Source organism: Pseudoxanthomonas sp. CCNWLY206-1 (genome assembly GCF_039710385.1).
In the GTDB taxonomy this organism is placed as follows: Bacteria; Pseudomonadota; Gammaproteobacteria; order Xanthomonadales; family Xanthomonadaceae; genus Pseudoxanthomonas_A.
In genome coordinates this window covers 28,961-85,331 of record NZ_JBDKXI010000005.1, presented here as the reverse complement: position 1 = coordinate 85,331, position 56,371 = coordinate 28,961, and the positions used below count along the sequence as shown (strand labels likewise).

44 protein-coding genes are annotated in these 56,371 nt (G+C 62.9%); 15 read left to right on the top strand and 29 right to left on the bottom strand.

What is annotated here, in order from left to right; all coding sequences use genetic code 11:
* Nucleotides 1–17: 17 nt before the first annotated feature.
* From AADW18_RS12585 to AADW18_RS12565, 5 genes are all read right to left on the bottom strand, one after another.
* Nucleotides 18–563, bottom strand: a complete 546-nt coding sequence (locus AADW18_RS12585; RefSeq protein ID WP_337343744.1) for a pseudouridine synthase — start codon at nt 561–563, stop codon at nt 18–20.
* A gap of 101 nt (nt 564–664) precedes the next feature.
* Nucleotides 665–1,540: a methyltransferase gene (locus AADW18_RS12580; protein ID WP_337343743.1), complete on the bottom strand. Its 876-nt coding sequence runs from the start codon at nt 1,538–1,540 to the stop codon at nt 665–667.
* A gap of 349 nt (nt 1,541–1,889) precedes the next feature.
* Nucleotides 1,890–2,351 carry a DUF305 domain-containing protein gene (locus AADW18_RS12575; protein ID WP_337343742.1) on the bottom strand — a complete coding sequence of 154 codons (462 nt, stop codon included), beginning with the start codon at nt 2,349–2,351 and terminating at the stop codon, nt 1,890–1,892.
* 243 nt (nt 2,352–2,594) lie between these two features.
* The gene (gene aceK, locus AADW18_RS12570; protein WP_337343741.1) at nt 2,595–4,304 is read right to left on the bottom strand and encodes a bifunctional isocitrate dehydrogenase kinase/phosphatase; all 1,710 of its coding nucleotides are present in this window, start codon (nt 4,302–4,304) and stop codon (nt 2,595–2,597) included.
* Between the two features lie 61 nt (nt 4,305–4,365).
* Entirely contained in the window at nt 4,366–5,238 is an 873-nt protein-coding gene (locus AADW18_RS12565; RefSeq protein ID WP_337343740.1) for a LysR substrate-binding domain-containing protein, read from the bottom strand.
* 140 nt (nt 5,239–5,378) lie between these two features.
* On the opposite strand from AADW18_RS12565, the gene AADW18_RS12560 reads away from it, so the two are divergent.
* Nucleotides 5,379–5,615 carry a hypothetical protein gene (locus AADW18_RS12560; protein ID WP_337343739.1) on the top strand — a complete coding sequence of 79 codons (237 nt, stop codon included), beginning with the start codon at nt 5,379–5,381 and terminating at the stop codon, nt 5,613–5,615.
* 41 nt (nt 5,616–5,656) lie between these two features.
* Here AADW18_RS12560 and AADW18_RS12555 read toward each other — a convergent pair whose 3' ends face one another.
* Both AADW18_RS12555 and AADW18_RS12550 read right to left on the bottom strand, forming a co-directional pair.
* On the bottom strand, nt 5,657–6,400 hold the full coding sequence (locus AADW18_RS12555; protein ID WP_337343738.1) for a FadR/GntR family transcriptional regulator: 744 nt from the start codon (nt 6,398–6,400) through the stop codon (nt 5,657–5,659).
* A gap of 134 nt (nt 6,401–6,534) precedes the next feature.
* Nucleotides 6,535–9,477: a TonB-dependent receptor gene (locus tag AADW18_RS12550; RefSeq protein ID WP_337343737.1), complete on the bottom strand. Its 2,943-nt coding sequence runs from the start codon at nt 9,475–9,477 to the stop codon at nt 6,535–6,537.
* Nucleotides 9,478–9,770: 293 nt separating this feature from the next.
* On the opposite strand from AADW18_RS12550, the gene AADW18_RS12545 reads away from it, so the two are divergent.
* From AADW18_RS12545 to AADW18_RS12515, 7 genes are all read left to right on the top strand, one after another.
* Nucleotides 9,771–11,987 (top strand): polysaccharide lyase 6 family protein, encoded by a 2,217-nt coding sequence (locus tag AADW18_RS12545; protein WP_337343736.1) that lies wholly within the window; start codon nt 9,771–9,773, stop codon nt 11,985–11,987.
* A complete protein-coding gene (locus AADW18_RS12540; protein WP_337343735.1) occupies nt 11,984–14,236 on the top strand; it encodes an oligoalginate lyase in 2,253 nt (750 codons plus the stop codon). Before AADW18_RS12545 ends, AADW18_RS12540 begins: the two co-directional genes overlap by 4 nt.
* Nucleotides 14,233–15,528 (top strand): MFS transporter, encoded by a 1,296-nt coding sequence (locus AADW18_RS12535; protein WP_337343734.1) that lies wholly within the window; start codon nt 14,233–14,235, stop codon nt 15,526–15,528. Before AADW18_RS12540 ends, AADW18_RS12535 begins: the two co-directional genes overlap by 4 nt.
* A 62-nt stretch (nt 15,529–15,590) precedes the next feature.
* On the top strand, nt 15,591–16,343 hold the full coding sequence (locus AADW18_RS12530) for a glucose 1-dehydrogenase (protein WP_337343733.1): 753 nt from the start codon (nt 15,591–15,593) through the stop codon (nt 16,341–16,343).
* A 10-nt stretch (nt 16,344–16,353) separates the two neighbouring features.
* On the top strand, nt 16,354–17,562 hold the full coding sequence (locus AADW18_RS12525; RefSeq protein WP_337343732.1) for a GDSL-type esterase/lipase family protein: 1,209 nt from the start codon (nt 16,354–16,356) through the stop codon (nt 17,560–17,562).
* Nucleotides 17,563–17,790: 228 nt separating this feature from the next.
* Entirely contained in the window at nt 17,791–18,270 is a 480-nt protein-coding gene (locus tag AADW18_RS12520; protein WP_337343731.1) for a hypothetical protein, read from the top strand.
* A 47-nt stretch (nt 18,271–18,317) separates the two neighbouring features.
* Complete coding sequence (locus tag AADW18_RS12515) at nt 18,318–19,073, top strand: MHYT domain-containing protein (protein WP_337343730.1); 756 nt, start codon at nt 18,318–18,320, stop codon at nt 19,071–19,073.
* A gap of 165 nt (nt 19,074–19,238) precedes the next feature.
* On the opposite strand, the gene AADW18_RS12510 is transcribed toward AADW18_RS12515, so the two are convergent.
* Both AADW18_RS12510 and AADW18_RS12505 read right to left on the bottom strand, forming a co-directional pair.
* Nucleotides 19,239–19,601, bottom strand: coding sequence for a gamma-glutamylcyclotransferase family protein (locus AADW18_RS12510; protein WP_337343729.1), 363 nt, complete (start codon nt 19,599–19,601; stop codon nt 19,239–19,241).
* A 38-nt stretch (nt 19,602–19,639) separates the two neighbouring features.
* The gene (locus AADW18_RS12505; RefSeq protein ID WP_337343728.1) at nt 19,640–20,008 is read right to left on the bottom strand and encodes a helix-turn-helix domain-containing protein; all 369 of its coding nucleotides are present in this window, start codon (nt 20,006–20,008) and stop codon (nt 19,640–19,642) included.
* Between the two features lie 107 nt (nt 20,009–20,115).
* Between AADW18_RS12505 and AADW18_RS12500 the strand changes: the two genes are divergently transcribed.
* Entirely contained in the window at nt 20,116–20,994 is an 879-nt protein-coding gene (locus AADW18_RS12500; RefSeq protein WP_337343727.1) for an NAD(P)-binding domain-containing protein, read from the top strand.
* Between the two features lie 83 nt (nt 20,995–21,077).
* Here the strand turns inward: AADW18_RS12500 and icd are convergent, their stop codons facing one another.
* The 4 genes from icd to queF all read right to left on the bottom strand — a co-directional run bounded on the left by icd (nt 21,078) and on the right by queF (nt 24,389).
* Entirely contained in the window at nt 21,078–22,406 is a 1,329-nt protein-coding gene (gene icd / locus AADW18_RS12495) for an isocitrate dehydrogenase (NADP(+)) (RefSeq protein WP_337343726.1), read from the bottom strand.
* A 218-nt stretch (nt 22,407–22,624) separates the two neighbouring features.
* A complete protein-coding gene (locus tag AADW18_RS12490) occupies nt 22,625–23,107 on the bottom strand; it encodes a hypothetical protein (RefSeq protein WP_337343725.1) in 483 nt (160 codons plus the stop codon).
* 37 nt (nt 23,108–23,144) lie between these two features.
* The gene (locus tag AADW18_RS12485; RefSeq protein WP_337343724.1) at nt 23,145–23,450 is read right to left on the bottom strand and encodes a LysM peptidoglycan-binding domain-containing protein; all 306 of its coding nucleotides are present in this window, start codon (nt 23,448–23,450) and stop codon (nt 23,145–23,147) included.
* A 123-nt stretch (nt 23,451–23,573) separates the two neighbouring features.
* Complete coding sequence (gene queF, locus AADW18_RS12480; protein ID WP_337343723.1) at nt 23,574–24,389, bottom strand: NADPH-dependent 7-cyano-7-deazaguanine reductase QueF; 816 nt, start codon at nt 24,387–24,389, stop codon at nt 23,574–23,576.
* Between the two features lie 359 nt (nt 24,390–24,748).
* Here queF and AADW18_RS12475 point away from each other — a divergent pair, with 359 nt between their 5' ends.
* The 3 genes from AADW18_RS12475 to AADW18_RS12465 all read left to right on the top strand — a co-directional run bounded on the left by AADW18_RS12475 (nt 24,749) and on the right by AADW18_RS12465 (nt 28,236).
* Nucleotides 24,749–26,026, top strand: a complete 1,278-nt coding sequence (locus AADW18_RS12475) for a lytic murein transglycosylase (RefSeq protein WP_337343722.1) — start codon at nt 24,749–24,751, stop codon at nt 26,024–26,026.
* Nucleotides 26,023–26,889, top strand: coding sequence for a D-hexose-6-phosphate mutarotase (locus AADW18_RS12470; protein WP_337343721.1), 867 nt, complete (start codon nt 26,023–26,025; stop codon nt 26,887–26,889). Before AADW18_RS12475 ends, AADW18_RS12470 begins: the two co-directional genes overlap by 4 nt.
* Before the next feature lie 102 nt (nt 26,890–26,991).
* Nucleotides 26,992–28,236: a TCR/Tet family MFS transporter gene (locus AADW18_RS12465; RefSeq protein WP_337343720.1), complete on the top strand. Its 1,245-nt coding sequence runs from the start codon at nt 26,992–26,994 to the stop codon at nt 28,234–28,236.
* 151 nt (nt 28,237–28,387) lie between these two features.
* Here AADW18_RS12465 and AADW18_RS12460 read toward each other — a convergent pair whose 3' ends face one another.
* From AADW18_RS12460 to AADW18_RS12430, 7 genes are all read right to left on the bottom strand, one after another.
* Nucleotides 28,388–28,834, bottom strand: coding sequence for a PepSY domain-containing protein (locus AADW18_RS12460; RefSeq protein WP_337343719.1), 447 nt, complete (start codon nt 28,832–28,834; stop codon nt 28,388–28,390).
* Between the two features lie 107 nt (nt 28,835–28,941).
* Nucleotides 28,942–30,123, bottom strand: coding sequence for a benzoate/H(+) symporter BenE family transporter (locus AADW18_RS12455; RefSeq protein WP_337343718.1), 1,182 nt, complete (start codon nt 30,121–30,123; stop codon nt 28,942–28,944).
* A 168-nt stretch (nt 30,124–30,291) separates the two neighbouring features.
* Nucleotides 30,292–31,182 (bottom strand): methylglyoxal synthase, encoded by an 891-nt coding sequence (locus tag AADW18_RS12450; RefSeq protein ID WP_337343717.1) that lies wholly within the window; start codon nt 31,180–31,182, stop codon nt 30,292–30,294.
* 145 nt (nt 31,183–31,327) lie between these two features.
* Nucleotides 31,328–32,311: a glycoside hydrolase family 5 protein gene (locus AADW18_RS12445; protein WP_337343716.1), complete on the bottom strand. Its 984-nt coding sequence runs from the start codon at nt 32,309–32,311 to the stop codon at nt 31,328–31,330.
* A gap of 136 nt (nt 32,312–32,447) precedes the next feature.
* The gene (locus AADW18_RS12440; RefSeq protein WP_337343715.1) at nt 32,448–33,893 is read right to left on the bottom strand and encodes an FAD-dependent oxidoreductase; all 1,446 of its coding nucleotides are present in this window, start codon (nt 33,891–33,893) and stop codon (nt 32,448–32,450) included.
* Between the two features lie 121 nt (nt 33,894–34,014).
* Complete coding sequence (gene gltB / locus AADW18_RS12435) at nt 34,015–38,490, bottom strand: glutamate synthase large subunit (protein ID WP_337343714.1); 4,476 nt, start codon at nt 38,488–38,490, stop codon at nt 34,015–34,017.
* Nucleotides 38,491–38,909: 419 nt separating this feature from the next.
* A complete protein-coding gene (locus AADW18_RS12430) occupies nt 38,910–39,275 on the bottom strand; it encodes an I78 family peptidase inhibitor (protein ID WP_337343713.1) in 366 nt (121 codons plus the stop codon).
* An 89-nt stretch (nt 39,276–39,364) separates the two neighbouring features.
* Between AADW18_RS12430 and AADW18_RS12425 the strand changes: the two genes are divergently transcribed.
* Nucleotides 39,365–40,483 (top strand): DNA topoisomerase IB, encoded by a 1,119-nt coding sequence (locus tag AADW18_RS12425; protein WP_337343712.1) that lies wholly within the window; start codon nt 39,365–39,367, stop codon nt 40,481–40,483.
* A 119-nt stretch (nt 40,484–40,602) separates the two neighbouring features.
* On the opposite strand, the gene AADW18_RS12420 is transcribed toward AADW18_RS12425, so the two are convergent.
* The 9 genes from AADW18_RS12420 to AADW18_RS12380 all read right to left on the bottom strand — a co-directional run bounded on the left by AADW18_RS12420 (nt 40,603) and on the right by AADW18_RS12380 (nt 54,364).
* Nucleotides 40,603–42,468 (bottom strand): carboxypeptidase regulatory-like domain-containing protein, encoded by a 1,866-nt coding sequence (locus AADW18_RS12420; RefSeq protein ID WP_337343711.1) that lies wholly within the window; start codon nt 42,466–42,468, stop codon nt 40,603–40,605.
* On the bottom strand, nt 42,465–44,678 hold the full coding sequence (locus AADW18_RS12415; RefSeq protein WP_337343710.1) for a hypothetical protein: 2,214 nt from the start codon (nt 44,676–44,678) through the stop codon (nt 42,465–42,467). Before AADW18_RS12415 ends, AADW18_RS12420 begins: the two co-directional genes overlap by 4 nt.
* Entirely contained in the window at nt 44,675–45,841 is a 1,167-nt protein-coding gene (locus AADW18_RS12410) for a BatA domain-containing protein (protein ID WP_337343709.1), read from the bottom strand. Before AADW18_RS12410 ends, AADW18_RS12415 begins: the two co-directional genes overlap by 4 nt.
* Nucleotides 45,838–46,737 carry a DUF58 domain-containing protein gene (locus AADW18_RS12405; protein ID WP_337343708.1) on the bottom strand — a complete coding sequence of 300 codons (900 nt, stop codon included), beginning with the start codon at nt 46,735–46,737 and terminating at the stop codon, nt 45,838–45,840. The genes AADW18_RS12410 and AADW18_RS12405 overlap by 4 nt, the downstream gene beginning before the upstream one ends.
* 13 nt (nt 46,738–46,750) lie before the next feature.
* Nucleotides 46,751–47,767 carry a MoxR family ATPase gene (locus AADW18_RS12400; RefSeq protein ID WP_337343707.1) on the bottom strand — a complete coding sequence of 339 codons (1,017 nt, stop codon included), beginning with the start codon at nt 47,765–47,767 and terminating at the stop codon, nt 46,751–46,753.
* Between the two features lie 482 nt (nt 47,768–48,249).
* Nucleotides 48,250–48,969 carry a DUF4159 domain-containing protein gene (locus tag AADW18_RS12395; protein WP_337343706.1) on the bottom strand — a complete coding sequence of 240 codons (720 nt, stop codon included), beginning with the start codon at nt 48,967–48,969 and terminating at the stop codon, nt 48,250–48,252.
* A gap of 281 nt (nt 48,970–49,250) precedes the next feature.
* On the bottom strand, nt 49,251–50,585 hold the full coding sequence (locus tag AADW18_RS12390) for a TldD/PmbA family protein (RefSeq protein WP_337343705.1): 1,335 nt from the start codon (nt 50,583–50,585) through the stop codon (nt 49,251–49,253).
* A gap of 109 nt (nt 50,586–50,694) precedes the next feature.
* On the bottom strand, nt 50,695–52,329 hold the full coding sequence (locus AADW18_RS12385; protein ID WP_337343704.1) for a TldD/PmbA family protein: 1,635 nt from the start codon (nt 52,327–52,329) through the stop codon (nt 50,695–50,697).
* 406 nt (nt 52,330–52,735) lie between these two features.
* The gene (locus tag AADW18_RS12380; protein WP_337343703.1) at nt 52,736–54,364 is read right to left on the bottom strand and encodes a TldD/PmbA family protein; all 1,629 of its coding nucleotides are present in this window, start codon (nt 54,362–54,364) and stop codon (nt 52,736–52,738) included.
* 198 nt (nt 54,365–54,562) lie between these two features.
* Here AADW18_RS12380 and AADW18_RS12375 point away from each other — a divergent pair, with 198 nt between their 5' ends.
* Both AADW18_RS12375 and AADW18_RS12370 read left to right on the top strand, forming a co-directional pair.
* On the top strand, nt 54,563–55,414 hold the full coding sequence (locus AADW18_RS12375) for an NYN domain-containing protein (protein WP_337343702.1): 852 nt from the start codon (nt 54,563–54,565) through the stop codon (nt 55,412–55,414).
* Between the two features lie 131 nt (nt 55,415–55,545).
* Entirely contained in the window at nt 55,546–56,157 is a 612-nt protein-coding gene (locus AADW18_RS12370; protein WP_337343701.1) for a DUF938 domain-containing protein, read from the top strand.
* The last annotated feature ends 214 nt before the right edge of the window (nt 56,158–56,371 follow it).

Below are 56,371 nucleotides of genomic sequence, written 5' to 3'. Positions count from 1 at the left end.
GCGGCGGGACGCCGCGCCTACAACCCCTGCACCTCTCGCCATTGACCGGGCAATAAGCCTTCCAATCCGATATCGCCAATCGCCGCCCGCACCAGCCGCAGGGTCGGCAGGCCGACCGCCGCGGTCATGCGGCGGACCTGCCGGTTACGGCCTTCGGTAATTGCCAGTTCCAGCCACGCGTCCGGCACGGTCTTGCGATAACGCACGGGTGGATCGCGCGGCCATAGCCCAGGTGCAGCGTCCAACAGGCCAATCTTCGCTGTGCGGGTAGGACCGTCATTCAAGACCACGCCCGTCCGCAGTGCCGATAGCTGCGCCTGGTCAGGCACGCCTTCCACTTGCGCCCAATAAGTTTTCGGCTGCTTGTGCCGTGGATCGGTCAACCGGTGCGCCAAGCCGCCATCATCGGTGAGCAGCAGCAGCCCTTCACTGTCGTAGTCCAGTCGCCCTGCTGCATACACCTGCGGCGGCAGCCCGAACTCCGCCAACGTTCGTCGCGGCGGTTGGCTGCGGTCGGTGAACTGGCAGAGCACGTTGAAGGGTTTGTTGAAGGCGATGAGCAAGGAAGGAAGTCAGTCGCAAGAAAAAATAATTTCCAAGGAACAATGATTCGTCATCCCAGCGCAAGCTGGGATGACGAGCAAAAGCAGATCGGCCCCTAGTACTACGCCTGTTTCACGAACCGCAGCGTCATCCGGTCGCTTTCGCCGATAGCCTTGTACTTGGCTGCGTCGGCGGCATCGATACCTTCGTGGTCGTTCGACGGCGGCAACGTCCAGACGCCGTTGGGATGATTCTTGGTGTCGCGTGGGTTGGCGTTGACCTCGCTCTTGGCATCCAGCTTGAACCCCGCCGCTTCGGCCATCGCAATCACCTGCGCTTGGCCGACGTAACCGGACTTGTCGTCCTCGGGTACGTCCTTGGCCGCACGATGCTCCACCACGCCCAACACGCCGCCCGGCTTCAGTACGGCAAAGAAGCCTTTGAACATGCCTTCTGCTTGTTTGGCCGAGCGCCAGTTGTGTACGTTACGGAAGGTCAGCACGACATCCGCGGAGCCCGGCGCACCGAATACCGGCGCGGTGGGCGAATACGCCACGACTTCGGCCTTTCCGTACTGTGCGGGAGCGGCCGCGAACTTCTCTTCCAGGCGGGTCTTGCCACGCTGCTGATAATCGCGGCCACGGCCTTCAGCCACGGCCATCGGATCGACCACCGCAGCCACGTAACGGCCCTGGTCACGCAGATAAGGCGCCAGGATCTCGGAATACCAACCACCGCCCGGGGTGATTTCCACCACGGTATGCGTCGGCTTCACTCCGAAGAACGACAGCGTTTCGGCCGGATGACGGTACTTATCCCGAGCCACGTTTTCCGGCGTGCGCCAGCTGCCTTTCAGCACGGTGTCGAAAGTGGCGGCGTCGACTGCCGATACCGCGCCAGCGGCGGCTTTAGTCTTAGTGGCGGGTGATTCGGCCAACAACGGTTGCGATGCGACCAGAGCGGTTACAACAGCCAGGCACAGGGAAATACGAGTCATAGGCTTGTCTCCGAGAAAGTGCGCGGAGCCTAGCATGCGCCGGGTTAGCGGAGAGCGGGGAAGCGGTGAGCGGTGGGCTGGGAGCGGTGAGTGGAGAGTCGGGCTCAGGGGACCCGAGAGTCAAAAGACAAGCGACTGAAGAAAGCAGAGGCTTTTGCTATACCTCCCCTATCCTTCAAAGGAGATGCCCCGCCATTCGGCGGTTGAAAAGCATTTGAGGGGGATTTGCTTTGGCTTGTAGAGACAAAGCAAAAGCAAATCCCCCGTAGCCCCCTTTGTAAAAGGAGGCAAAGCAAAGCTTTCCCGCTCACCATTCACCATTCACCATTCACCATTCACCATTCACCACTTACCGTTTCCGCTCCAGCATCGCCTTCATCTGGTCGATCTCCGACTGCTGACCGGTGATGATCGATTCGCACAATGTCTTGATCTCCGGATCGGTAAGTTTGGCTTGTTGGCACATCAAGATCGCGCCGGAGTGATGGGGAATCATTGACCTCAGGAACTGCCGGTCACCGACAGCGGCTTGTTGCCTGATCGCCAGCCAGAAGCCGATCAGGGCCACAGCGCCCACGATGATGAGAATCGTGTTCCATTTCTTCTGCGGATACATACTGCCCATTGCCAGCAGTTCGATGATCAGCATGGCCGCTGCCATCAGGCCTGCCATATAGACCTGGTTGATGCTGTTGAACACGTGGGGAAGCCGATCGACCATGGCGTACATCAGCACGTACATGGCAAGGAACGACAACGCCATCATCACCAGCAAACGACGGTAGTGATGGCCTTGCATGGAATGATCCATAGCGAACTCCTCTTGGAAAAAAAAGGTTCTCGATGGAAGGGAGAATGCGGCACGCGCGTGGCGTCCGCCTGCCATCGGCAATCCGATGGTCGAACCGGAAGTGTCGAGAAGCTGTGATATCTCGGTTCGGCTACAACCCTGGTCGTGAGCAAGGTCCATGGTTGGCGCCGCTTGGAGCAACGAAGCGGCCGACGCCACACGTTGAGCAGTGCCTGTGGCATCCCCTTGGGGACTCCGCTGCCCCTATGCCAACTTCAAAGTATCCGGATAAGGAGGAGTATCCGGATAGTCGCCTGCTTTCAGCCGCGCTTGCAGCTGCCGCCACCACTCGGCCTGAAACAACTCGCCATGCACGGCTTTCAGTGCTTTGGCCAATGGATCGGGCAAGCCAAGGAACTGCGGGAAACGCTCGGGGAAGACATCCTTGGGTCCCACATAGAACCACGGTCCATCCGCCATTTCCTCTTCGTAAGTCGTGGGCGTCGGATAGTCGCGAAAGTTGCAGTCGGTGATCAGGCACAACTCGTCGTAGTCGTAGAACACCGCGCGGCCGTGGCGGGACATACCGAAGTTCTTCAACAGCATGTCGCCGGGGAAGATGTTGTTGCGCGCCATGTCCTTGATGGCCTGGCCATAATCGATGGCGGCGGCGCGCGCGGCTTCCGGCTTCTGTTCGCGCAGATAGAGATTCAGCGGCCGCAAGCGGCGTTGCACATAGCACAGATGAACAATCAGGTCGTCGCCGTCTTCAGTGATGCTGCCGGCGCAGCCGTTGATCAGCTCTTCCAATATGGCGGGTGAAAAACGCGCGCGCGGAAAACGCAGGAAGCGATAGGGCTGCGCATCCAGCAGGCGACCCACGCGGTCGAGGTGAAACACCAGCGAATACTTGTCTTCCACGTCCTTGCGGCTCATCTCCTTGGGATACGCGAACTTGTCGCGGATCACCTTGAATACCAGCGGATAGCTGGGCAACGTAAACACCACCATCACCATGCCGCGCGTGCCTTCCGCCGGGACCAACTGCTCGTTGGGGTGACTGGCGAAATGACGGAAGAACGTGCGAAAGCGCTCGGTCTTCCCCTGTTTGGCGCGGCCCAGCACCGTGTAGATTTCGTCGATGGGCTTGTTGGGTACCAGCGTGCGCAGAAAAACCACGGCATCGCCGACGGTAGACAGATCGGCGTGGAAATAGCTGCGCGAATAGCTAAACAATTGCGTTACATCCGCACGGCTGGTCAGCACCGCTTCGGCGCGTAGCTGACCATTGTCGTTGACCAGCGCAATGACGCACGGCGAGAAGCGATGTTCACCGAAGACCCGGCCGACCAGATAGGCACGCCGTTCTCGGTAGAACACCGTGTCCAGCAGCTCGATGGAATGAGCCGGATGCTCGCCCCAATGCGCCAGATCGTCCTGCAGTCGCACGGCGATGGCCGCGGCGCATCGGGTGATGTGGGCGTAGGGCACATCGAAACGGTAGTCGCTCAGCACGCGAACGAAAGTCTCGGTGGGCCGCAGCTCCGAAATCGCATAGCTGTGCCGCGCCACCGGATGCGTGATCGCGTCGGTGGGCTCGATGTCCAGTGCGATGAACTCGATAGACGGATCCACGCCGCGCGTCTTGAAGAAACGTCGGCTGAGCGTGTTGTAGAACGTCTTGTACAACTCACGATCGATCAGTTCGCCGATCAGTCGATCGTAATGATCGCGCACCTGCGACCACAACGCTCTATCGTGTGCCTGCCCCAGTAATACCGATTGCAGACGAAGCGCGCATTCGGCAACGCACTGGTCGTACAGTTCGATGCGATCCACCGCATCGACGCGCGCACCGGCCCAGTCCCGGGTTTCGAAACGCTGCTTGGCGCGGCGGGTGATGTCGGCAAAGCGAGCGTGATAATCCGCGAAGGCGTCGTGTATCAGTCGGGCGATGGTATCGGCGCGAATCATGCCGGCATCTTAGCGGCGCGCATCGTCATGTTGCCAAGCCATCATCCGCCGCAAGCAATCATCACGGCTGCACGGCGGCCTGGTCCAGCAGCCATTGGCGCATCTTCTGGCAACCCGGGTGCGCCACGCTGCGCTCCGGGTAAACCAGGTAGTGGGCGAAGTTGGCCTTCAGGCGCTTCTTCGTCAACGGTACCAACCGGCCGGCCTTGATCAGCGGCTCGGCCAGCGTCCAACGCGCCAATGCCACGCCTACGCCCTGCGCGGCGGCTTGGTGCAGCGTTTCGGTATCGTCGAACTGCGCCACGTAGCGCACAGGCGGCTCACCGCCATAGTGTTCGAACCAGTCTTTCCAGCGATTGGCCGGGTCACCCAGCAACGGTAGCTTGGGCAAGGTCGCAAGCGATGGCCTGCCGTACTTCTCCAACAGCTGCGGACTGGCGACCGGGGTGATCCACTCGTGAAAGAGAAACTCCGAGTGCACACCGGGCCAGCGCCCGCCGCCCAGCCGCAATGCCATGTCCACCGGCTCACGTTCGAAGTCGACCACGTGCGTACTGGACTGCAGATTGAGTCCAAGCTCAGGGTGCGCGGCCAGGAAATCGGGCAGCCGCGGCACCAGCCACGCGGTGGCCATCGAAGGGATGAGGCTCAGCGTGACCATGTGGTCGGTGTGCAGGCTGAGCCGTTGCAACGCGTTTTCGATCGCATCCAAAGGCGCGGCGACGGCATCGAACAGCCGTTGCCCGGCGGGAGTCAGTTCCACTCCGCGTGGCCCGCGTGCGAGCACGCGCTGGCCCAGCCGCTCTTCCAGCAGGCGCATGCGGTGGCTCAATGCGCTGACGGTCAGGTGCATCGCTTCGGCGGCGCGGGTCAGGTTGCGCAGTCGCGCTGCGGTGACGAAAGCGTCGATCTGGTCCAGCGGGAGTCGGCTCATCGTGTGCCCTGAGGTGGGTCCGGCCAGTCTTAAACAAACCTCAAGCCTGGCTTGTGGATGTTTCGCTTTTTCGGGCGGCAGCATGCGCCTAACTTGGTAACCGTTCAAGCCGGATAGGCCGGCGAGACAGGAGAAGACCCATGCGTACCAATACGAATACATCGTGGTGGCGCCAGCTGGGCGCAATCAGCCAGGGCATGTTGTTCCTGGACGGCCATATCGCCACGGCCGACGCGGCCAAGGCTGCGCAAAAGAACATCGACACAGGTACCCGCAAGACCGAAGCCGAAAGCTCAGCGCGTTCCATTGCCGCCGCGAGACAGGCCGACTACACCCGGCAGATGCGCCAGATGACGGCGTTGTCGTTGTTCCGTTAAACCCGTAGAGCGGGCCGGGCCTCACCCTATACGGGTTGCCTTTAAATCCGCGTGGTAGCGAGGAAGCGTTCGCGGTCCTGCTGGGTGCGGCGGCGTACTTCTGCCAGTGCTTCGCTTTCGGTGGCTTCCAGCATGGATTCGAACAGGCGCTGGAAGTGGCTGCGCATCGCGTTGCGTGCCGCTGCCGGGTCGCGACGCTGCAGTGCGGTCAGGATGGCGGCATGTTCTTCGGTGCGCGAGTTGCTGTCGTTGTGGCATACCCGTGCATAGACCTGGCGCACGCGCGGCAGATCGTTGCGCATGCGCCAAATCAGGTGAATGCAGTACTCGACCACCGGATTGCCGGCGATGCGGGCGATGGCCAAGTGGAATTTCTGGTCGGCTTCGTTGGCGGCCTGGTCCGTCGCATTCGGGTCCGACATCGCCGCGATCAACGCTTCCAGTTCAGCCAGTTCATCGTCGGTGACATGACTGGCGGCAAGCGCGGCCGCTTCGGCTTCGATCACCGCGCGTGCTGCGGTCAGATCGAACGCAGTGACGTCGGGCAATGCGCCCAGGGTGTCCGAGCCGCGGGCTTTCACATACACGCCCGAGCCGGTCTTGATGCTGATCCGGCCCTGCGCTTCCAGCGCGATCTCGGCCTCGCGGATGGTGACCCGGCTGACTCCGAAGCGTTCGGCCAAATCCCGTTCACCGGGCAAGCGCGAACCCACCGGGAACTCGCCCGACTCGATCAGCTTCAGGATCTCGGCGGCTATGGATTGATAGAGACGGCTCTCGGACATCGTGGAATCAGAACCTGTGGGTGACTGGCGCCGCGTTCGGATCGAAAGCCTGGATTGATAGCTCGAATCGGAAACTCTGATCTAAGCCGGGCGCCTGGAAAAAAACGGCGCGGCCCCAGGCCGCGCCGCCGCGTTCAGAATCGATATCGTACACCCAAATAATAGCGCCGCCCGTAGGCGTGGTATTCGTGGAAATTGCCCATGACCGGCATGTCGGAAATACGTGGCTCATCGGTCAGGTTGGACGCTTCCAGCGAGAACGACAGGTTTTTGTTCACGCGCCAGGTTGTGCGGAAATCCACCGTCGAACCGCCATGGATATAGCGGTTCTGCGAGGGTGCACCGACGAAGCGCTGGTAGTACTCCGAGCGGTACTTGTAGATCGCCTGCAGGTCCACCGGCCCAAGCGTCCAATACAGCGAGCCTGAGGCGACGTGTTTGGACAGGCCGAAGATACTGGCGGGTTCGACCAGACCGGGAGTGATCTCGCCGGTTTCCGGATCGACCTGGTCGCCGAGTCGCAGGTCATGGTTCTCGAAGTTGGAATCGGCGTAGTTGTAGCTAACCTTGACGCCAAGACCATCGAATGGCGCGGGCAGATACGAGAAGCGGTGCGACCCGGTGAACTCGACGCCGAACAGATCGCTCTTCTCGTCCGTCGTGGCGTACTGCTCGACCGGCACCACCACGGTTTCGCCGTCGATCACGAAAGTCTCGTCGATCACGGTCGGAATGTCGCCGCCGGTGAATTGCTTGTAGTAGATGGCGGCGCTAAGCAGCGAATCCCGGTTCGGATACCACTCGAACGAAATATCGCCGTTCCAGGACAACAGTGGTTTGGTGCTTGGGTTGCCGGTCGCCGCGATGCTGTCGATGGCGTCTTCGATGCTGGTGAATTCGCCGTCTTCCACTACGATAGTGCGACCCGCGCCCAGCGCGCTGAGATCAGGCCGCGCCATGGCGCGATACACGCCCAGGCGCAGGACTTTGTCATCCGCCAGTTCAAGCGCGACGTTGAAGCTGGGCAGCAGCACGTCGTTGGACGCCTTGACTACCTGTGTCTCGAACTCGCCGGTGGATTCGACCGTGATCGTGCCGTCGCCATTACGCACCACATCCAGGTCGCTGCGCAGGCCCACCGAACGCACGTCGGTCTTGACCCAGCGCACGCCGAAGTTACCGGTGGCCGGCAAGCCGAACCATTCCGATGCGAAGTCGCCCATCAGATAGACAGCCTGCGTCTTCTCGCCGATATCGTTGTTGGCGGGATTGCGCAGGTCGGCGTTGCGGCCGGTGTCGTCCACGCCGGAGAGCGCGCGGAACAGGCAGCGGGAATCGAAGGTAGCCCAACTATTGATCGTGTTGCCGCTGGCTTCATCGAGGAAATCGTCCTGCGGGAAGGCGGTGCGGCAGGCGAGATTGGCGTCGCGAACCAAGCCACGGGCGGCATTGATCTCCACGCGGTCGTCGTAGTCGCGGTAGTCCGACTGCGCATAGCGAACGCCGCCCTTGATGGCGGTGAAGAAACCGCTTTCCGGGAAATAACTGCTGTCGAAGCGGAACGCGCGCAGCGTGTGCTCGCGCAGCTGTTCGTCGCGGCGCAGCCGTGGCGCATCGCTGAAATTCTCCCAGCGGGTGATGTCGAAGGCTGGATCGATGACCAGTGCCGGCACGTCGCCACGATGGTCATAGCGGTAATCGACATAGCGCGCGCCTCGGATACCCGGGACATCATTGCCGTAGATGTCATCGTCGTCGGCACGCAAACGCACTACCCAGTCGTTCTCGGTGCGCAGCGTGTGCGAATACGCGAAGTCCGTCGCGAACAGCCAGGCGGCACTCGGACGCCACTGGAAGTTGAGTCCGGCGCCTTCGTATTCCTCCGCACGCACCTTGTAGTTGGAGTTGGTCTCGATGCCGCTCTGTCCGTTGAACGAGCGCACGACACCATCCGCGTCGGCCACCATATTGCTGATGCTGCGGCGCCCGTCGGGAAGGACCAGCTCGTTGCGGTCCTCGCTGAAGGTACGGTCGGACCACTGATAGTCGAAGTTCACCTCCATGGTGTCGTTCGGCTGCCATTGCAGGGCGGCGAAGGCGGCATCGCGCTTGTCGTGTTCCACCAGTTGGCGATACGTGCGGCCGTTGGGGATCAGGTAGAACGGCGTATTGCCCGCCCTGGGATCGCCGGGAAGGATGCCGCCATTCACGCCGCCGACCGTGGCATCGCAGTTTGCGTTCGGTCTGCTGAGCGTCGCATCGCACGCGGTCCAGGTGGAACTGGTGGCGGCGACTTCCTCGGGGTTGCTGCCTTCCAAACTCTGCACGCCCATCGAAATTCCGAGCCTGCCACCGTTGGCGAACTCGAACTGGTCGAGGTAGCTGGCGGTACCACGCCAGCCCGTGCCGTCGCCGTCCTTAAGCTTGCCGTCGTATTCCGGATAGGTGGCGCGGCCTTCCAACTGGATCCGGCGTTCGCCGAACGACAACGGCTTGACCGTCTCCATGTTGATCGTGCCGGCGATGCCGCCTTCGATGAAATCGGCCTGCTGAGTCTTGTAGATCTGCACCGTGTTGATCAGCTCGGCGGGGAACTGGTTGAAATTCACCGAGCGGTCGCCGCTGCCGTTGGTCGCTTCGCGGCCATTGAAAGTGGCCGAACCCAGGAACGGGCCAAGACCGCGCACCGAAATCTCGGTTGCGCCGCCCTTCTCGCGGTGGGTGGAAGCGCCAGTAATGGTTTCGATCGCTTCACCGATCGACAATGCCGGCAGATCGCCGATGTCGGTGGCTGACAACGCGTCCGAGATCACGGTGGCGTCGCGCTTGGTCTGGATCGAAGACTGGATCGAGCCGCGGATGCCGGTGACGATGACTTCGTCCAGCGTGACTGGCGTTTGGTTGGGCGGTGCGGCTTCCTGCGTTGCCGGTTGGGCCGGGGCGGCGGCGGGATTCGCGGGCGGCGCTTCCTGTGCCGAGGTGGTCGCCGCAGCGCCAAGGGACGCCCAAATGGCATACAGCAACGCGTTCCGAAGCATGGATCGCTGGACACGTTTGACCGGCAAATAGCGCCGCATAACTCTCTCCCATGTCTACGCCCGCTGGCGGGCTGGATGCCCGACGACAGCGAGCTTGGGGCGCAGGGTTCATAGAGACGCGGCCAATGTCAAGAAATTGGTATGAATCACCTTGCCAGACTATTGGCTTGCCTATTTCGCATACCATTTATGTGCTGTCGCAGCATCGATTTGCGCAAAACTAGCTATACCAAATATCACTCAGCTGGTATTTGAAATTGGTTGACGAGCGCTGTCGCTCTGCTACCATCCGGCTCCACAAGGCGCCGCAACGGCCTGATCGAGGAGGATGCATGCAATTGCGAGCCTTGGGCGCGTTAACCGCATGGTTGTTTTGGACAGCGCCGGCGGTTACGCACGTTGCCCCTGCCGAAACCGGGTCTAGGCATCTGGTCCGCACCCAACAGGAATACGCGAGCGCCGTCCGGGTGCTACGGCCCGGCGATACGCTGGTGCTGGCCGACGGAACCTGGCCGGACTTCCAGATCGTCCTGAGCGGCAAAGGCGCGCCCGGCCGACCCATCACCCTGACGGCACAGACTCCCGGGGGCGTGACATTGACTGGCCAATCCAACCTGCGGATGGCCGGTGAGCATTTGATGGTGTCGAATCTGGTGTTCCGCGACGGCTGGTCGCCTACCGGCGAAGTCGTCTCGTTCCGCCGCTCGCGCACCGAGCGTGCGAACAACAGCCGTGTCACCGGCGTGGTGATCGATGGTTTCAACCTGCCGGACCGCAGTCAGTCGGATCACTGGGTTGCGCTGTACGGGCACGGCAATCGCTTCGACCACAACCACATCGTCGGCAAAACCAATGCCGGCGCGACCTTGGTGGTCGTGCGCGATGCGGAACAGGGGCTCGATAACCGCCACCGCATCGACCACAACTATTTTGGTCCGCGACCCAACCTGGGCTCCAATGGCGGCGAAACCATCCGCGTCGGTACCAGCCACGAATCGATGTCGGACTCGCATACCGTTGTCGAGAGCAATTGGTTTGAAGGTTGCGACGGCGAGGTGGAGATCGTCTCCAACAAATCCGGCGGCAATATCTATCGCGGCAACGTGTTCTACCGTTCGCGCGGTGCGCTGGTGCTGCGGCATGGCGACGGCAACCTGGTCGAAGACAACGTTTTCCTGGGGGGCAAAGAACAGCATACCGGCGGTATCCGCGTCATCAATCGCCGCCAGACTGTGCGCAACAACTATCTGGAAGGTTTGGCGGGTGATGGATTCGCCTCCGCGCTGACGGTGATGTACGGCGTGCCGGACTCGCCGGCCAACCGCTACGTCCAAGTGGACCGGGCGGTGATCGAGAACAACACCTTCGTCAACCCGCGCAGCATTTTCCTGGGCGCGGGCATGGACCAGGAGCGGTCTGCCGCGCCGATCAACAGCAGAATGTCGCGCAACCTGATCGTGAACGACGATGGCCACGATCCGCTGCGGAAGCTGGGCGACCTGGCCGGTATCGCTTCCGTTGGCAATGTGCAGAGCCCGAAGAAATCGATCGGATTTCCGGATGGCGTGGAGGCACGCAAAGTCGAGATGGTTCGTGGAGAGACCGGACTGCTGACGCCGGTTGGCGTCGAAGGCGTCGGCGCCCGCCGCGATCTGCGCCCGATAGCGCGTGATGAGGTGGGTGTCGCCTGGTACCCCAAGCAAGCATCGGTGGCGGCTTTCGATAGTGGAAGATCGCACACCGTTTCGCCGGGCGAAGACACGCTGACCGCCGCGTTCGCCACGGCAAAGGCAGGCGATCGGCTGACGTTGGAAGCGGGCGACTACCTGATCAATCAGGTCCTGCGAATCGATCGTCCACTTACCGTGGAAGGACCGACAAAAGGCGATGCGGTCATCACGTTCTCGCGATCGACGCTGTTCGATATCGCCGCCGGCGGTTCGCTGAAGCTTTCACGATTGACCGTGTCCGGCGCAGCCGCGCCGGATGAAGTCGGCAATGCGGTGATCCGCACGCGTCCGGGCTCGGGCGCCGCCAACTACTCGCTGGTCCTGCAAGACATCCGCGCCACTGACTTGAACGTCAATCGCGGATTCGATGTCGTGTCGACCGGCAAAGGCACGCTGGCGGACCTGATCGCCTTGCGCCGTGTCACTGTCGAAGAGGTTTCCGGTGCGGTTATTTCGGCTATCGCGGAAACCGATGATCGCGGCACCTACAACGCTGAGGTCGTCGAGATCGAAGATTCGGCATTCCGTAGTGTCGGCGGGCCTGTGGTCGATCTCTATCGCGGCGGCACCGACGAAAGCACCTTCGGGCCCAAGCTTCGCATCGTGGGATCGATGTTCGAACGAGCCGGCCGCGATAGCGACGCATCAGTACGTTTGCGCGGGGTGCAGCGCGCCGAGCTAACCCGCAATCGCTTCATCGATAGTGCTGGTGTGCGCTTTACGCACCGCGTGGGCGAGCCGGTGCTTATCGCAACCCGCAATCAGTTCACCGGCACCCCAGCGATCCAATCTGACATTCCAGTCGAGACCGCACGATGAGCCGTTCTCTTCTTATCGTCGTGTTGTTGTGCGCAGGCGCGATCCTCGCTGGCAAAGCCGCCGCCGCGACCACGACTGCCACGTCCGCCGCTACCGAACCGGTGCTGGTCACAGCGGCCGAGTGGCAGCACATGGCGCAGACAGGTTCGCGCTATTCGCTATTCGCGCGCGAGCAATCACGCGCAACGAGCATGATCCAAGCGGCGATGAAAGCCGGCGTGGACGTGCCGCGGCCCAAGGATCCCGGCGGCGGTTACACCCACGAGCAGCACAAGCGGAACTACCAGACGATCCAGGCCGCGGGCGCGCTCTATCGCCTGACCGGCGATCGCGCCTATGCCGACTTCACGCGCGACATGCTGTTGGAATACGCACGCCTGTATCCAACCTTGGGCAAGCATCCGGCGGGGCGTGGGCAGATTCCCGGGCGCCTGTTCTGGCAAACGCTCAACGACTCGGTGTGGCTGGTCCATGCCAGCCAGGGCTACGACGCCATCCGTGACAGCTTGAATGCCGAGGATCGCCGTACCATCGACGAACAAGTATTCCGGCGGATGGCGCGCTTCCTGTCGGACGAGACGCCGGAAAATTTCGACCGCATCCACAACCATGCCACCTGGGCGGTCGCGGCGGTCGGAATGACCGGCTACGTACTGCGCGATCAGGAAATGGTGGAAAAGGCGTTGCTGGGCCTATCGAAACAGGGCGATACCGGTTTCCTGAAACAGATCGACCAACTGTTCTCGCCCGACGGCTATTACGAAGAAGGCCCGTACTACCAGCGTTACGCGCTGGCGCCCTTCGTGGTGTTCGCGCGTGCCATCCAGCGTAACCAACCGCAGCGGAAAATCTTCGAACGCAAGGACGGCGTGCTGCTGAAAGCTGCCGATACGCTGGTGCAGAGCAGCTACGGCGGCTACTTCTTCCCAATCAACGACGCGCTGCTGGACAAGGGTTTGGACACGGAGGAACTGGTCGCCGGTATCGCCATCGCTTACGCGCAGACCAGTGACGGCCATCTGCTTGCCGTAGCCGAGCGGCAAGGCCGCACGCTGCTGACACCGGAGGGTCTGCAAGTGGCGGAAGCGTTGGCAGCGGGCAAGGCGAAGCCATTCGATTTCCATACGCGGTTGCTGCGCGACGGCCCCGATGGCAAACGCGGCGCCTTGGCCATCCTGCGTGCCGGTGACGAGAAAGGCCAGGCGCTGGTGATGAAGAACACCGCGCAAGGCATGGGACACGGCCATTTCGACAAGTTGCACTGGCTGTTCTACGACAACGGCCGGCGCGTGGTGACCGACTACGGCGCCGCGCGCTTCCTCAATGTCGAAGCCAAGTCCGGCGGTATCTACCTGCCGGAAAACACCAGCTGGGCCAAGCAGACCGTCGCCCACAATACGTTGGTGGTGAACGAGCAAAGCCACTTCGGTGGCGACTGGCGCGTGGGCGAAAAGCACGCGCCGACGCCTTTGTTGTTCGAGCAAGGCGATGGCGTGCAGATCGCTTCGGCTCGAATGGAAGGCGCCTACGACGGCGTGGTGTTCACCCGCACGCTGGCGCTGCTGGAACACCCGGAGCTGCCACTTCCCGTGGTGGTCGATCTGCTGCGCGTGGATGGCGACGCGCCGGCGCGCTACGACCTGCCGCTGCACTTCAATGGCCACATCATGAGCGTGGGCTTCGAAGCACAGCGTGCGCTAGCCGAACGTCCGGTGATGGGCAAGGCCAACGGCTATCAGCACCTGTGGGTCGATGCATCCACCACGCCGTCCGCGGAAATCCGCAGCCTCAGCTGGTTGCTGGAAGGACGCTTCTACACCTACCGCTTTGGTGCCAGCGCTCCCGCCCGCGCCGTCCTGGCCGAGAGCGGCGCCAACGATCCGGATTTCAACCTGCGCCGCGAACCGGTGCTGATCCAGCGCATGGATGGCCAGGCGCAAGCGAGCTTCTTCGGTGTGCTGGAACCGCATGGCGAATACAACGGCACCGCCGAGTACGTGCATGGCGCGAACAGCCGTATCCGCAGCATCGAGCGCCTGCGTGGCGAAGACGCGGACGTTGTTCTGCTGACGTTGGTATCAGGCGCAACACTGGCGCTGGGCATTGCCGAGGACCCAGCGCCCGCCCGAGACCATCGCGTCGTCGCCAACGGCCGCACCTATCAGTGGAAGGGCGGCTACGCCCGTATCGCTCAGCCCGTAAGCGCCAAGCCATCGGCCCGCAAGCAGCAGGAGCCGCGGCGCCCATGACCGGCACGTCCAACAAAAGAAAGTCCGCGGTGCGCTGGATCATCATCGCGCTGATCGCGCTGGCCACCGTCATCAACTACATCGACCGCAATGCACTGGCGGTGATGTGGCCGGAGATCTCCAGCGAGATTGGCGCGACCAAGGAAGACTACGCGCTGCTGGTCACCATCTTCATGCTGTTCTATGCGGCGGGGCAGTTCGCCTTTGGCCGACTGTTCGACATCATCGGTGTTCGCCTTGGTTTCGCGCTGTCGATCATGGGCTGGTCTATCTCCATCGCCCTGCATGCGGTCAGTCATTCAGTGCTGTCGTTCAGTGTGTTTCGCGCGATGCTGGGCATCAGCGAAGCCGGCGCCTGGCCGGGGGCGGTCAAGGCCAATGCTGAGTGGTTTCCCGCCAAGGAGCGCGCGCTGGCGCAAGGCATCTTCAACGCGGGCGCGTCCATTGGCGCCATCGTGTCGGCGCCACTGATCGCGCTGCTGTTCCTGTGGCTGGGGTGGAAGGGCACGTTCCTGTTGATCGGTACGCTGGGTTTCATCTGGCTGTTGCCGTGGCTGATCGTCTACCGCGCTGGTCCGGACCGCCATCCGTGGGTGGATGCGGCCGAACGCGCGTTGATCCTGGACGCACCGGTTGGCGATGGACCGGCGCTGCCGGTCTATGCGCCAACGCTGAAGCAGCTGATGTCGCACCGGCAGAGCTGGGGCATCGTGCTGGCGCGCTTCTTCATCGATCCGATCTGGTGGTTGTTCGTATCGTGGCTGCCGATCTACCTGGCGGAAACCTTCGGTTTCGATATCAAGCAGATCGGCATCTTCGCGTGGGTGCCGTTTGTCGGCGCCATGCTGGGCAGCTTGTTTGGTGGCTGGTTGTCGGGCCGATTGATCACCGTTGGCTGGAGCGTGCACCGCGCGCGCAAATGGACCATCACCCTGGGCGGAATCATCATGATGCCCGCGCTACTGGGCGCGGTGTTTGCGGCCGAACCCGTCGCCGCCGTGCTGACCATCGCCGCGGTGCTGTTCGGCTTCCAAGTCGCCATTGGCAACATCCAGACGCTGCCGGGCGATATTTTCCATGGCAAATCGGTAGGTTCGCTGGCCGGCATCGGCGGCATGGCCGCGGTGGTGGGCACGCTGATCACCACGTGGCTGGTACCGGCCATGACCAAGATTTCCTACGCGCCGATTTTTATCCTGGTGGCGGCCTTGGTGCCGCTATCGCTAGCGGCGATCTGGCTGATCACCGGCCGCATCGAGAAACTCGATGGCGCCTCGGAACATCGCTTATAGCAGCACCGCTGACACCGCCCTTACCCAGAATTTCTCTCCCCAAAACAAAAGGACTTCAGATCATGCAATTCAAAGACAAAGTGGCGATCGTCACCGGCGGTGGGCGCGACATCGGGCGCGCGGTTTCGTTGAAGCTGGCCGCCGAAGGTGCCAAGGTCTGCATCAACTACGCCAACGACGAAGCCAGCGCGCAGGAAACGCTCAAGCGCATCGAAGCCGCCGGCGGGCAGGCCATCGTCCACCGTGGCAATGCGGCGGACGCTACAGCGGTCGCGGCGTTGGTGGCGGCGACGCAGGCAGCATTCGGCACGCGCATCGACATCCTGGTCAACCTGGCAGGCGGCATGGTGGCCAGAAAGCCGCTGGCAGAAATCGATGAAGCGTTCTTCCATCACGTCATGGATTTGAATTTGAAATCAGTATTCCTGACTACGCAGGCGGTGGTGCCGCATATGGGCGAAGGCGCGGCCATCGTGAATTTTGCTTCGCTGGCCGGTCGCGATGGTGGCGGGCCGGGCGCTTCGATCTACGCGACGTCCAAGGCCGCGGTGATGACGTTCACTCGCGCGATGGCAAAAGAACTGGGCCCACGCGGCATCCGCGTCAATGCGTTGTGCTGCGGCATGATCGCGACACGTTTCCACGACGACTTCACCAAGCCGGAAGTGCGCCAGGCAGTGGCCAACGCGACACCCTTGCGCCGCGAAGGACGCGCCGAGGAAGCCGCTGCGGCGGCGGTTTTCCTGGCATCGGACGCTGCCAGCTTCATCAATGGCGCCAACGTCGACGTCAACGGCGGCGTGTTTTTTTCCTGAGAGCCGGCCAATGATCGCTACGCGGCTGCGCCGTATTGCGGCATGCGTCATGGTGCTGGCACTCAGCGCCGTAGCGTACGCCGCGCCCGTTCCCGTCTGGGTGCCCGCGTGGATCGCCTCGCCTGCGCCGGACCGTCTGGATGGCACGCCGGAGGCGCCGGTGCAGTTCCACCATCAGACCGTGCGCCAGGACATGCGATTAGGCACGTCCGCTACTGCGTTGCGCTTTCGCATCAGCAATGAACTGGGTGCGCAGCCGCTTAAGGTCGGCGCAGCATCGGCGCAACTGGTAGGCGCACGCGCACCTGCGTTGCCGGTGCGATTCGAGGGGCGCAGTGAGGTGATAATCCCACCGGGCGGCGTGCTGATCAGCGATCCGGTTTCGATCGCCGCGCCCGCCTTCTCCGAGATCGCGTTGAGCATCTGGTTCCCGGAGCCGACACGGCCTGCCGTGCGCCGCACCGCCGTACGTGTCGCACCAGGCCGTGCCGCCGTGCCCGACAGCGCGCCGCTGTTGTACCGACAGAACGTGGTGTCGGCCGTGTTGGCGGAGCGTACGCATAAGCCGCGCATTGTTGTGGCATTGGGCGATTCCATTACCGAAGGCGCCACCGCCACGCGCGGCACGCATGGGGATTGGCCCGCGCTGCTGGCCGAACGCCTGCATCGCACCTGCCCCGACCGCGTCGTCGTACTGAATGCCGGCATCAGCGGCAACAAGGTGCTGGACAACGGCCGCAGCCATAGCGCGCTATCGCGATTGGACCGCGACGTGCTGGCGTTGCCGGGCGTCGATCAGGTGATCGTTTTTGAAGGCATCAACGACATCCGGCATAGCGGCGCGCCGAGTTTCAATCCGGGACGCAATGCGACGGACATGATCGCGGGCTATCGGCAGATACTTACGCGATTGCGGCAGCATGGCGTGGTCGCGATCGGCGCCACGCTGACGCCCTTCAGTGGATCGGAGCGGTACGAACCGGTATCGGCCGACACACGGCGGCAGCTCAATCGATTCATTCGCGATGGTCGGGAGTTTTCCGCCGTCATCGACTTCGACGCCGCGCTCCGCGACTCAAACAACTCTGAAGCCATGCCCGCGGAGATCACCCGCGATTTCCTGCATCCCAACGATGAAGGCTATCGCCGCATGGCGAATTCGGTCGATATTTCGCTTTTTGGGTGCGGTGAGCGGCAACGGGTGAGTGGTAAACAGTAAGCGGTGAGTAGTAAGTGGTAAGTGGCAAGAGCGGATCGCTCCCTCCCTCACTGTTCCACGCTTAGGTAAACGCATGTAGCTGCGTTGCTTCTCCTGCCGCTGACGGATGTGTGCATACCGTCTCAGCTTTCCGGTTCCATGGCGTGATATTCCTCGTTGCGCATCTGGGGCGGTAAAGATTCAGAAACGGAAGGCGACGCCGGGCAAGCGGCCGGCGCAGGGGGAAACATGGAAATCGAGTTGAAGATCGTCTCGGATCATCGGGACGGTCTGCTGATTACGTTGGGCGAAGTCCTGATCGCCAATCGGTATGCTCTGTTGCGTCCACCGTCGCGCCAACACCGCCACCGGTGTGGTGATGTCATTGTGGTGCAGGGCCCGGAAGCAAATCTTCTACAGCTGGAAGAGCAGCTGGGCACGCATTGGATGGTAAAGAGTTTCGAGGCGAGCCCTTGCGATGCCCGTGCGGCATCGTCGCTGGCGGTAAGCGAACCTGCCGCATCGTCCGCCATCCCGGCGCTACCGCCCGTCGCGGCGGAACAAACGAATGTGGCCGCCGAGGGAACCGATGGACGGCACGGCCTGGTCGATCAGAAGCGCATCGAAGCCCTGCTGCCGCAGGTCGCACGCGATTATCCGGTGCGCGTCAGCGAAGTTGCTTGTCACGCCAATGGATCCGATCACTGTCGATTCGTATTCCGCGTCTGACGCCGGAGATTCCGGTCCAACCGTCGTTCCACCATGGAGTTCACGTCATGCCGCACGATCACGCTGTGCAATGCATCCACGACCCGGTGCTGGTGGCTCTTTCGTTCCTGGTGTCGGTGCTCGGCTCGTTCACCGCGTTGCAACTCGCGATCGGCATTCCGCTGGCAGGCACATCGGGGCAACGATGGCAGGCCTTGCTGGCGGCCGGTGCGGCCATGGGCGGCGGAGCTATCTGGGCAATGCATTTCATCGCCATGCTGGCCTGCCAGATGAATATTCCCGTCGCCTATGATCCCGGCGTGACCCTGCTGTCGGCGGTATTCGCGATAGGCGCCTGCATGGCGGGCCTGGCGATTGCCGGCACCGGTGTTTTCTCTTGGCGCAAGCTGGTGTTGGCGGGAACCTGCATGGGGCTGGGTGTTGCCAGCATGCACTACACCGGCATGGCCGCCATGCGCATGCCAGCGACCACCGAGTACGTCACCGATATCGTGGTGCTGTCGATACTGATCGCAGTGGTGGCGTCCACCGCAGCCTTGTGGCTGGCATTCAATTTGCGCGGCTGGCCGCAGATGCTGGGAAGCGCGCTGGTCATGGGCGTTGCGGTATGCGGGATGCATTACACCGGCATGTATGCCGCGCAGTTCATGCCCACCGGCGAAGACCCGGTGTTGGCGACCGCCAGCGGTGTGAGCGGCGACTACCTGGGCATGGGCGTGTTCGCCGTCGCTACCCTGCTGTTGACCGCGATGCTGATAACCGCGACGGTGCGCCGCCAACGACGCGCCTCGGTGACGATCTGAACGCGACGCGAGCTCCGGACAAACCGAAAAACAACGCAGGGCGGCGTCTCGTTGTTGTAGGAGCGGCGTCCCGCCGCGAGCTCTTCCCGGATTTCATGGCAATCCCACCGAAGAGCTTGCGGCGGGACGCCGCTCCCACGGACGCCGCCCCTACAGAGAAACGTCTTAACCTGGTACCTGCGACGCTTTCACGTAAACCCAGGCCTCCGTGCCTGACTTCAGGCGCACCTGAGCGCGCTGGTAATCGGAAACTTCATAGCGGTCGGCTGCGGCCAACTCGCTTGCGCTGATGCGGAACACCGTGCCCTGTACTTCGTCGGCGGGATCATCGCTGGGCGCAACGATGGGATGGAAGCGTTCTCCACTTGCCGCCAGTACCTGCGGATCGGTGATTTCCACCATCGTCCGCGCATAGCCGGGCAGCGCGTCGGGCGTGCCATCCAACCGGCGGCCGAAGGAAGACAACTGCACGCTTTCCAGCTGCAGCGTGCCGTAGGAAAAAAGGTAAATGTCGTGCGAGTCGGCCATGGATAGTTTCTTCGTGCTGGTACTGAGCCCTATCGATATTAGCGATTGCCACTTGCATTGGAATCAAGGAGAACGCGACATTGCTCCTCGCTAGCGGTCGCATAGCGCGTGCCCCACATGGCAAGTGTGTGCACGGCGTCGTTCAACGAAGCGCCGATGTCGGTGACCGAATATTCGACGTGCAACAGTCGTCCGGAACGGTCGTCGCGCAACACGATTCCGTCGGCTTCCATTTCACGCAACTGCTGGTAGAGCACCTTCTCGCTGATGCCGGGAATACGGCGGCGCAGTTCGAGAAAACGTACCGGCGCGGCGTGCAGTTCCCACAGGATCGTAGACTTCCATTTGCCGGCAATGACTCGCATCGCCGGGCCGAGACCGCAACTGAATGGTTGGGGCTGTTTCATCGTTGCCTCTCCACGGCCTGCGCCGGCACGTACCAGCAGGTAAGTAATTTTATCGCCTGAGATCGATGGTTACCGTACGCGCATCCAGAAAAAACAGGATTCGCGACATGATGCAACAGCAGGGCAAAATCAGTGTGATCGGTTTGGGCGACATGGGCGGCACGCTGGCACGCACGCTGCTGCGCAAGGGTTGGCAGGTAACGGTCTGGAACCGAAGTCCGGCACGGATGCAGCCGCTTGTCGCCGAAGGCGCGCATCCGGCCAACAGTTCAACCGACGCGATTGCCGCCAGCCCGATCGTGATCACCTGCCTGTCGAACTATGCGGCGATGTATGACGTGCTGGAGCGAGGTGCCGACGTGTTGAGCGGTCGTACCGTGGTGCAATTCGGCAACGGGACGCCGCAGGACGCGCGAGAAGGCGCTGCATGGGCGGCATCGCACGGCGCCGACTATCTCGATGGCACGATCCTGGCATGGCCCAGTCAGATCGGCGGCGAAGACACGGTGATCCTGGTTTCCGGTGCAAAGGATGCGTTCGCGCGTTCGCGCGATGCACTGACGGCACTCGCGGGCGCTATTGCGCATACCGGTGAGCGCATCGACGAAGCTGCGGCACTTGGCGCGGCATCGCTGGCGTATCTCGCTGGCCATTGGATCGGCATGGCGCATGCGTCGCTGGTATGCCGGTCCGAAGGGCTCGACCTGCAAGCGTTCGCCGGCATGCTCGCCGAGTTTGCACCGGTGCTCGGCAACGATCTGCGGCATATGGGGCGCGTGATCAGTGAAGACCGCTATACGAATCCCGAAAGCACGCTGCAGACGGCGGCTGCGGACATCGCCAACCTCGTCCGGCGAGCGCGCCAGACGGGTATCGGCGATGAATTCCCCGCGTATGCCGCGGGCCTGTTCCATCGCGCGCTGGAGGCCGGCTATGGGCTGGAAGAGCATGTCGCTGTAATCAAGGTACTCGGCAACGCCTCGTAGCCTCGACACGACAGGTAACCGTGTCAAAAGAAGAAGCCCGGCGTAGCCGGGCTTCGTTATCGAACCATGCGCGCGGTCGCGTCTCAGAGATGCTTGATGATCTCGTCGGCAAACTCGCTGCACTTCACTTCGGTGGCGCCTTCCATCAGGCGGGCGAAGTCGTAGGTGACGCGCTTGCTGGCGATGGCCTTGTTGACGCCTTCGATGATCGCATCGGCGGCTTCGGTCCAGCCCATGTAGCGCAGCATCATTTCGCCCGACAGGATCACCGAACCCGGATTGACCTTGTCCTGGTCGGCGTACTTCGGCGCGGTGCCGTGGGTCGCTTCGAAGACAGCGTGGCCGGTGACGTAGTTGATGTTGGCGCCCGGCGCGATGCCGATGCCGCCGACCTGCGCGGCCAGCGCGTCGGACAGGTAATCGCCGTTGAGGTTCAGTGTCGCCGATACGTCGTATTCCTTCGGACGCAACAGGATCTGCTGCAGGAAGGCATCGGCGATGGCGTCCTTGATGACGATGCCCGCGCCCGGCTTGCCTTCCGGAATCACGTGCCACGGACCGCCGTCGAGTTCGACCGCGCCGAAGTAGTCGCGCGCCACCTGGTAGCCCCAATCACGGAAGCCACCTTCGGTGAACTTCATGATGTTGCCCTTGTGCACCAGAGTCACCGACTTGCGCTTGTTCTCGATGGCGTAGCTGATGGCGCTGTGCACCAGGCGCTCGGTGCCCAGGCGGCTGACCGGCTTGATGCCCAGGCCGACTTCCACGGTCATCTCGCGATGCGGCGCGCCGATGCCTTCCAGCGCCTGCTGCCATTCGTTGACCTTTTCCTGTGTGCCGAAGCGGATCTTGCTGAACGGCTGCGGGAATTCCTTGGCCAGGAAATCCAGCACCTTCTGCGATTCGGCGCTGCCGCCAGCCCATTCGATACCGGCGTAGATGTCCTCGGTGTTCTCGCGGAAGATCACCATGTCCACATCGCCCGGCTTCTTCACCGGCGAAGGTACGCCTTCGAACCAGCGCACCGGGCGCAGGCAGACGTACAGGTCCAGCATCTGTCGCAGCGCGACGTTGAGCGAACGGATACCGCCGCCGACCGGCGTGGTCAGCGGACCCTTGATGCTCACCAGATAATCGCGGCAGGCCTGCACGGTGGAATCCGGCAGCCAGGTGCCGAACTGGTTGTTCGATTTCTCGCCGGCGAAGACTTCCAGCCAGTGGATCTTCTTGCTGCCGCCGTAGGCTTTCTCGACCGCGGCATCCAGCACGCGTACCGAAGCGCGCCAGATATCCGGGCCGGTGCCGTCGCCTTCGATGAAGGGAATGATCGGGTGGTTCGGCACATTGAGCTTGCCGCCCGAAATCGTGATCTTCTCACCGCCGGCCGGCGGTGTGAGGACAGGTTCTGCCATGGAACTGCTCCCGGTAAGACGCGCAACGTAAGGGCTGACGCGAGTGGTTTGGACGTGGACCCCCATTGTCGCGGTTTATGCCCTTTCGAGCAAAACCTGCGCTCGAGCAGTCCCCAGGACATCGGGTGGGCTCTGGTAGAGCGGCGCACCCTGCCAAAAAAAAGGCGCGGATCGCTCCGCGCCCAAGCTTGCCCACTGAGGGTGGGAGAGAGGTTGGATTACTTGATTTCGATTTCCTGCATCACGCCGGCGGGCTGGCCATTCAAGGTGACGTCCACCTTGTATTTGCCGGCGGGCCACGCATTGGCGTTGGTGAATTCGAAATTGGTCGTGCCGCTGCCGGTGGTGTTGAGCGTTTCGGACTTCTGGCCGGCTACCTGGCCGTCTTGATAGGTGAGCTTGGCGTCCAGCGTGGCGTTGGCCGCGTCGCCCTGTGTTTGCACCGAGACGATGATCTTGTCCTTGGTGCCCAGCGTGGTCATGGCTGCGACTGACTTGTCGGCTGCGGCGGTATTGCCGACGGTGACGCCGGTGACACTGACGGTCGCCGGAGCGGGTGCAGCAGGTGTCGCCGGAGCAGGCGCGGGCTCGGTAGCGGCCGGCGGCGTCGGAGCAGCTTCTTCCTTCTTTTTGCAGCCGACCAGCGCGATGCTGCCAGCCAGGCCAATGATCAAAGCATAGGAGATACGGTTGAGCTTCATGGTGTCGTTCCTTGTCGTGGATATGAAGAGAGGAGCTTCAAGCGCCGGTGGATTTCGGGGGCAGCTTGATCACCTGCCCGGGGAAAATGCGATCGGGATCTTCAATGGTGTCGCGATTGGCTTCGAAGATCTGCTTCCAGGCATTGGCGCTGCCGTAGTGCTCTTTGGCAATCTTCGAAAGCGTGTCGCCCTTGCCGATGGTGTAGGTTTGTTCGCCCACGATTTCTTCCGTGCTGTCCACCCGCGCGGTGACGCCGGAGAAGTCGGCCTTTTCGACTTTCTGCTCAGTCGTGTCGACTTTTGCGCTAACGCCGGAAAAATCTGCCTTCTTTTCGGTGCTCATAGTCAACAACCTTCCTGATGGATGTTGGGAACGAGGCATAGCCTTGCACGCGCGCCGTTAAAAAATCATGGCGCGTGCGTGAAGAAACGGAGACAGTTCGGGAACGAGGATTTAACCTGCGGACTACTGGCGTACTTCGCGTTTCACTTCGTTTGGCGCGGCTCCCGGTGTCGCCCGCCAGGGATTGATATCCAAACCGCCACGGCGGGTGTAGCGCGCTTCGACTGAGAGCGACTGCGGATGGCAGTGCGTCGATATGTCATGAAAGATGCGTTCGACACACTGTTCATGGAATTCGGCGTGGTCGCGAAAGCTGATCAGATAACGCAATAGCGCCGGCCGGTCGATGCGCGGCCCGTGATAACGAATCGTCACGCTGGCCCAATCCGGTTGTCCGGTCACCGGGCAATTGGATTTCAATAGCTGCGAGTACAGGGTTTCTTCGACCTGGCTGTCGGGTTCGGCGGTCAGAAAATCCGCGTTCGGTGGACCGTAGTGGTTTATCTCGATATCCAGTGCGTCCAGCGACTCGCCGTCTTCCGCATCGACCATCGGCGGCAAGCCGAAGGCCACTTCGACATCCGCGCCGGCGCGGACGGACAGATCGGTGCGCAGGCATTCCAGCACCGCGGCATCGCTGTTGAAACGCGTTGCGTTGAGCGAATTCAGATACAGCTTCAACGACTTGGATTCGATCAGGTTGGGGGAATCGAACGGCACGATGAGCGTGGCGGTGGCGACACGCGGTTTGCCTCGCGCGTCCAGCCAACTCAGTTCGTAGGCATGCCAGCGGTCATGACCGACAAACGGCAGGGCTTCATCGGCGATGCCGATCTCGGCGCGCGCGGCTTGGCGAGGAATGGCGAACAGCAGGCTGGGATCGTAGTGCGCGGGATAGGCGACTTCCCGGCCCAGGGAAGAGTCGAAAGGGGTGCTCATGGCAATATTCTACGGATCGGGCTTGAAGCAAGGGTGTATCAGGCGGCCAGGCGTTCACCCACGAGGCGGCTGGAGCAGGTATCCGGATTCGGCAGGCTGCCGTTGGTGAGGGCCCGCCTGCCGCCGTCCCAGCCCAACGTCGGAAGCTCGCGTAGGAGCGGCGTCCCGCCGCGAGCTCTTTCCATCAGATCGCGATAACAGCGAAGAGCTCGCGGCGGGACGCCGCTCCTACAACGGCAAAGGAGCATCGGCGAGACGAATGCTGGGGCATCAGTGTCAATTGACCTTCGTTACGCTTGGAAAAGTAGTGGTGGGCAAGGCAAAGTAAGCGTTCCCCCGAACGGCAAAGGAAGCCGGACATGAAACCCATATTCGTATTGGGTGCGCTGGCTGTCGTGCTTTCGCTGCCTGCGCGCGCCGAGATCGTTTTCGACGACTGCATCGCGGGCCTGCAATCACAGGCGACGGCGCAAGGCGTATCTGCCGACAACTACCGCATCCACACCCAGGGATTGCTGCCGGACATGAGCGTGCTGGAGCTCCTGGACGCGCAACCGGAATTCACCACGCCGCTGTGGGATTACCTGGCCGCGCTGGTGGACGACCAGCGTGTGGCCGACGGACAAGCCATGCTGGCTACCCACGCGACCCTGCTGGCACAAGTAGCCGAGCGCTACGGCGTGGATGCGGAAACGGTAGTCGCGGTCTGGGGCGTGGAAAGCGACTATGGACGCGTCTTCGGCAAGCGGCCGCTGCTGAGTTCGCTGGCGACGTTGTCCTGCTTCGGACGCCGCCAAGGGTTCTTTCGCGGCGAATTCATCGCCACGCTGAAGTTGCTGCAAGCGGGCGACATCCGCGCTGAAGGACTCACCGGCTCCTGGGCGGGTGCATTCGGGCATACGCAGTTCATGCCAAGCACGTATGCGCGTATTGCGGTCGACTTCGACGGCGATGGCCGGCGTGATCTGGTCGGAAGCATCCCGGACGCATTGGGCTCGACGGCGAACTATCTGAAACAAGCCGGCTGGCAAACGGGCCAATCCTGGGGCTATGAGGTGAAGGTGCCGTCCAACTTCGATGCTTCGCTAGCCGGCCGGACCCGCCGCCGTCCGTTGTCGGACTGGGTCGCACGCGGTGTGACGCGCGTGGATGGCACGCCCATCATTGGCAGCGATGCGCCGTCGGCCGTACTGCTGCCCACAGGCGTGGCGGGGCCGGCGTTCCTGGTGTTCCGCAACTACGACGCGATCTATGCCTACAACGCATCGGAAAGCTACGCATTGGCCATCGTTTTGCTGTCCAACCGACTGCGCGGTGGGGGCGGCATCGTCGCGGTGTGGCCCACCGACGATCCCGGATTGTCGCGCGTCCAGCGCAAGCAGCTGCAACTGCTGTTGCTGGCGCGCGGACACGCCATTGGCGAGGCGGACGGATTGATCGGCACGCAGACGCGCCGTGCTATCCAGTCGGAACAAATAAAGCTGGGCCTGTTACCCGCAGATGGTCGTGCCGGCCGCAAGATACTGGAGGCATTGAAGTCCGAAGGCCCGCCGGTTAACCCGCCCGGTCCTCCCGTTACGCCGCCGCCATCCCTGGCGCCGCCGCTCGTCCCACCTCAAGAGAACCTGAAACCATGACCCCTTCGATGCCGGGCCTGCGCATGGATCGCTTTCAGGACATAGAAGCCGTATGCGTGGACACGCCGTTTTCCACCGCTGCGATCAGTCTGCACGGCGCGCAGCTGCTGTCGTTCGCGCCACAGGGTTTCGACGATGTGATGTGGCTGTCGCCGGATACGCGCCATCCGCCGCAGGCGATTCGGGGCGGCGTTCCGGTGTGCTGGCCGTACTTCGCTCGGCAGGGGCAGCCTGACGATGTGCCGCAACATGGCTATGCGCGGACATCGCTGTGGCGTCTGGCCGACGCGCAGCACGACGAAGACGGCACCGTGATGTTGGAATTCGTATTGCCGAACGAAACCGACGCCGCACTCGACCTGTCCATGACCGTGCGCATCGGCCGCGCGCTGGAACAATCGCTGACCACACATAATCGCAGCACCGAGCCGCAGCGATTCACCCAGGCGCTGCACACCTACTTCGCGGTCGCCGACGCTGCCCAGGCGCGCGTCATAGGGCTGGATGGCCTGACTTACGCCAATAAATACGACGGTCACGACCACGTGCAGGAGGGGGAATGGAACCTGCACGACCCACGCGACCCCGGCCGTAGCGACCGCATCTACGCCGATACCGGCAATCATTTCGAACTGATCGATCCTGTCGCCCGCCGCCGGGTCGCGCTGCGGACTTCCGGCAGCCGCACGCTGGTGGTGTGGAACCCGGGTGCGGAAGGCGCCCGCGCATTTACCGATATGCCACCCCAAGGCTGGCGCCGATTCGTCTGCCTGGAAGCCGCCAACGCTGGCGCTGATGCGATCGAACTGGCCCCCGGCGCTCGTCACACGCTGGGTCAGATCATCGCCGTTTCGGATATTTAAGTGCGGGCAACCCGGTCGCCGTTCACAGCGCGTGGCGCGACCTACCCGGGGAAGGGTGATCCGCCCTAAACTGCCGCACCTGTTATCGTCCGGTCACCCTGCGTGAACTCAGAACCCCAGGCCGTCGGCGGACGCCGCGCCGCGCTCATCTTCATCTTCATCACCGTGCTGATCGACATCCTGTCGTTCGGTGTGATCATTCCCGTGTTGCCGGGGCTGGTGCGCGAGTTCACCGGCGGCGATTTCGCGCAGGCCGCATGGTGGGTGGGTACATTCGGCATGTTGTTCGCCGCCATCCAGTTCGTTTGCACGCCGATCCAAGGCGCACTGTCCGATCGCTTCGGACGGCGGCCTGTGATCTTGCTGTCCTGCCTCGGATTGGGCGTCGATTTCATCCTGATGGCGCTGGCGCAATCGCTGCCCTGGCTGCTGATCGCGCGCATTTTCTCAGGCATGTTCTCGGCCAGCTTCACCACGGCCAATGCCTATATCGCCGACATCACTCCGCCGGAAAAGCGGGCGCAGGCGTTCGGAATGATCGGTGCCGCCTTCGGTGTGGGCTTCATTATTGGTCCATTGCTGGGCGGCTTGTTGAGCAAGCATGTCGACCTGCGTGCGCCGTTCTGGTTCGCGGCCGGTCTCGCCCTCCTCAATTTCCTCTACGGCTACTTCGTCTTGCCGGAATCACTGCCGAAGGAAAGGCGGTCGCCGCGATTCGATTGGTCGCATGCCAACCCTGTGGGATCGATGGTGCTGCTCAAGCGCTACCCACAGGTGTTCGGATTGGCCGCGGTGGTGCTTATCGCCAATCTGGCGCATTACGTGTATCCCAGCGTATTCGTGCTGTTCGCCGAATATCAGTATCGCTGGGACGAAGATCAGGTCGGCATGGTCCTGGCCGCTGTCGGTGTCTTCAGCGTAATCGTTCAAGCCGGCCTGATGGGCAAGATCGTGCCGAAGCTGGGCGAACGCCGCACGCTGTTGTTCGGCCTGGCGTGCGGTGTGGTCGGCTTCATCATCTATGGCATGGCCGACAAGGGTTGGATGTTCCTGATTGGCTTGCCGATCAGTGCGCTATGGGGATTGGCAGGACCGGCGACGCAGTCGTTGATCACGCAACAGGTCGGCGCCGATGTGCAGGGTCGCATCCAGGGCGCGTTGATGAGTCTGGTCAGCCTGGCCGGTATCGCCGGGCCGATGATGTTCGCTGGTACGTTCGCATTGTTCATCGGCAAGAGCGCGCCCGCTCACATACCCGGTGCGCCGTGGTTGTTGGCGTCGTTGCTGTTGTTCATTGGCTTGCTGGTGGGTTGGCGGTACGCCAGGCCGGCGCCAGTACAGGCGTGATCTATACCTTGCCTTTTGTAGAGACGAGCTTGCTCGGCTGCTCTTCGTGACACATCAAAAACAGCGGAGCGAGCTCCGCTCTACATAATAAAAGAGAAGGCCGCATAGCGGCCTTCTTGTCTACAGGAAACGGAAAAATCGCCCACGCGAATCAATCATCCTCCTCGTAGACGATTCTTCCTGTCGAAGCATCCAGGTGGACCTCCCTATCATCGCCATCCGCGCGCTCAGCTTCGGCTTTCCACATGCCGTCGTCGAAATCGACGTCGTGTACTTCTGAGTAGCCGGCAGCGGTCAGTTTCGCCTTCACGTCATTCTCGGTCAGATTCGACACCAGCGCGTCGGCCTTGATATCGCTGGTAGCCGGATTGACGCGTACGTCGACCCGTTTGCCGTCCGCACTGGTGGCGTCGGTTTCCCACATGCCGTCTTCAAAATCCAGATCGTCGATGTTGGTATAGCCTTTCTCAGTCAAAAGCGCGCGGACCTGTGGTTCGGTGAGGGTGTCGGCTGCTGGCTGTTGCGACTGCGCCAAAGCGGCCGAAGAAGCTACCAGCAAGCCAGTGAGAATGAATAATCTATTGCGGACAGTCTGCATGGAAATCTCCTGCAGTGGAGGTACCTGGATACTGCCTAGCTCCACATCACTCGCCGATGAACTAACGGCGCTTCCACGCAGCCTTCACGCCAGAATGGCGGTTTCGTTTATCGCCCGGTTCGCCACATCAACATCGTGATCACGCCTGCAACCAATCCCCAGAACGCGGATCCGATGCCGGCCAGCGACAAACCCGATGCAGTGACCAGGAAAGCGACCAGTGCCGGCTCGCGATCGGTTTCCTCTCGCAGTGCCGCTGCCAGACCGTTGCCGATGGTGCCCAGCAACGCGATACCGGCGATGGCCATCACCAGTTCCTTGGGGAACGCTGCGAACAGCGCCGCGACGGTCGCGCCAAACAAACCGATCAACACATAGAAAATTCCTGCCGCCATTGCCGCGACATAACGGCGGTTCGGATCCTCGTGCGCTTCGCGACCCATGCAGATCGCCGCAGTGATTGCCGCAAGATTCAGCGCGAATGCACCGAACGGCGCCAGCAACAGGTTTGCGACGCCCGTCCATCCCACGACGGGTGAGATGGGAATGGCATAACCGGAGGCACGGATCACAGCAACACCGGGCACGTTCTGCGACGTCATGGTAACGACGAACAACGGCAGCGCGATGCCGAACAACGCGGCCACCGACAGCGTCGGCATGATGAAAACAGGACGCGCGAGTTGCAGCTTCAATCCTTCCGTATGCATCAGCCCCAAGCCGGCAGCCAGGGCGACGCCAACCAGCAAGGTGACGATGACCGCATAGCGCGGCACCGTTCGCCTTGCCAGCAAATACACCACGAACATTCCCAACGCCACGGCGGGTTGAGTCTTCATGGCGACGAATACGTCCAGCCCAAAGCGCAGCAATACGCCGGCCAGCATGCCCGACGCCAGTGACACCGGGATGCGGCTGAGCATGCGTTCGAAGAAGCCAGAGAACCCGGACGCCGCGATCAACGCCGCCGACAACACGAATGCGCCGATGGCATCGGACAGCGGCAAACCCGCCGCACTGCTGATCAGCATCGCCGCGCCTGGCGTCGACCAGGCGGTCACCACCGGCATGCGATAGCGCAACGACAACGCCAAACAAGTCAGGCCCATGCCCAAACCCAGCGCCCACATCCACGAACTTATCTCAGCCGGTGAAGCGCCCAGTGCTTGCGCCGCCTGGAACACGATCACCGCCGAACTGGCGAAGCCGACCAACACCGTGACGAATCCGGCCGCGATAGCGGAGAGAGAAAGATCGCGCAGCAGGTGGCGTGGGCTCGATTGAATCATGAGCTAAGGCGGCCAATTGTGGGAGCGACGTGAGTCGCGACCGGAAAAATGAAAAAGCTTTGGGCACGGATCAACACGGAAAGAAGCGGATAAAGCATTGAGTACCTTTGTCCGTGTTCATCCGCGTTGATCCGTGTCTAAAGTCTCTTCTTACCATCCGGTCGCGACTCACGTCGCTCCCACAAGAGCAAGAGCTCTTCGCCTCTCCACCGCCGCACACCACCGCTGGGCGACAGCAGGCGAGGTGGTACAGACCGCATCGTCGGTCACCGTGGTGACGGCGCGTTCCAATAGCTGGATGTCAGCCTCGTGCTGGCGCGCCACGTGCGGATCCTCGAAGAAGATCACGCGCTGGCAACGGCGCTCCAGTACGCAATCGGCTATCTGTGCGTCGCCGCCCATGGGACCGCTTTGATAACGCTCGGTCCACATGCGGTCCTGCGGCCAGCCTCGGCTCCAAGCCAGTTCGTTGAGCCGCTGACCGGTGGTGCCGGTGGCGACGCGTCGCCCAAAACGGGACAGTACATCGAAGTGTTCCGCCGCGAACGCCAGCATCTGCGGCTTCATCGCGTCGTGCGCGATCAGGGCCAGCGTCTGCGTCTCCAGCGCATGGAAGCGATCCGCGCTCGGGTCGGGAGCGAAGCCGGCATGTACGCGCTCCATTTCTATCCAGTCGCGCGCCGACGCCACCGTGGACAGGAAAGGTTTGCCATGAATGACGCATTGGCGTTTCAGCGTCGCGGCTTCCGGGAATATCGAAGAAGGATCGACCGGATCGATCAGGTAGATCGCACCCTGCAGGTTTCGCTCGGCACCTTCCAGTCCCACCACTTCGGCAACGAGCTTCATCAGGCCGCCGTCACGGCCATAGGGATAGCGACGCAACTCCGGGTAGTTAGCCAGCATGCGGGCCGCCGCGATGGCATCGTAAGTGCGGCCTACCGCATGCAGCCCGAGGTTCAATTCGCGAATACCGGATTCGCAGGCACGCAGCCAGCGAAACAGCCCGGCGTCCTCGTTGCGGTGGTGCAGTCGGTTGGCGGCAAGGCCCAGGCGCATGGCGGGGTCTTCGGGGTGGTGGAGAAGACAGTCTAAAGGGGGTCGTGTCCTTTGGGATAACGGATTAAGTCCTTATGGGAGTGGTGCCAGCATGCCGGTACCACTCCCACAAGGACACACCACGTCGATGACCACAAAACTAGCGCTACTCGATAAACCGCTTCGCCATCGGCGTCAGGACCGTCATCTGCGGCTTTTCGATGCCGTCTTTGCTCGGCTGCACATTGAAAGGATAGGTCGTGGGCCACCAAGCGCCGGCGGCCCAATAGGTCCAGCCTAGCCAAACGTCGTCGTTGGCTTCCATGTGTTCCAGCATCTGTTTCAACGCCGCCATGCAGGTCGCATTACTACTGGCGCCGAACTCGCCGAGAAAGCCGCGCTTGCCGTGCTCGCGCAGCCAAGTAGTGAAGACGTTCAATTTGCGGACACCGATGTCTTCGCTGACGCATTCGCCGGAGGTACCGGAAAAATCCGCATCCAGATACTGATGCGCCTCGAAGGCGATGCGATCGGCGGGATCGGTGATCTTGAGCAGCGCATCGGCATTGGACGTGCCGCCGTACCAAGTGCCATTCCAGCTATGCGCGCCGCTGTAGGCGGTGCCGGGCACCAGCACCAGATTATTGGCGCCGGCGGCGCGAATCGCGTTCAAAGCCGCCTGCGCGGCATCCGCCCACTCGGTCGCACCGATACCGTTGGGCTCATTCATCAGCCCGAAGATGACGCTGTCGTCGTTCTTGAATTCGTTGGACAGCCGCCGCCACAGATCAACAAAAACCGTGACCGGCACTTCGCTGCCGCCGATCCGCACGCCGTTGTACTTGGCGTAGTTGTGCACATCCAGCACCACCACCATGTTCTTCGACTTGGCCCGCTGCACGGCGGTACGCAGCAGCGATAACTGCGCGGCGTCCAGCTCGCCGTTGGCCTGCGGCTGCAAGCGCTCCCACAGGAACGGCAGCCGGATGATGTTCATGCCCTTGGACGCGAAGTACGTGAAGTCGGAGTCGCTGGGATAGGTGTAATCCTTGAACAGCACGCCCGGCTTCTTCGACGAGTTGAACTCGGCGCCGGCAAGATTGACCCCGGCATAACGCAGGCCGCGCGGCTCCTGCGCTGAGGCCGGCATGCAAAGGCTGCCTAGCAGCAGGCAAAGCGCGGTAGCGAGTATCGGAAGGTGACGGACATGGGGAGTATGGGGGCGCACGTTGGTATCTCCTTTTTGGGGGAACCAGACGCGCACACTTGGGCCGGCGCGCGCCCGGTCAGGTTTGCAGCATCAGCGCGATGCTGTCGGCCGCGTCACGGCCTTCGGCTACTGCAGTCACTACCAGGTCGGCGCCGCGCACGGCATCGCCGCCGGCAAACAGTTTGGCATGCGTGGTCTGAAACGGGAGCCGGCCTTCGCCACCGACCACGATGCGTCCGTTGAGACTGCCTTCCACGCCCTGCGTGGCCAACCACTCCGGTACCGTCGGCGAGAAACCAAACGCAATGATGACCACGTCCGCTTCCAGCAGCGATTCGCTGCCGACAATCGGTACCGCCTGCTGGCGGCCACGTTCGTCCGGCTCGCCCAACTGGGTTTCCACCACCTGCACGCCGATCACATTGCCGTCGGCATCGCCTTCGATCGCCAGTGGCTGACGGTTGAAGAGAAAACGTACGCCTTCCTCGCGCGCATTGGCGACTTCGCGCGCTGAGCCCGGCATGTTGGCTTCGTCGCGGCGATAGGCGCACACCACCTTGGCCGCGCCCAAGCGGATCGCGCTACGCACGCAATCCATGCCGGTGTCGCCACCGCCCAGCACCACCACGCGCTTGCCGTGCAGGTCGGGCACCGCCAGCTTGTCTTCCCAACCGGCGATGGGTCGGCCCCACGGATCGTTGCCGCTGACGATGCGTCCGTTCTGCACCAGGAACGGCAGCGCCGGCAGCACGTTGGCCAGATCCTGACCGGGCAGGCCGCCATCGGTGTAGCGATAAGCGCCAGTGCCCAGGAACACGGCGTCGTATTCTTCCAGCAGTTCGGCGAGCGTCATGTCGCGGCCAATTTCCACGCCCAGGCGGAATTCCACGCCCATGCCTTCCAGTACTTCGCGCCGGCGCGCAATGATGCTTTTCTCCAGCTTGAAGCTGGGAATGCCGAACTGCAGCAAGCCACCGATTTGTTCGTAGCGGTCGAACACCACTGCCTGGATGCCGGCGCGAGCCAGTCGATCCGCGCAGCCTATGCCGGCCGGCCCCGCACCGATCACCGCCACGCGCTTGCCGGTGGGCTGCACATGGCTCAAGTCGGGACGCCAGCCGCTTTCCAGCGCCGTATCCACGATGTACTTTTCCACCGCGCCGATGGTGACCGCGCCGAATTCCTCCAGCGTGCACGACCCTTCGCACAGGCGATCCTGCGGGCAGACCCGGCCGCAGACTTCCGGCAATGGGTTGGTGGTGTGGCACAGCGCCGCGGCTTCTTCGATGCGGTTTTCCTGCACCAGCTGCAACCATTGCGGGATCGCGTTGTGCACCGGGCATTTCCAGCTGCAATAAGGGTTGCCGCAATCCAGGCAACGGCCAGACTGATACTGCGCATCGGCCTTGTCGAACTTGCCGTACAACTCGCCCCAATCGCCAGACGTGCGCAACTCCAGCGGGATGCGCTGCGGCATCTGCCGGGGGAGTTCCAGGAATTGAAAGACTTGCTTCTTGCTCATGGGGCTGGGAATCGGGAATAGGGAATGGGGAATCGAAAAAGCGGGGCCATGCGGGTGAGAGATGGACGGGGAAGCCGGCTTTGACCATTCCCCATTCCCCATTCCCGATTCCTGGCGGCCATCACGCCGCCCGCCTCAACGTCTCTGTCAGCGACTCAATACTGGCCGCCTTCGGTTTGACCAGCCAGAACTTGCCGACGTAATCGCGGAACTCATCCAGGATCTGCTGCGCCCAGATGCTGCCGGTGAGTTCGCGATGGCGCTGGATCAGTGTGTGGATGTGTTGGCGGTAGTTCTCGAAGCCTTCCGGCGAAATGCGGTGGATGTCGATCAGCTCGTGGTTGTAGCGGTCGACGAAATCGCGATCGAGATCCAGCACGTAAGCCAGCCCGCCGGTGAAGCCGGCACCGAAGTTCAGGCCGGTGCGGCCCAGCACCATGACGATGCCGTCGGTCATGTATTCGCAGCAATGGTCACCCGCGCCTTCGATCACGGCCAGCGCGCCGGAGTTGCGCACCGCAAAGCGTTCGCCAGCGCGACCTGCCGCGAACAATTCGCCGCCGGTGGCGCCGTACAGGCAAGTGTTGCCAAGAATTGGCGTGCTGCGCGCTTCGAAACGCGCACCGCGGGGCGGCCGCACGACCAGGCGGCCGCCGGCCATGCCCTTGCCGACGTAATCGTTGGCTTCGCCTTCCAGTTCCATCTGCAGGCCACCGGCGTTGAACGCGCCGAAGCTCTGCCCGGCGGTGCCGCGGAAGCGCAGGTTCAATGGCGCGTCGGCCATGCCCAGGTTGCCGTGGACGCGCGCGATGGCGCCGGACAGGCGCGCACCGATGGAGCGGTCGGTGTTATGGATCAAGAAGCGGTGGTCGCCGCCGGTCTTCTTCGCGATGGGCTCGGCCAACAAACCATCGAGTTGGGTGGCCAGGCTGTCGGGCGATTCGTACAGGCGCTGCGCGGCGCAATGGCCGGCATCGTACTGCGCGCCCTTCAGCAGGCGCGACAGATCCACGTGGACGCCTTCGCGCGGCGAAACCTGCAGCTGTTCCAGCAGGTCCGTGCGGCCGACGATTTCATCCAGCGACTTCGCACCCAGATAGGACAACCACTGCCGGACTTCCTCGCTCAACAGGCGGAAGAAGGCTTCCACCCGTTCCGGCAGTCCGGTGAAGTACTCGGAACGCAAACGCTCGTCCTGCGTCGCCACGCCGGTGGCGCAGTTGTTGAGGTGGCAGATGCGCAGGTACTTGCAGCCCAGCACGATCATCGGCGCGGTGCCGAAACCGAAACTGTCGGCACCCAGCAGCGCCGCCTTCACCACGTCCAGGCCGGTCTTCAAGCCGCCGTCGGTCTGCAGCACGGCGCGATCGCGCAGCTGGTTGGTCACCAGTGCCTGGTGCGATTCGGCGATGCCCAATTCCCATGGCACGCCGGCATAGCGGATGGAGCTGAGCGGGCTGGCGCCGGTGCCGCCGTCATGGCCGGAGACGGTGATCAGATCCGCGCCGGCTTTGACCACGCCCGCGGCAATCGTGCCCACGCCGGCATGCGACACCAGCTTCACCGAGACCAGCGCCTTCGGATTGACCTGCTTCAGGTCGTAGATCAGCTGCGCCAGATCTTCGATGGAATAGATGTCGTGGTGTGGCGGCGGCGAGATCAAACCGATGCCCGGCTTGGCGTAACGCAGCCGCGCGATCATCTCGTTGACCTTGTGGCCGGGCAGCTGGCCGCCTTCGCCAGGCTTGGCACCCTGCGCGATCTTGATCTGCAGCACTTCGGCGTTGACCAGATATTCCGGCGTCACGCCGAAGCGGCCGGACGCCACCTGCTTGATCTTGCTGCGCTTCTCGGTACCGTAACGCGCAGGATCTTCGCCGCCTTCGCCGGAATTGCTGCGACCGCCCAGGCGGTTCATCGCGATGGCGAGCGCTTCGTGCGCTTCCGGCGACAGTGCGCCCAAACTTATCGCGGCGGTGTCGAAGCGGCGCAGGATGTCACCGGCATCGGCGACTTGTTCCAGTGGCGTCGGTGTATCGGCTTTCTTTAGTTGCAACAGGTCGCGCAACGCTGAAGGCGGACGCGAATTCACCACGTCGGCGTACTGTTGCCAGTCGCTTTGCTTGCCGGTACGGGTGGCGCGTTGCAGCGTCATCACCACGTCCGGGTTGTACATGTGGTACTCGCCGCCATGCACGTACTTCAGTAAGCCGCCGATCTCTGGTGGCTGCAGTTCGTTCCATGCACGCGCGCTCAGCTGACGCGCTTCGGTATCCAGACGGGCGAAGCCAACGCCACCGATGCGTGCCGGCGTGTCGGCGAAACACAAGTCGACCACTTCCGGATCCAGACCGACGATCTCGAACAACTGCGCGCCGCGATAGCTGCTGACCGTGCAGATGCCCATCTTGGAAATGATCTTCGACAGGCCCTTGTAGATACCCTTGCGATAGCTGCGGCCGATCTGCGCCTGTTCGCCGCCTTTCTTCAGATGCAGGATGCCGCGGCGGCCCAGGTCGAACAGCGTCTGGTAGGCGAGATACGGATAGACCGCGGTCGCGCCAAAGCCCAACAGGCAGGCGATGTGGTGCGGGTCGCGCGCGGTGCCGGTTTCGATGATCAGGTTGACGTCGCAACGCAGGCCCACGCGCGACAGATGGTGATGCACTGCGCCGGTCGCCATCAGCGCGTGCACCACCGGCATGTCTTTCTGCGGACGGCGATCGCTCAGCACCAGCATCACCATGCCTTCGCGCGCGGCGGCTTCGGCTTCGCTACAGATGCGTTCGATGCCGGCCTTCAGGCCTTCGTCCACGCCGTAGGACAGGTCGATATAGCGATGCTTGGCGTCGTACGGCGCCATCTTCACGATCTGCCGCAGTTTGCGTTGCGACAGCACCGGAGAATTGAGGATCACATGGCTGACCGTTTCCGGGCCCGCGTGGAAGATGTTGGTTTCCTTGCCCAGCTGCGTCGCCAGCGACATCACGCAGTCTTCGCGCAAGGGATCGATCGGCGGATTGGTGACCTGCGCGAATGCCTGGCGGAAATAGTCGTACAGCGGACGCGTCTGCCGGCTCAGCACCGCCATCGGCGTGTCGTCGCCCATCGAGCCGGTGGCTTCCTGTTCGGTTTCGGCCAGCGGCCGCAGCACCTGCTCCACTTCCTCGATGCTGAGCTGGAACAGCTTGTGATAACCGCGCAGGGTCTTTTCGTCGAACGGTGCGTCGGTCAGCGACGGATCGATCAACTCCGTCTGCAAATAGGTCACGCCCTGATGCAGCCATTGCTTGTAGGGCGCACGGCCGCGGTTGATGCGGTCGATGGCGTCGCTGTCCAGCAGGTCGCCGCGCTTGAGATCGATCGCCATCATCTCGCCCGGGCCCAACTTGCCCTTGCGAGTGATGCGCTCGGCCGGCAGTTCCCACACGCCCGCTTCCGATGCGACCAGGAAATGGCGGTCGCTGGTCAGCATCCAGCGTGCGGGGCGCAGGCCGTTGCGGTCCAGCATGCAGGCGGCGTAGCGGCCATCGCAGGCGACGATGCCGGCGGGGCCGTCCCATGGCTCGGTGTTGAGGCCATAGAACTCGTAGAACGCGGCTAGATCGGAATCTTTGAATTCCAGCGATTGGGTGGCCGGTGGCACCAGGATGCGTAATGCCTGCAACAGGTCCATGCCGCCTGCGATCAGCAGTTCCAGCATGTTGTCCAGGCTCTGCGAATCCGAGCCGTGCATGGAGATGACCGGGTCGAACTCGGCGATGTCAAAGCGCGGCGTCTTCCACACCTTGCTGCGCGCCTGCGCCCAGCGGCGGTTGCCTTCGATGGTGTTGATTTCGCCGTTGTGCGCCAGCAGGCGGAACGGATGCGCCAACGGCCAGCGCGGCAGCGTGTTGGTGGAAAAACGCTGGTGGAAGACGATCGCGCTGCTGCTCAGGTCGCTGCGCTGCAGGTCCGGAAAGAACACCGCCAGCTTGTCCGGCAGCACCATGCCCTTGTAGCCGATGGCGTAAGGCGACAACGTGACCACGTAGAAGTCCGCGGTGACATCGCGCAATTTCTGCTCGGCGCGACGGCGCGCAAGAAACAGCGCCAGCGCGAAGGCATCGTCATTCTGCTCATCGCCGGCATCGACGAAGAGCTGTTCGATATGCGGCAGCGTGTCTTTCGCCAACTGGCCGCAGACGCTGTCGTCAGTAGGCGGCACGCGCCAGCCTTTGGGCGTGGCGCCGGCGTTGTGGAGTTCTTCTTCCACGATGCGGCGGCACTGTGCGGCGAGCTCGGCATCGCGCGGCAGGAAGATCAGGCCGGCGGCATAGCGGGATGAAACGGAAATGCCGGCGTCGGCGGCGAGCGCGCGCAGGAAGGCATCGGGCTTGCGGATCAGCAGACCGCAACCGTCGCCGGTCAGGCCGTCGGCGGCAACGCCGCCGCGGTGGGTCATGCGTGATAGCGCCGCGATAGCGGTGTCCACCAGCGAACGCGAAGGCTGATCGTCCAACTGCGCGACCATGCCGAATCCGCACGCGTCGCGTTCGTCATTCGGGTCGTACAGTGCCTGGCGATCACGAGCTTGGCTACTGCGAGGGGGGACCATCTGCGCCTAAACCTTTCAGTGACGGCGACACCGTGCCCTGCCCCGCAGCGGCACTTCGAAATGTCTCCGGAAACCCGACTAAAGCACAGATGGTGCGGTGCCGCAACCAAGCGCTTGGTAGCGCGTATTTAGTTGCAGGAGCAACTGTTGGGTGCTGTGGGAATGGAAAGGAAGAAGCGACGCTGAAGTGGGTTTATCGCCTCAGCAAAGGTATTCAATTGGGCGCTGTCGTATGCGCTTGTTTACTTCTTGATCGAGCCAGGTTTCAGCTCCTGGCATAGCTTCCGAGGGTTTGTAGAGCCGAGCTTGCTCGGCTGCTCTTCGGCGATAAGAAGCAGCGGAGCAAGCTCCGCTCTACAAGGATCGGACAACTTAAAGACGGCGAGACATGAACATTCATGCCCCCGCCACCATTCATCTCAACCGCAACGCACCGCGGTCACAACGCCCTTGGCATCCAGCTCCACATTCAGGCGGCTCTCGTTGAACTCCAGGGTGACCGCCTGGCCAGGCTTCAGTTGGCGAACCAAGGTGGCCTTGGCGTCCTTGCGAGCTTGTTCGACGTCGGCATCTGTGGCCGGTTTGCCGACCAGCCATTGCGCCTGGACGTCGTCGCAGCCGCCTTCGCTTACCGGTGGCGGGGCGGTGGCAGCGTCGGCGACGGGTTGCGCAGCGGCATTCGCGGCGGCCTGCGACCGTTCGGTGGCCTCGGTTTGTTCGTCGCGATCAGGGGCGCAGGCGGCCAGCGACAAGGCCAGTAGCAGAGGAAGCACCAAACGGGTCATGCAGGTCTCCAAGCGATGGAAGGAATGTGCGGAGCATCGCTGACTCCGCATTCGCATGTCGTTAACTGCCCAGCGCCAGAATCCGGGGCATGTCCGTCCAGCGCGTTGTTTATTCTCATGTCGGGCCAAATCCGGCCCATGATGCCGCCGTAGCACAGGCGGCCGATGCGGGACTGAGATACGTCAGCGACCAGGAACCCGGCATCAGCCGGCGCCGAAGTGGCAAAGGTTTCAGTTATCGGGCGGCGGACGGCAGCCCCGTGCGCGATGCGGCCACGCTGGCCAGGATACGTACGCTCGCCATTCCCCCCGCCTATACCGAAGTCTGGATCTGCCCGCACCCGCGTGGACACCTGCAGGCGACCGGCCGCGATGCGCGGCATCGCAAGCAGTACCGGTACCACCCCGAGTGGAACGCGGTGCGCGGCGACGGCAAGTTCGAGCGCATCGTCGCCTTCGGCAAGGCGTTGCCGCGGCTGCGGCGTCGGTTGCGGCGAGACCTGGCTAAACCTGGCTTCCCCCGCGACAAGGTATTGGCCTTGGTGGTGACGATCATGGCCGAGACCCTGGTGCGCGTGGGCAATCCCGAATATGCACGCGACAACCGCTCCTTCGGCCTGACCACGTTGCGCAACCGGCACGCGGCTTTTACTCGCGGCGGTCGGGTCAGATTGCGTTTCAACGGCAAGGGCGGACAGCCGTACGACCTGGAGGTCAACGACCGGCGACTGGTGAAGCTGATTCGCCAATGCCAGCAATTGCCGGGACAGGCGCTGTTCCAATACCGCGACGACGATGGCCAGGTGCAGCCGGTGGATTCGGGCGACGTCAACGACTACCTGCGCGAAGCCATGGGCGATGCCTTCACCGCCAAGGACTTCCGCACCTGGGGCGGCACGTTGGCCGCCTTCCAGCGCCTGGCTGCCACTGAGCCACCGCTCGACGCCAGCGAGCGCACGCTGGTCCAGTTGCAGAACGAGGTGATCAAGGCCGTCGCGCAGGCGCTGGGCAATACGCCGGCGGTGTGCCGCAAGGCCTATATCGACCCGTTGGTATTCGAAGCCTGGCGGCGAGGCGAGCTGCTACGCGCCGCCGAAGGCGCGCGCGGGGATCGCCAGTGGGAAGCGGCGGCGTTGAACTTTCTTACCAAAGCCAAGCGGCGTGCGGGACGGAATGGGAAGACAAAGACGGCGCACAAGACGTCGTAGGATGGGTCGAGCGCAGCGAGATCCATCGCTTGCGTCAGGCTACCCAGCCGATGGGTGTCGCTGCGCTCGACCCATCCTACAACCCATCCTACGTTTCTATTCTTCCTTCGCGGTCAAGTTCATTCGCCGCGGGCATGTCGACCCACCCGCGACCGTTCGAACCACCACAGCGCGCCGCTGATCAATAGCCAGACGAAGAACCAGGGCCATGGCGAACCTCGACGCTCCGGCGGCGCGATCGCAGACGACGCCACGGGATGCCGCGCTGTTTCCCCCATCAGGTTTAGCGTGGCATCGCGAAGTGCCGCGCGAAGGAGACCGGGTGCTTCACTACCGGTACGAACATAGAACGACCATGTGCGTTCGCCTTGCCGCAATACATGCCAACCCGACTGGCGCGGCCAATATGCGGCGCAAGGTGGCGTCCCGCTGGCAGGGTCAGTCAATAGCACACTGGCTTCGTTGCCTGGAGCGATCACCTGCGCACCATTCGCGATACCGCAGATCGATACGCGCTGTTGCTGGCGCGCTTCACGATCGACATGCGGCATCGGCCCTGACTGCGCGCGGGCAAGTGTGGCGAAGGCATCGCTCCATAGCGCGCCATAGAGATCGTCGCGGCCGGAGAGCGACAGCCGGAAGCTGTCGGTCAATGGCCAGACTGCAACGCGCCCGCGGCCTTCCGCGCGCCAGTGCGCCAATGTGGCTCCTCCAGCATCGCGCAGCAGCGGAACGGCATCGGGTGATGCAACCTGCAGCGTACGCCTGTTCAATGTGGGTGCGTCGGCATCGGCTTCGGACACAGACGCGCTGCCGGATATGTCGGTGTCTTGTGGTTCGGGCTGGGCTTCGCCGTCGCGTGCTTTTTCCGTCAAGACAACCGGTGCCGTGTCGCCACCGCCGCCGACGGCAAGGCCCAAAGCTCGCAGTTGCTTTCGCGTCGTGTCGGGCAGGGGACCACCGACTCGAAACAGCATGCCCAGGCCCGCTCGCACCGCTTCGCTCAACGCAGCACGTTGGCGCTCACTAAGCGATGCCCAGGCGCGTTCATCGAGCACGACCAGGTCGAAGCGGCCGAAATCGGCGGCGTTCAACGCCAGTGGCGCATCACCCAGCTGCAGTCCGCCGCCTACGCTGATCTGCGTATGCAACGACAACCCGGCATCGGTTGCCCAACGGCGCAGATATTTCCATTCCGGATTCGGCGTGCCAGCGAGCAGCAACATCCGCGGCGGCGTTTCATCGCGCGTCCATATCGGTACTTCGACGGTTTCCACCACCACGCGTCGCGCATCGCGCACACGCAACAGGAATGTCGCCGGACCTGCGGCCCGCGCGGTGCCGTCTACCGTGAACTCGCCATTGCGCGCCAACGCAGCGGAATCGACGCGACGTCCCGCCGGATCCAGCAGTTCCACCGAGCCCTGTGCCACACCCTCGACCTCGCCGCCCACGCGAAAGCCGCCACCGGTCGTGACATGTTTGGGAACCTCCAGCCGGACCACGCCGCGCGGCAACGGCGATGGATCGAAACGCAGCGAATATCCGCGCGTAGCTTCGCGATCGCGTGCTTCCAGCCCAGCGCCAACAACATGCAACTGGCGAGTGCCTGGATAGCGTCGCAGGGCGGTGGCGAGATCCGGCACGCGCTCAGTGCCGGCCAGCGCAGGTGCTTCCGGCAGCGCAATGACGTGATCGCCGGATTGCGTAGACAACGAAGTGACGCCTGCGGTGGCGAGGACCATCGTGCCCGCTTCGGTCGGCAGCGTGGGCGGCAGCAAAGTGAAATAGAGCAACAGCGCGCTGACTGGCTGTGCGATCAGCAGCAACGCCAAGCGCCACGACCGGCTTCTGGATACCTCAGGTGCAACCCGTTGCCAACGAATCAGGCGGGCGCAAGCCAGCAGGACTGCCAGGACCAACAGCGTGCCGAGCACCCATGGCAGGGTCTGGAACTGTTCTGTAGTGGCATGCGCCGTGATCATGGCGTGCTTTCCTGACGCAACGCCTCGAGATAACGGCGACCAGTCACGTCGCCCTCTGCGCGTCTCGGTACCTGTGCCGGTGGGCGCGGCAACACCGTCCACAACAACGCATGCAACTGCCGACGGCACGCTTCGCACTGCGGATCGTTGCGTGCCGCGTCGATGGCTGCGACGAACGCGAGCGGATCAGGTACGCGCGCTTCGTTCCGGCGTAGCCAGCCTTCCAGCGCGTCGAGATCGGCGCTTCGATCTGTCGCCAAATCCGGCGCATCCGCCAAGGCAAGCCAGAGTTCGGCGGGTGTCTTATCGGGATCGGTCGCTGCAGTGGGCGGCAAATCGCGGCGCGCCAACCCGGCGCGATCACCGCTCAAGCGACGGCTTTCATCGATGGGCGGAAGCTCCGGACCCACCCGGGCCAGATAGATACGGCTGGCCTGCTGCACGCGCTTGATGAATTCCAGTGCCTTGTACGCGTACGGCAGTGCGGCATCGGGACGTCCTTGGCGCAGGTTGAGTTCCGACTGCCACATCTGATCCAGCGCCTGTTTCAGGATGCCGCGGGTTTCCGGATCCAACAACGTGGCCGCTTCCGCGTGGTCGTGGGTATGGCCGAATTCCTCCAGCACGTCGGCCTCGCGGCCGAAGCCGGGACTGGGCTCGTTCGCGGCACCGCCGTGATCATGATCGTCGGTAGGCGCGGCGGTGGGTGACTCGCGATCATGTCCATCGTCTTCGTGATGCGCTCCATCCGCGTGCTCTTCGCCGGCATGCGTTTCCTCCGCGTCATTGGTCGGCGGTGGCTTGGGTGCACCTTCCGCCTCTTCGCCCAGGAACTGGCCATAGCGCAGTCTTAGGAGGCGCTGATCCACACCGATCTCGTCAGAACGCTGGAGGTAGCGTTCGGCGCTGAGTTTGCGCTTCTCCTTCAGCAGTGCTTCGGCGTCGATGATGATCTGCCGTTGGCTGCGGAAGTACGCCGGCATGACCTTCTTCACCATGCCTTCCAGGCCAGTGCTTTCATTGCCCAGGTCGGATGGCCAACGCAGGATCAGGCTGGAGCTGCGCGCCGATTGCGGATATGGCGATCGGTTGTCGCTCACGCTCAACTGCGCAACCAGATCGTCGCCCACCGCCAGACCTTGCGCAGCCAGGTCCAGCGATATGTCGAAGCGTTTGGCGGTGGCAGTACCGCGGCCGGCCACCGTGAGCGTACGCTCGCGGAAGGTGATGTTCTCGCCGCTGCCCTGCGCCAGCGTGATCCGCAGCGATGCGGTGGCCGCCACGCCGTAGTCGTCGCTGGCTTCGAACGACAATGGCCACGCACGCTGGCCCAGGCTTACCAGGCTGAGGCTCCGGTCCGGCGCCAGGATCCTGATCTGCGGTGGGCGGTCGATGACCGCATCCAGTCGATGCAAGCGCGGTGCGTTCGCCGCGGTGCCGTGCGGAACGACGCGATACAGCGTTGACTTATCGAGCTTGTCACGCGCCGTCCACAGATCGCCTTCGCGGGTCAGGCCGACACGGCGGCCGTCGTGGAAAACCAAATCGGCACTCGCCGGCTGCGGCTCGAAACGCAACGTCCATTGCAAAGCCGAACCCTGCGGCGCGCGTGCACCCAGGCTGTCTTCGTTGCGCGCCGGCAAGCGGGTATAGGCCGGTGGAATGATCCGCAGCCGCTGCCCTACCAGTCGCGGCATGCCCGCGGCGACAGGCGAGGTTTCCTCGCTGGGAGCGAGCGACGTGATCCGCGCGGCTTCGCGAGATGGCCAGAGCAGGATGCCGGCACTGGCAACGATGCTCACCAGCCAGGTCGCGGCGATCCGCCGCCAGGACCAGCGCGCGCGCAGATCGGGCGCGGGATGTGCGGCCAAGCGCTGCTGCAGGCGCTCGCGCTGCAATCGCTGCAGCGGATTCAATGAATCCGGCATGGCGCCGTCGGCGAACAGCAGATCGGCGCTGTCGTCCAGATCCCGGCGCCGCTCATTGAGCGCATGCGCGATCCAATGGTTGTCGAAACGGCGCGACCGGCGGAGCGAGAGCGCCATCAGCGCGGTGGCACCCGCAACGCCCACCGATAACGCGGGCCCTGGGCCGAACAAGCCCCACGCCAGAACCGCGCCCACGACGACCAGCGGAAACCAGATCGCGGTGTTGTCGGCGACAAAGCGGCGGCGTACCGACGACAACATCGGCGGCAATGATGGCGTCATGGCGCGACTGCTCGGCTAGTGCGACTCGCAAGCCAACGCTCAACCAGCAGCACCAGCGCGATCAACAGCGCCAGCCATGGCTGAAGATCGCGTGGCGGTAGCGGATACGACGCACCGCCAGTGAGCGGCGCGTAATCACGCGCGGCGACCCGCGAAGGAGCGGGCAACGCCGGATCGAACAGCGCGCGCAATCGCTGCGGGAAGTCCGCTTCCAGCAGCGGCGGCATGTCTGACGGACGCAGCGGCCGGGTGAAGCGTAGTACGCGGCCTCGACCCCAGGGGGCGCCTTCGATCAGCGATGCGCCTTGCGCATCGCGCCAGCGAACGGTCATCGCGGCGGCGGCCGGCACTTCGGCCTGCGCGTCCAGCAAGGCGGTGCCGCCGTTCTCTATCCACTGCAGAACGGATGCCGGCAAGGGCCCTGGTGCCAGCCACACCAGGTGCCGTGTGTCCGCGGTCAGCGGCTGTGAGGATGGGGCGGCGGAAAAGTTATTCGTTCGCGCCGTTTCCGATGGATGCCAGGCAGCCGCTGCAGCACGCAGATAACGCAGGGCGGGTTCGCGATCCGCGCTATAACGCACGCTCAATGCGGGCGGGGAGATCCGTGGCGATTCGCCAACAGGCATCGCGCCTGGCAGCACGCGCCAGTCGATCGTTCGCGACAGCACCGGTCTTTGCGCGTCCGCGCCGGACAGCTGCTGTGGTACGAATACGGTCAACGTGGCTGAAGCTGGCAGCTCTGCATCCAGTTGCCGCAACAGGCTGGCGATCGGCACCACGCCAGTGGGCGGCGCCTGCTCCAATGCCGGAAAACCCGGCGCCAACCATCGCTGCTCTGCGTTGTTCTCGCCGATAGCCATGCGCAGCTGCGCCATGTCCACGCCGGGCGCGACGACAACCCATGGCGTATCGCGGGCGCTGCCGAACAGAACCGGTTTCGCCAGCCATAACGCCATCAGCGCCAACAGAAGCAGGCGGATCAGCAACAACGGCCATTCGTCGAAACGAATGCGGTGGCGCGGCTTGGCCTTCTGCCGCAACCAGCGCAGCGCAGCGAAATCCGTAGGCCGCTGTTCGCTCCGTCGAGCAAGGTGGATGAGCAGCGGCAATGCCAGCGCAGCCAGCGCGGCGAGAGCGACAGGCAGCAGCAGCGCCAGGTTCATGCGTACTCCGCCGCGTCGCGTGCACCGAACAATCGGCGCAGCGGCAGGTCCAGTTCCTGATCCAGGAAGTAGCGAGTGTGGCGAATGCCGCTGGCATCCAGGCGCGCGTCCAGCACGCGCTGCGCTTCGCCGAAGCGGGCCAGGAATTCGCCGCGCATCGCGCTGCCGTCGCCCAGCAACTCCTCTCCGGTTTCCGGATCGCGGAAGCGATGGCCGCCCTTGAATGGAAAGTCGCGTTCTTCGGAGGTCAGCAACTGGATCGCCAACACTTCGCGTCGCGCCGCCGCCAGCCGCTCGGCCAATGCGACACCCGCTTCATCGAAGCAATCGCTAAGCAGAATTACCAGATCACCGGCCGCGATGCGTTCCCACAGCGGCGTCAGTCGTTCCGCGCTAGGGAATTCTCCCCGAGCGCCCAATCCATGCATCTCCAACAGCAGGCGGTCGCGCTGGCGTGCACCGCTACCGGGCGGTGCCAAGCGCAGCCCTTCGCTTTGCAGTGCGACCAAGCCGAAGCGGTCGCCTTGTCGCAACGCCAATTCGGCGATGCAGGCGGCCAGTGCTTCGGCCGCGTGCAATCTCGACCAACCGGGGCGGGCGGCATCCTGCTGCGCCATCGACGCGCTGGCGTCCATCAATATCCAAACCGTCAGCGGACTTTCGCGTTCGGCTTCGCGCACGAAGAATCGGTCCGAGCGTGCGTACAGTTTCCAATCGATCTGGCGCAGCTCGTCGCCGGGCTCATACGCGCGGTATTGCGCGAATTCCAGGCCGGCACCGCGGCTGCGGCTGTGATGCAGGCCGATCCCATGCAGACCGACCGCGCGCCGCGAGGTCAGCCGCAGCTCTTTCAGGCGGCTGCGTACCTGCGGCGGGATCGGATCGTACGACGACATGCCTTGTAACCGCTCAGGCGCGGGTGAAAGGCACGCTGCGCAACAGCGCGGCGATCACGTCGTCGGGACTCTTCTGCTCGGCTTCGGCGGCGAACGACAGCAGCAATCGATGACGCATTACCGGTGCAGCCAAGGCGACGATGTCCTCGCGCGTGGCGGCGAGCCGGCCGTGCAGCAACGCGCGCGCTTTGGCTGCCAGCACCAGCGATTGTCCGGCGCGCGGACCGGCGCCCCAGCGCACGTACTTGCGTACTTCCTCCGGCACCGTACTTTCTGGCGATGCACCGCCGGGGCGACTGGCCCGTACCAGGCGCGCGATCCAGGCCAGCAGATCCTCGCCCAAATGGACATCGCGCACGCGCGCCTGCAGCGCCAGCACCTCCTCGCCGTGCATGACCTGCGGTACCGCGCTGCTGTGGCTGCCAGTGGTCTGCGCCAGGATGTCGCGTTCTTCTTGCTCGCTGGGATAGTCCACGCGGATGTGCAGCAGGAAGCGGTCGAGCTGCGCTTCCGGCAATGGATACGTGCCGGCTTGTTCCAACGGATTCTGCGTGGCCAGGACGAAGAACGGCGCCGGCAGCGGGTAGGTGGTGCCGGCGTAGCTCACCGTGCGTTCCTGCATGGCTTCCAGCAACGCGGCCTGGGTCTTGGGTGGCGTGCGGTTGAGTTCGTCGGCCAGCAGCAGGTTGGTGAAGACGGGGCCCGGTTGGAAGCGGAAGTGGCGGTGTCCGGTGCCGTGGTCTTCTTCCAGCAGTTCGGTGCCCAGGATGTCGCTGGGCATCAGGTCGGGGGTGAACTGGACTCGGCGGAACTGCAGTTCCAGTGCCTGACCCAGCGAGCGAACCAGCAGTGTCTTGCCCAGGCCGGGTACGCCCTCCAGCAGGCAGTGACCGCCGGCCAGGAGGCCGATCAGGAGTTGTTCGACTACGTCTTGTTGGCCGACGATGGCTTGGGCGATGGCTTGGCGGAGTTGGGCCAGGGTGGCTAGTTGTTGTTGGATGTCGGATTCGGTGAGGGTAGGCGTAGTCATGGGGGGCTCGCTGATTTAATCGAATGCTGAGGTCGACTCTGGCGCCGACGGCACGAGCAGAGGCAACGGCGAAAGCAAGAGCAAAAGCTTTCGCGCTGAAGCGCGAGCTACTTTTGTCTTGGCAAAAGTAGCCACTGCGCCGCCTCGCGGCGCGAACGGCGAAGCCGGCCCGTAGGGCGAGCGGCTTGCCGCGAGTAAAACCGTTTGCGCCGGACACTCGCCGATGCGATGGAGCCGCATCGGTGCCCTGCGCTCCTCGCCTGACGCGGCACGGCGCCCAAACTCGCTGCGCTCAGACAAGGGCGCCTCTTCGGCCGCATCAGGCTGCGGTGCTCGGCTCGCTTTAAGGCGCAGGGAGGCGACAGCAACAGCAAAAGCGGGAGCGTTTTTGGGGTAGCGGCCTGCAGGGGTGCCGTTAGAAGTTGGCAGAATCAGGTGCGCTGCCATCGATTCCCCACTCCCGATTCCCCATTCCCGCCTCATCAGCTATTCAACGCGTACATGACGATGTTGACGCCGAACTTGGTGTTGTCTTCGGCCAGGAAGCGTTTGTTGCGCCAGTCGTAGTCCCATTCGCAGCCGTAGTCTTTGTTGCTGTAGAGCACGCCCAGGCGGCCGTCGATCTCGATGCCTTGAAGGTAGTCGTGGACCAGGTCGTCGCCCCAGCCGTTGAGTTCGAAACCAGTGGCGGGTGGGCCGTCGAAGACGAAGAAGCTGCGGTAGATGGCGTGTTGTTTGGGTAGCTTCTTGATCGCCTTGGCGCCGAAGATGGAGGCCATCTGGGCTTCGAATGATTTGGCGAACAGGCCGTCGATGTCGTGATTGCAGTCGTCGACGAAGACGAAGCCGCCGTTGCGAACGTAGCGTTCGAAGTTGCGGCGTTCGGCGGGGTTGAACTCGACCAGCTTGTGTCCGGCCAGATAGCAGAAGGGAGCCGTCAGCATGCGCGGGTCCGACAGCGACAGCACATGCTCCTTGGGGTCGACGCGCAGATTGGTGTAGTCGATCAGCGAGGTGATGAGATTGGCCGGCATGCGCGCGTCCACGTCCCAATCGCCGGAGTCGTATTTCAAACGGGTGAACCAGAAATCGTATTCCGCCACGGCAGCCGAAACGCGCATCGGTCCAGCCAGCAACGCGCCGGCGAGACCGCCGGTGATCAGGCGTAGGAACTGTGTGCGCGTCATCGTAGATGCTTGCATTCCCTTCCCTCGCTTGCGGGGGAAGAGCTTGCCCCGTACTCGATACGGGGTTGGGATGGGGGCGAGGGGGAAGCGAGTGTCATCGACGAATGAGTGTGGGGAGGATCGGATAACTGTCGTTGGTGGCGTTAGCCGCGTGTGATACCTCGTCGGCTTCGTCGGGCCCCCCACCCTAGCCCGCCCGGCCCGGCGCAGCACGCCGGGCGTTCGGTCGGCTCGTGCGGCAGTGCCGCACAAGCAAGCCGTCCTTACCCCCCGCACGCGGGGGAGGGGATGTTTCGCTACACCGCATCCGACAACGAGGTGAAGGTGAAGTCGCGCAGTTTCATCGGCGGGATCATCATGACGAACGACGATTCATCGCCCGACACGCGCACGGGCTTGCCGAGTTCTTCGATGTTGTTGAGCATGATCACCGGCGATTCGTTGAAGCGGAAATTCTTCACCGGGTATTTGATTTCGCCGTTCTCGATGTAGAACGTGCCGTCGCGGGTCAGGCCGGTCAGCAGTACCGTCTGCGGATCGACCATGCGGATGTACCAGGTGCGGGTGACCAGGATGCCTTTCTGTGTGCTCTTCACCAGTTCGGCGGTGGACTTGGTGCCGCCGGACATCAGCAGGTTGCCGGGCTCGCCGATCGCGCGCTTGCCTTGCTTCTGCGCCCAGAAACGGGAGTACTGCAGGTTGGCGATCTTGCCGTTTTCGACCACGGCCATCTTCTCGCGCGGCAGGCCTTCGGTATCCCACGGCAGCACGGCGGCATCCGGATGCCACGGATCGGCAGTGATATTCACGCGCGGATCGTAGACCTGTTCGCCCAGTTTATTGCCGCCGCCCTTCTTGGACAGGAAGCTGCGGCCTTCGTCGGCCTGGCGCGCATCGAAGAAATTCATCATGAAGGAGATCAGGCCCGCGGCGGCGGCCGGTTCCAGGATCACCGTGTACTTGCCCGGCTCCAGCGCCTTGGCTTCGGCCGATTCGGTCGCCTTGCGCATGGCGGTGCGGACGTCACTATCGGCCTTGAAGGCGCTGGCATCTTTCAGATTGCGGCCGACCCAGCCAGAACCGCGGCCATCCTCGGTACGCACCGTGCAGGTGTAGTTGAAGTTGGTGGCTTTCTGGTAGCCGAAGTTGCCCTTGCTGTTGGCGAAGGCGACGAAGCTTTGCCCGTCCTCAAGGAAACCGGCCGCGATCAGTTTCTCCGCACGGCAGGGACCGATGGAATCCGCCGCCACCTGGGCACGGAATTCCGGCGTGATGGCGGCGGTGGAATCGCTGAAGGTAGGGCTGGCGGTGTAGGTCTGCTTGTCGATGGCCGGCATGAACTCCGGATTTTCCGGCGCCAGTCGCGCCAGGTCCTCGGCGCGGCGGACCACGCGTTCCAGCGCGGCGTCGTCGAACTCATTGATGGTGGCGGTGCCCACGCGCTTGCCGAAGGCGACCTGCACCGCGAGATCGGCGTTGCTGACGATGCCGCTGGTGGAAATGTTGTTCAGTGCGAAGCGGATGTTGCCGTCGATGGAGCCCGTCAACTGGGCGGTGCATTCGTCGGCCTTGGACAGCGCGATGACCTTGTCCAGGATGGCCTTGGCCTGCTGTTCGGTGAAGATGCTCATGTTCTGGATGTCTCCTGGTAGAGCGGAGTTTGCTCCGCTGCTCTTCGTTCTAATGTTGGGAAAAAAGCAAAACAAAGCAGCGGAGCAAGCTCCGCTCTACGAGATTTGCTTAGCCCAGGCTGCGGGCGGTGTTGATGACGTTGATGCCGTTGAAGCGCGCGGTACTGGAACCGTGCGACACCGCCGACACTTGTCCGGGTTGGCCTTTGCCGTCGAAGAACGAACCGCCCAGGCGGTAATCGCTGTCGTCGCAGATGGCGGCGCAGGCGTTCCAGAATTCCGGCGTGCGGATCTGGTAGGCCACGTCCTCGATCTGGCGGGTGATCTGGCCGTTCTTGATTTCGTAGAACAGCTGGCCGCCGAACTGCGCGTTGTAGCGCTGCTGATCGATGGAGAACGAGCCGTCACCAATGATGTAGATGCCGTTTTCGACATCCTTGATCATGTCGGCCACGCTCAGCTTGCTCTTGCCCGGCGCCAGCGAGACGTTGGCCATGCGCTGGAACTGCACGCTGGACCAGGAATCCGCATAGCAGCAGCCGTCGGATTCGTTCTTGCCCAGGATGTGGGCCTGATCGCGGATGGTCTGATAATCGACCAGCTTTCCGCCGGCGATCAGATCCCAGCGCTTGGTCTTCACCCCTTCGTCGTCGTAGCCGACCGCGCCGAGGCTGCCTTCCTGCACCTTATCGGCGAACACCGTGACGATGTCGCTGCCGTACTGGAATTTCTCCTGGCGCTTGTCCATCGTGGCGAAGCTGGTGCCAGCGTAGTTGGCCTCATAGCCCAGCACGCGATCCAGTTCCAGCGGATGGCCGATGGACTCATGGATTGTCAGCCAGGTGTGCGACGGGTCCAGCACCAGATCGTACTTGCCCGGCTTCACCGATGGCGCGGTCAGTTTGGCGCGCGCCTGCTTGGCGGAGGCGATGGCGTCTTCCTTCATATCGTAGGACAGGCCGTAGTTGACCACGCCATTGGGCGAAACCACCTTGCCTGAAGCGGCGCCGTCCAGGTACTCGTAACCCATGCCCATCGGCGAGGACAGCCCGTCACGGGTGCGGAATTTTCCGGTGGTCTTGTCGATGGCGGTGACCGTCATCGGCGCCCAGATCCTGTGCACATCCTGATCGATGTAGGAGCCGTCGGTGCTGGCGAAGTATTTCTGCTCGTTGACCAGGAACAACATGGAGTTGACGAAGTCGGCACCGGCATTGACGGCATCGGCGTTGACGCCCAGCAGCAGGTCCACCTTCTCCTTGAGCGGCACTTCCATCGCGTTCTTCTTGATCGGGGTCTTCCAGGACACCTCACCCACGCCTTTCACCGGCGCCAACTGCACCGGCGAGGTCTGGCTCTTGCTGTTCGCCTTGGCGATCGCGGCAGCCTGCTGCGCAGCCTTGGCCACGCCCTCGGCGGTCAGCTGGTTGGTGGCGGAAAAACCCCACGCGCCGTTGACGATCACCCGGACGCCAGCGCCGGTGGATTCGGTGTTCACCACGTTCTGCACCTTGTCTTCGCGAGTGATCACGAACTGGCGCAGATAGCGGCCGATGCGAACATCGCAATAAGTCGCGCCGGCTTTGCTGGCCGCAGCCAGCGCGGCATCAGCCAGTCGCTTCTTGAAGCCGACGTCCAGCACGGATTGAAGTTGCTCGGCGGCAATGGCCTGCCCGAGGAAGGACGGCACCATCAGGCCGCCCAGGCTGAGGCCGCTCAGGGCCAGGAAGTCACGTCTTTGCAAGGCTGTTCTCCACCGGTGAAGCCCGCGTCAACGCGCGGGACGAACTGGACTGAGCTGGAATGGAACAATTCGCGCATGCAAAGAAGAGCAATGGCATGCAGTCCCGATTCTTGCGCTCCGGTGGAGAAGCCGTCAAATGACTTTTGGCACATAGGGAGCGGGAAACAAGAAATGGGAAACGGGAGAAGCAACCGCGGTAATGCATCGTCGGTGCGACAGATTAGCCCCCTTTGAAGCGCTTCTTAACAGCCGAATGGCTGGTCAAAAGGGGGCGGGCGTCCGCGTAGCGGGCGACGGGGGATTTGCTTTTGCTGTTGCTTTTAAGAGCAAAAGCAAACCCCCCTCGATCCCCCTTTTGTAAAGGGGGAGGTAAAGCAGCAGCTCTTTCCGCCGGCCGTTATCCCATTCACCCCAAACTACGCGCCGTATTGATGACATTGATTCCATTGAACCGCGCAGTACTCGAGCCGTGCGAAACCGCCGACACCTGACTCGGCTGGCCTTTGCCGTCAAAGAACGAACCACCCAGGCGGTAGTCGCTTTCGTCGCAGATCGCCACGCAGGCGTTCCAGAATTCCGGTGTGCGGATCTGATAGGCGACGTCTTCGATCTGGCGGGTGATCTGGCCGTTCTTGATTTCGTAGAACAGCTGGCCGCCGAACTGCGCGTTGTAGCGCTGCTGGTCTATCGAATAAGAGCCGCGGCCATGGATATAGATGCCGTTCTCCACGTCCTTGACCATGTCGGCCACGCTCAGTTTGGTCTTGCCTGGCGCCAGCGAAACATTCGCCATGCGCTGGAACTGCACGCTGGCCCAGGAATCGGCATAGCTGCAGCCGTGCGATTCGGTTTCGCCGAGGATATGCACTTCGTCGCGGGTGGCCTGATAGTTGACCAGCACGCCGTCCTTGACCAGGTTCCAGCGTTTGGTCTTGACGCCTTCATCGTCGTAGCCAACCGCGCCCAGGCTGCCCGGTTCGGTCTTGTCGGCGGTGAAGTTGACGATCTCGCTGCCCCAGCGGAATCCGGCCTCGCGCTTGTCGAGCGTGGCGAAGCTGGTGCCGGCGTAGTTGGCTTCGTAGCCGAGCACGCGGTCCAGTTCCAAGGGGTGGCCGACGTTCTCGTGAATGGTCAGGAACAGGTTGGACGGGTCCAGCACCAGGTCGTACTTGCCCGGTTTGACCGAAGGCGCGGTCAGCTTGGCGCGCGCTTGCCTGGTTGCGGCGACCACATCTTCCATGACGTCGTAGGAGCGGCCGTAGCCGACCACGCCGCCCGGCAGCGCGAACTTGCCGGCGGGGTCCGCGTCCAGGTATTCGTAGCCCAGGCCCATCGGTGCGGACAGGCCATCGCGGGTGCGGAACTTGCCGCTGGCCTTGTCGATGGCGGTAACGGTGAACGGAAGCCAGATGCGATGCACGTCCTGATCGATGTAGGAGCCGTCGGTGCTGGCGAAGTATTTTTTTTCGTTGATCAGGAACATCCGCGAGGCGGCGAAATTGGCGCCGGCATTGAGCGCAGCGGCATTGACGCTCAACAGCAGCTCGACTTTTTCCTTGACCGGCACTTCCATCGCGTTCTTCCTGAACGGCGTCTTCCATGCCACCTCGCCGACACCCTTGACCGGGGCCAGTTGCACGGGCTGGCTTCGATGAGCGCCGTTGGCCTTGGCGATCGCGACGGCTTGGCGGGTGGCGGCGGCAACCGCATCGGGGTTGGTCTGATGCGTGGCGGCGAAACCCCAGGCGCCGTTGACGATCACACGAATGCCGACGCCAGCCGACTCGGTGTTCACCACGTTCTGCACCTTGTCTTCGCGGGTGATCAGCGACTGGCGCAGATAGCGGCCGACCCGCACATCGCAGTAGCTGGCGCCGGCCTGGGTGGCGGCGGTCAACGCGGCGTCGGCCAAGGTCTTCCTGGCCGCCACGTCCATCGGCACCACCAAGGCCTCCGCCGCGATCAGGCGCGTATGCGGCAGCATCAGTCCGGCCAGGCTCAGGCCGGAAAAACTCAGGAAATCGCGTCGCTGCACAGGGCTGGTTTCCGGCAAATGGCGGGTGCAGGACTGTGCGGAGCCATGCGCGCATTCGTCAAGTGACCGCGGTCATGAACACGCCGGAAGGCCCCATTCTTGCTGCATGTCCAAGCAATGCCGTCGCATTCGGCAAACCACGTCGCGTAATACGATGTAGTGCACAATCGCCGTTGCGCAACGGCAGCGGAGCTCGCCATGAAATCACGTCCCAGCGGCAAACCGGAATCCGACGACGAACAGCGGCGATTGGCCGTGCTGATCGATGCCGACAACGCGCCGCCGACCGCCATCGAAGGTCTGCTGGCCGAAGTGGCCAAGTACGGCGTGGCCAGCGTGAAACGCATCTACGGCGACTTCACCAGCACCCGCATGACTCAATGGAAACAGGCGCTGCTGAAGCATTCCATCAGTCCGGTCCAGCAGTTCGCCTACACCAGCGGCAAGAACGCTACCGATAGCTCGTTGATCATCGATGCAATGGACCTGTTGTACACCAATCGTTTCGACGGCTTCTGCCTGGTGTCCAGCGACAGCGACTTCACGCGCCTGGCGCAGCGCCTGCGCGAAGAAGGGCTGACCGTCTATGGTTTCGGCGAACGGAAGACGCCCGATGCGTTCGTGCAAGCCTGCGACAAATTCATCTATACGGAAGTGCTGCGGGCGCAGACGCCGGCGGTGGTGCCGGCAAAGCCCGTGAAGTCCGCCCCAGTGCTCGCCAAGCCCAAGGCCAAAGCCAAGAAAAGCACGCCCGTAGCCGCCGCCGAACCTACCGCGGTGCCGGTGCCAGAACCGGCTGGTAAGTCCGAAGCCTTGCCGCTCGACCTGATTCGCCAAGCCATCGAAGAAGCTTCCGACGACCAGGGCTGGGCGTTCCTCGGCACCATGGGCAGCTATCTCAACAAGATTCGCCCCAACTTCGATCCGCGATTGTATGGGCACAAGAAACTCAGCGATCTGCTGAAGCAGCATCCCAAGCATTTCGAGATACAGGAGCGTGGTGGTGATGGTGGCACCGGCAAGCGCATCTATGTGCGTATTCGCGGTTGACTTTGTCTGCTGCTAAGACGCGTCATGCACAAGAAGCCCCTGGACGTCAGCAAACTTTCCCTGTGGGAGCCGCGACCGGAAACATCAAGGTCGCGGCTCATTCCCACTGGCATGCCGGTGCGAGCTCCTCAATGAAACCCTACTCACCCGCCAGTGATCGCAACCGCGATCCCATCCTGGCCGTTCTACTTCGCCACTTCAGCGCAGCGCGCACCGTACTGGAAATCGGCAGTGGCACCGGCCAGCACGCCGTCTATTTCGCGCAAGCCATGCCGGCGCTGACATGGCAATGTTCGGACCGGGCTTCGCATCTAGCGGGCATTTGCCAGTGGCTCGACGAAGCGCAACTCCCTAACACACCGCCACCACTTGAACTGGACGTCGCCACCGGGCCTTGGCCCGGTGCGAAGTTCGATGCGGTGTTCAGCGCCAATACGCTGCACATAATGAGCTGGGAGGAAGTGCAGGCGTTCTTTCGTGGATTGGATGCGGTACTCGCGAAGAGCGCCACCCTCGTCGTCTACGGACCATTCAACTACGGCGGAACATTCACCAGCGAAAGCAATCGCGAGTTCGACGCATCTTTGCGCGCGCGCGATCCGCGCATGGGCATTCGCGACTTCGAAGCAGTGAATACGTTGGCCCGAAATATCGGCCTGCAGTTGATCGAAGATGTGGCGATGCCTGCCAACAACCGTTGCCTGGTCTGGCAGCGCTCGTCGTTGCAAGAGAGATTGCCGTAGAAGAAGCTCCCGTAGGAGCGTCGTCCCGACGCGAGCTCTTCCCGTCAGCTCGCGATATGGCAGCAAGAGCTCGCGCCGAGACGGCGCTCCAACAAGAGCCGGCATAGGCCCGGAATATCGACCTGCAGTTGATCGAGGATGTGGCGATGCCTGCCAACAACCGTTGCCTGGTCTGGCAGCGCTCGTCGTTGCAAGAGAGATTGCCGTAGAAGAA

Excerpts from the sequence above, each read along its gene's own strand:
- AADW18_RS12580 (WP_337343743.1), bottom strand. The coding sequence starts at position 1,540 with ATGACTCGTATTTCCCTGTGCCTGGCTGTTGTAACCGCTCTGGTCGCA.
- AADW18_RS12575 (WP_337343742.1), bottom strand. The coding sequence starts at position 2,351 with ATGGATCATTCCATGCAAGGCCATCACTACCGTCGTTTGCTGGTGATG.
- aceK (WP_337343741.1), bottom strand. The coding sequence starts at position 4,304 with ATGATTCGCGCCGATACCATCGCCCGACTGATACACGACGCCTTCGCG.
- AADW18_RS12565 (WP_337343740.1), bottom strand. The coding sequence starts at position 5,238 with ATGAGCCGACTCCCGCTGGACCAGATCGACGCTTTCGTCACCGCAGCG.
- AADW18_RS12560 (WP_337343739.1), top strand. The coding sequence starts at position 5,379 with ATGCGTACCAATACGAATACATCGTGGTGGCGCCAGCTGGGCGCAATC.
- AADW18_RS12555 (WP_337343738.1), bottom strand. The coding sequence starts at position 6,400 with ATGTCCGAGAGCCGTCTCTATCAATCCATAGCCGCCGAGATCCTGAAG.
- AADW18_RS12550 (WP_337343737.1), bottom strand. The coding sequence starts at position 9,477 with ATGCGGCGCTATTTGCCGGTCAAACGTGTCCAGCGATCCATGCTTCGG.
- AADW18_RS12545 (WP_337343736.1), top strand. The coding sequence starts at position 9,771 with ATGCAATTGCGAGCCTTGGGCGCGTTAACCGCATGGTTGTTTTGGACA.
- AADW18_RS12540 (WP_337343735.1), top strand. The coding sequence starts at position 11,984 with ATGAGCCGTTCTCTTCTTATCGTCGTGTTGTTGTGCGCAGGCGCGATC.
- AADW18_RS12535 (WP_337343734.1), top strand. The coding sequence starts at position 14,233 with ATGACCGGCACGTCCAACAAAAGAAAGTCCGCGGTGCGCTGGATCATC.
- AADW18_RS12530 (WP_337343733.1), top strand. The coding sequence starts at position 15,591 with ATGCAATTCAAAGACAAAGTGGCGATCGTCACCGGCGGTGGGCGCGAC.
- AADW18_RS12525 (WP_337343732.1), top strand. The coding sequence starts at position 16,354 with ATGATCGCTACGCGGCTGCGCCGTATTGCGGCATGCGTCATGGTGCTG.
- AADW18_RS12520 (WP_337343731.1), top strand. The coding sequence starts at position 17,791 with ATGGAAATCGAGTTGAAGATCGTCTCGGATCATCGGGACGGTCTGCTG.
- AADW18_RS12515 (WP_337343730.1), top strand. The coding sequence starts at position 18,318 with ATGCCGCACGATCACGCTGTGCAATGCATCCACGACCCGGTGCTGGTG.
- AADW18_RS12510 (WP_337343729.1), bottom strand. The coding sequence starts at position 19,601 with ATGGCCGACTCGCACGACATTTACCTTTTTTCCTACGGCACGCTGCAG.
- AADW18_RS12505 (WP_337343728.1), bottom strand. The coding sequence starts at position 20,008 with ATGAAACAGCCCCAACCATTCAGTTGCGGTCTCGGCCCGGCGATGCGA.
- AADW18_RS12500 (WP_337343727.1), top strand. The coding sequence starts at position 20,116 with ATGATGCAACAGCAGGGCAAAATCAGTGTGATCGGTTTGGGCGACATG.
- icd (WP_337343726.1), bottom strand. The coding sequence starts at position 22,406 with ATGGCAGAACCTGTCCTCACACCGCCGGCCGGCGGTGAGAAGATCACG.
- AADW18_RS12490 (WP_337343725.1), bottom strand. The coding sequence starts at position 23,107 with ATGAAGCTCAACCGTATCTCCTATGCTTTGATCATTGGCCTGGCTGGC.
- AADW18_RS12485 (WP_337343724.1), bottom strand. The coding sequence starts at position 23,450 with ATGAGCACCGAAAAGAAGGCAGATTTTTCCGGCGTTAGCGCAAAAGTC.
- queF (WP_337343723.1), bottom strand. The coding sequence starts at position 24,389 with ATGAGCACCCCTTTCGACTCTTCCCTGGGCCGGGAAGTCGCCTATCCC.
- AADW18_RS12475 (WP_337343722.1), top strand. The coding sequence starts at position 24,749 with ATGAAACCCATATTCGTATTGGGTGCGCTGGCTGTCGTGCTTTCGCTG.
- AADW18_RS12470 (WP_337343721.1), top strand. The coding sequence starts at position 26,023 with ATGACCCCTTCGATGCCGGGCCTGCGCATGGATCGCTTTCAGGACATA.
- AADW18_RS12460 (WP_337343719.1), bottom strand. The coding sequence starts at position 28,834 with ATGCAGACTGTCCGCAATAGATTATTCATTCTCACTGGCTTGCTGGTA.
- AADW18_RS12455 (WP_337343718.1), bottom strand. The coding sequence starts at position 30,123 with ATGATTCAATCGAGCCCACGCCACCTGCTGCGCGATCTTTCTCTCTCC.
- AADW18_RS12450 (WP_337343717.1), bottom strand. The coding sequence starts at position 31,182 with ATGCGCCTGGGCCTTGCCGCCAACCGACTGCACCACCGCAACGAGGAC.
- AADW18_RS12445 (WP_337343716.1), bottom strand. The coding sequence starts at position 32,311 with ATGCCGGCCTCAGCGCAGGAGCCGCGCGGCCTGCGTTATGCCGGGGTC.
- AADW18_RS12440 (WP_337343715.1), bottom strand. The coding sequence starts at position 33,893 with ATGAGCAAGAAGCAAGTCTTTCAATTCCTGGAACTCCCCCGGCAGATG.
- gltB (WP_337343714.1), bottom strand. The coding sequence starts at position 38,490 with ATGGTCCCCCCTCGCAGTAGCCAAGCTCGTGATCGCCAGGCACTGTAC.
- AADW18_RS12430 (WP_337343713.1), bottom strand. The coding sequence starts at position 39,275 with ATGACCCGTTTGGTGCTTCCTCTGCTACTGGCCTTGTCGCTGGCCGCC.
- AADW18_RS12425 (WP_337343712.1), top strand. The coding sequence starts at position 39,365 with ATGTCCGTCCAGCGCGTTGTTTATTCTCATGTCGGGCCAAATCCGGCC.
- AADW18_RS12420 (WP_337343711.1), bottom strand. The coding sequence starts at position 42,468 with ATGATCACGGCGCATGCCACTACAGAACAGTTCCAGACCCTGCCATGG.
- AADW18_RS12415 (WP_337343710.1), bottom strand. The coding sequence starts at position 44,678 with ATGACGCCATCATTGCCGCCGATGTTGTCGTCGGTACGCCGCCGCTTT.
- AADW18_RS12410 (WP_337343709.1), bottom strand. The coding sequence starts at position 45,841 with ATGAACCTGGCGCTGCTGCTGCCTGTCGCTCTCGCCGCGCTGGCTGCG.
- AADW18_RS12405 (WP_337343708.1), bottom strand. The coding sequence starts at position 46,737 with ATGTCGTCGTACGATCCGATCCCGCCGCAGGTACGCAGCCGCCTGAAA.
- AADW18_RS12400 (WP_337343707.1), bottom strand. The coding sequence starts at position 47,767 with ATGACTACGCCTACCCTCACCGAATCCGACATCCAACAACAACTAGCC.
- AADW18_RS12395 (WP_337343706.1), bottom strand. The coding sequence starts at position 48,969 with ATGCAAGCATCTACGATGACGCGCACACAGTTCCTACGCCTGATCACC.
- AADW18_RS12390 (WP_337343705.1), bottom strand. The coding sequence starts at position 50,585 with ATGAGCATCTTCACCGAACAGCAGGCCAAGGCCATCCTGGACAAGGTC.
- AADW18_RS12375 (WP_337343702.1), top strand. The coding sequence starts at position 54,563 with ATGAAATCACGTCCCAGCGGCAAACCGGAATCCGACGACGAACAGCGG.
- AADW18_RS12370 (WP_337343701.1), top strand. The coding sequence starts at position 55,546 with ATGAAACCCTACTCACCCGCCAGTGATCGCAACCGCGATCCCATCCTG.